This window comes from Autumnicola lenta (assembly GCF_031846515.1).
Classification (GTDB): Bacteria; Bacteroidota; Bacteroidia; order Flavobacteriales; family Flavobacteriaceae; genus Autumnicola; species Autumnicola lenta.
This window is the reverse complement of record NZ_JAVRHO010000002.1, coordinates 1-57,671: the sequence shown is the minus strand read 5'-3', so window position 1 is coordinate 57,671 and position 57,671 is coordinate 1. Positions and strand designations below refer to the sequence as shown.

General features: G+C 36.0%; 53 protein-coding genes and 2 pseudogenes (1 of these 55 running past the window's edge). 36 read left to right on the top strand and 19 right to left on the bottom strand.

Features of this window, described 5'->3' with window-relative positions:
* The 4 genes from rpsO to tamL form a co-directional block, all read right to left on the bottom strand.
* Positions 1-243, bottom strand: partial view of a 30S ribosomal protein S15 gene (gene rpsO / locus RM545_RS01490; protein ID WP_311493497.1) — the 5' portion only. Its footprint begins 27 nt before the window's first position; only the first 243 of its 270 coding nucleotides appear in the window; its start codon is at positions 241-243; its stop codon lies beyond the left edge, outside the window.
* 102 nt (positions 244-345) lie between these two features.
* Positions 346-1,203 (bottom strand): acetyl-CoA carboxylase, carboxyltransferase subunit beta, encoded by an 858-nt coding sequence (gene accD, locus RM545_RS01485; RefSeq protein ID WP_311493496.1) that lies wholly within the window; start codon positions 1,201-1,203, stop codon positions 346-348.
* A 108-nt stretch (positions 1,204-1,311) separates the two neighbouring features.
* Positions 1,312-2,379 carry a class II fructose-bisphosphate aldolase gene (gene fbaA, locus RM545_RS01480; protein WP_311493495.1) on the bottom strand — a complete coding sequence of 356 codons (1,068 nt, stop codon included), beginning with the start codon at positions 2,377-2,379 and terminating at the stop codon, positions 1,312-1,314.
* A gap of 44 nt (positions 2,380-2,423) precedes the next feature.
* A complete protein-coding gene (tamL, locus tag RM545_RS01475; RefSeq protein ID WP_311493494.1) occupies positions 2,424-4,994 on the bottom strand; it encodes a translocation and assembly module lipoprotein TamL in 2,571 nt (856 codons plus the stop codon).
* Between the two features lie 37 nt (positions 4,995-5,031).
* Here tamL and RM545_RS01470 point away from each other — a divergent pair, with 37 nt between their 5' ends.
* Positions 5,032-5,760 (top strand): TrmH family RNA methyltransferase, encoded by a 729-nt coding sequence (locus RM545_RS01470; protein ID WP_311493493.1) that lies wholly within the window; start codon positions 5,032-5,034, stop codon positions 5,758-5,760.
* Positions 5,761-5,764: 4 nt separating this feature from the next.
* Here the strand turns inward: RM545_RS01470 and porT are convergent, their stop codons facing one another.
* Both porT and ubiE read right to left on the bottom strand, forming a co-directional pair.
* Complete coding sequence (gene porT, locus RM545_RS01465; RefSeq protein ID WP_311493492.1) at positions 5,765-6,469, bottom strand: type IX secretion/gliding motility protein PorT/SprT; 705 nt, start codon at positions 6,467-6,469, stop codon at positions 5,765-5,767.
* A gap of 4 nt (positions 6,470-6,473) precedes the next feature.
* Positions 6,474-7,199: a bifunctional demethylmenaquinone methyltransferase/2-methoxy-6-polyprenyl-1,4-benzoquinol methylase UbiE gene (gene ubiE, locus RM545_RS01460; protein ID WP_311493491.1), complete on the bottom strand. Its 726-nt coding sequence runs from the start codon at positions 7,197-7,199 to the stop codon at positions 6,474-6,476.
* Between the two features lie 137 nt (positions 7,200-7,336).
* On the opposite strand from ubiE, the gene trkA reads away from it, so the two are divergent.
* The 5 genes and pseudogenes from trkA to RM545_RS01435 form a co-directional block, all read left to right on the top strand.
* Positions 7,337-8,686, top strand: coding sequence for a Trk system potassium transporter TrkA (gene trkA, locus RM545_RS01455; RefSeq protein WP_311493490.1), 1,350 nt, complete (start codon positions 7,337-7,339; stop codon positions 8,684-8,686).
* Positions 8,686-10,182 (top strand): TrkH family potassium uptake protein, encoded by a 1,497-nt coding sequence (locus RM545_RS01450; protein ID WP_311493489.1) that lies wholly within the window; start codon positions 8,686-8,688, stop codon positions 10,180-10,182. The genes trkA and RM545_RS01450 overlap by 1 nt, the downstream gene beginning before the upstream one ends.
* Before the next feature lie 253 nt (positions 10,183-10,435).
* Entirely contained in the window at positions 10,436-11,224 is a 789-nt protein-coding gene (locus RM545_RS01445) for a polysaccharide biosynthesis/export family protein (protein ID WP_311493488.1), read from the top strand.
* Between the two features lies 1 nt (position 11,225).
* Positions 11,226-13,694, top strand: coding sequence for a polysaccharide biosynthesis tyrosine autokinase (locus RM545_RS01440; protein ID WP_311493487.1), 2,469 nt, complete (start codon positions 11,226-11,228; stop codon positions 13,692-13,694).
* Positions 13,695-13,898: 204 nt separating this feature from the next.
* Positions 13,899-14,009: pseudogene (locus tag RM545_RS01435) on the top strand (four helix bundle protein); the annotation flags it as partial.
* A gap of 33 nt (positions 14,010-14,042) precedes the next feature.
* Here RM545_RS01435 and RM545_RS01430 read toward each other — a convergent pair.
* Entirely contained in the window at positions 14,043-15,557 is a 1,515-nt protein-coding gene (locus RM545_RS01430; RefSeq protein ID WP_311493486.1) for an InlB B-repeat-containing protein, read from the bottom strand.
* A 357-nt stretch (positions 15,558-15,914) separates the two neighbouring features.
* Between RM545_RS01430 and RM545_RS01425 the strand changes: the two genes are divergently transcribed.
* Positions 15,915-16,136: a DUF433 domain-containing protein gene (locus RM545_RS01425; protein ID WP_311493485.1), complete on the top strand. Its 222-nt coding sequence runs from the start codon at positions 15,915-15,917 to the stop codon at positions 16,134-16,136.
* A 149-nt stretch (positions 16,137-16,285) separates the two neighbouring features.
* A complete protein-coding gene (locus RM545_RS17615; protein WP_432264568.1) occupies positions 16,286-16,435 on the top strand; it encodes a DUF5615 family PIN-like protein in 150 nt (49 codons plus the stop codon).
* A 323-nt stretch (positions 16,436-16,758) separates the two neighbouring features.
* Here RM545_RS17615 and asnB read toward each other — a convergent pair whose 3' ends face one another.
* The 7 genes and pseudogenes from asnB to RM545_RS01395 form a co-directional block, all read right to left on the bottom strand.
* Entirely contained in the window at positions 16,759-18,465 is a 1,707-nt protein-coding gene (asnB, locus tag RM545_RS01420; protein WP_311493484.1) for an asparagine synthase (glutamine-hydrolyzing), read from the bottom strand.
* A 138-nt stretch (positions 18,466-18,603) separates the two neighbouring features.
* On the bottom strand, positions 18,604-19,317 hold the full coding sequence (locus RM545_RS01415) for an acylneuraminate cytidylyltransferase family protein (RefSeq protein WP_311493483.1): 714 nt from the start codon (positions 19,315-19,317) through the stop codon (positions 18,604-18,606).
* A 434-nt stretch (positions 19,318-19,751) separates the two neighbouring features.
* Positions 19,752-19,976: an addiction module protein gene (locus RM545_RS01410; RefSeq protein ID WP_311493482.1), complete on the bottom strand. Its 225-nt coding sequence runs from the start codon at positions 19,974-19,976 to the stop codon at positions 19,752-19,754.
* Between the two features lie 310 nt (positions 19,977-20,286).
* Positions 20,287-20,538: pseudogene (locus RM545_RS17610) on the bottom strand (endonuclease domain-containing protein); the annotation flags it as partial.
* A 245-nt stretch (positions 20,539-20,783) separates the two neighbouring features.
* Positions 20,784-21,941, bottom strand: coding sequence for a UDP-N-acetylglucosamine 2-epimerase (neuC, locus tag RM545_RS01405; RefSeq protein WP_311493481.1), 1,158 nt, complete (start codon positions 21,939-21,941; stop codon positions 20,784-20,786).
* A 221-nt stretch (positions 21,942-22,162) separates the two neighbouring features.
* Positions 22,163-22,630 carry an RES family NAD+ phosphorylase gene (locus tag RM545_RS01400; RefSeq protein WP_311493480.1) on the bottom strand — a complete coding sequence of 156 codons (468 nt, stop codon included), beginning with the start codon at positions 22,628-22,630 and terminating at the stop codon, positions 22,163-22,165.
* On the bottom strand, positions 22,630-23,142 hold the full coding sequence (locus RM545_RS01395) for an Xre family toxin-antitoxin system antitoxin (protein WP_311493479.1): 513 nt from the start codon (positions 23,140-23,142) through the stop codon (positions 22,630-22,632). Before RM545_RS01395 ends, RM545_RS01400 begins: the two co-directional genes overlap by 1 nt.
* A gap of 66 nt (positions 23,143-23,208) precedes the next feature.
* On the opposite strand from RM545_RS01395, the gene RM545_RS01390 reads away from it, so the two are divergent.
* The 3 genes from RM545_RS01390 (at position 23,209) to RM545_RS01380 (ending at position 24,260) form a co-directional block, all read left to right on the top strand.
* Positions 23,209-23,499 carry a GIY-YIG nuclease family protein gene (locus RM545_RS01390; RefSeq protein ID WP_311493724.1) on the top strand — a complete coding sequence of 97 codons (291 nt, stop codon included), beginning with the start codon at positions 23,209-23,211 and terminating at the stop codon, positions 23,497-23,499.
* A 231-nt stretch (positions 23,500-23,730) separates the two neighbouring features.
* Entirely contained in the window at positions 23,731-23,964 is a 234-nt protein-coding gene (locus tag RM545_RS01385; protein ID WP_311493478.1) for a hypothetical protein, read from the top strand.
* Complete coding sequence (locus RM545_RS01380; RefSeq protein WP_311493477.1) at positions 23,961-24,260, top strand: type II toxin-antitoxin system RelE/ParE family toxin; 300 nt, start codon at positions 23,961-23,963, stop codon at positions 24,258-24,260. The genes RM545_RS01385 and RM545_RS01380 overlap by 4 nt, the downstream gene beginning before the upstream one ends.
* A gap of 114 nt (positions 24,261-24,374) precedes the next feature.
* Here RM545_RS01380 and RM545_RS01375 read toward each other — a convergent pair whose 3' ends face one another.
* Positions 24,375-25,370 (bottom strand): N-acetylneuraminate synthase family protein, encoded by a 996-nt coding sequence (locus RM545_RS01375; RefSeq protein WP_311493476.1) that lies wholly within the window; start codon positions 25,368-25,370, stop codon positions 24,375-24,377.
* Between the two features lie 337 nt (positions 25,371-25,707).
* Between RM545_RS01375 and RM545_RS01370 the strand changes: the two genes are divergently transcribed.
* Complete coding sequence (locus RM545_RS01370) at positions 25,708-26,568, top strand: ABC transporter permease (RefSeq protein ID WP_311493475.1); 861 nt, start codon at positions 25,708-25,710, stop codon at positions 26,566-26,568.
* Here the strand turns inward: RM545_RS01370 and RM545_RS01365 are convergent.
* The 4 genes from RM545_RS01365 to RM545_RS01350 are packed head-to-tail and all read right to left on the bottom strand — an operon-like array spanning position 26,565 to position 31,114.
* Positions 26,565-27,710 carry a glycosyltransferase family 4 protein gene (locus tag RM545_RS01365; protein WP_311493474.1) on the bottom strand — a complete coding sequence of 382 codons (1,146 nt, stop codon included), beginning with the start codon at positions 27,708-27,710 and terminating at the stop codon, positions 26,565-26,567. The genes RM545_RS01370 and RM545_RS01365 overlap by 4 nt on opposite strands.
* A 10-nt stretch (positions 27,711-27,720) precedes the next feature.
* Positions 27,721-28,596: a hypothetical protein gene (locus RM545_RS01360; RefSeq protein WP_311493473.1), complete on the bottom strand. Its 876-nt coding sequence runs from the start codon at positions 28,594-28,596 to the stop codon at positions 27,721-27,723.
* Positions 28,596-30,029, bottom strand: a complete 1,434-nt coding sequence (locus RM545_RS01355; RefSeq protein ID WP_311493472.1) for an MBOAT family O-acyltransferase — start codon at positions 30,027-30,029, stop codon at positions 28,596-28,598. The genes RM545_RS01360 and RM545_RS01355 overlap by 1 nt, the downstream gene beginning before the upstream one ends.
* Before the next feature lie 44 nt (positions 30,030-30,073).
* Positions 30,074-31,114 carry a UDP-glycosyltransferase gene (locus RM545_RS01350; protein ID WP_311493471.1) on the bottom strand — a complete coding sequence of 347 codons (1,041 nt, stop codon included), beginning with the start codon at positions 31,112-31,114 and terminating at the stop codon, positions 30,074-30,076.
* A gap of 680 nt (positions 31,115-31,794) precedes the next feature.
* On the opposite strand from RM545_RS01350, the gene RM545_RS01345 reads away from it, so the two are divergent.
* From RM545_RS01345 to RM545_RS01230, 24 genes are all read left to right on the top strand, one after another.
* Positions 31,795-32,652: a class I SAM-dependent methyltransferase gene (locus tag RM545_RS01345; RefSeq protein WP_311493470.1), complete on the top strand. Its 858-nt coding sequence runs from the start codon at positions 31,795-31,797 to the stop codon at positions 32,650-32,652.
* 12 nt (positions 32,653-32,664) lie between these two features.
* Entirely contained in the window at positions 32,665-33,420 is a 756-nt protein-coding gene (locus RM545_RS01340; protein ID WP_311493469.1) for an FkbM family methyltransferase, read from the top strand.
* Complete coding sequence (locus RM545_RS01335) at positions 33,417-34,226, top strand: glycosyltransferase (RefSeq protein WP_311493468.1); 810 nt, start codon at positions 33,417-33,419, stop codon at positions 34,224-34,226. The genes RM545_RS01340 and RM545_RS01335 overlap by 4 nt, the downstream gene beginning before the upstream one ends.
* 101 nt (positions 34,227-34,327) lie before the next feature.
* The gene (locus RM545_RS01330) at positions 34,328-35,602 is read left to right on the top strand and encodes an ABC transporter ATP-binding protein (RefSeq protein WP_311493467.1); all 1,275 of its coding nucleotides are present in this window, start codon (positions 34,328-34,330) and stop codon (positions 35,600-35,602) included.
* Complete coding sequence (locus RM545_RS01325) at positions 35,599-36,336, top strand: class I SAM-dependent methyltransferase (RefSeq protein WP_311493466.1); 738 nt, start codon at positions 35,599-35,601, stop codon at positions 36,334-36,336. The genes RM545_RS01330 and RM545_RS01325 overlap by 4 nt, the downstream gene beginning before the upstream one ends.
* 8 nt (positions 36,337-36,344) lie before the next feature.
* Positions 36,345-37,112: a glycosyltransferase domain-containing protein gene (locus RM545_RS01320; protein ID WP_311493465.1), complete on the top strand. Its 768-nt coding sequence runs from the start codon at positions 36,345-36,347 to the stop codon at positions 37,110-37,112.
* A 10-nt stretch (positions 37,113-37,122) separates the two neighbouring features.
* Positions 37,123-38,088: a glycosyltransferase family 2 protein gene (locus RM545_RS01315; protein WP_311493464.1), complete on the top strand. Its 966-nt coding sequence runs from the start codon at positions 37,123-37,125 to the stop codon at positions 38,086-38,088.
* Entirely contained in the window at positions 38,088-38,945 is an 858-nt protein-coding gene (locus RM545_RS01310; protein WP_311493463.1) for a glycosyltransferase, read from the top strand. The genes RM545_RS01315 and RM545_RS01310 overlap by 1 nt, the downstream gene beginning before the upstream one ends.
* 1 nt (position 38,946) lies before the next feature.
* A complete protein-coding gene (locus tag RM545_RS01305; RefSeq protein WP_311493462.1) occupies positions 38,947-39,891 on the top strand; it encodes a glycosyltransferase family 2 protein in 945 nt (314 codons plus the stop codon).
* Positions 39,892-39,986: 95 nt separating this feature from the next.
* The gene (locus RM545_RS01300) at positions 39,987-40,898 is read left to right on the top strand and encodes a glycosyltransferase family 2 protein (protein WP_311493461.1); all 912 of its coding nucleotides are present in this window, start codon (positions 39,987-39,989) and stop codon (positions 40,896-40,898) included.
* The gene (locus tag RM545_RS01295; RefSeq protein WP_311493460.1) at positions 40,899-41,792 is read left to right on the top strand and encodes a glycosyltransferase family 2 protein; all 894 of its coding nucleotides are present in this window, start codon (positions 40,899-40,901) and stop codon (positions 41,790-41,792) included.
* On the top strand, positions 41,789-43,003 hold the full coding sequence (locus RM545_RS01290; RefSeq protein ID WP_311493459.1) for a glycosyltransferase family protein: 1,215 nt from the start codon (positions 41,789-41,791) through the stop codon (positions 43,001-43,003). Before RM545_RS01295 ends, RM545_RS01290 begins: the two co-directional genes overlap by 4 nt.
* Positions 43,004-43,006: 3 nt before the next feature.
* Positions 43,007-43,699 (top strand): FkbM family methyltransferase, encoded by a 693-nt coding sequence (locus RM545_RS01285; protein ID WP_311493458.1) that lies wholly within the window; start codon positions 43,007-43,009, stop codon positions 43,697-43,699.
* 1 nt (position 43,700) lies between these two features.
* Entirely contained in the window at positions 43,701-44,762 is a 1,062-nt protein-coding gene (locus RM545_RS01280; protein WP_311493457.1) for a glycosyltransferase family A protein, read from the top strand.
* Positions 44,763-44,846: 84 nt separating this feature from the next.
* The gene (locus RM545_RS01275; protein WP_311493456.1) at positions 44,847-45,314 is read left to right on the top strand and encodes a glycosyltransferase family 2 protein; all 468 of its coding nucleotides are present in this window, start codon (positions 44,847-44,849) and stop codon (positions 45,312-45,314) included.
* 546 nt (positions 45,315-45,860) lie between these two features.
* Positions 45,861-46,751 carry a glycosyltransferase family 2 protein gene (locus RM545_RS01270; protein WP_311493455.1) on the top strand — a complete coding sequence of 297 codons (891 nt, stop codon included), beginning with the start codon at positions 45,861-45,863 and terminating at the stop codon, positions 46,749-46,751.
* A 218-nt stretch (positions 46,752-46,969) separates the two neighbouring features.
* A complete protein-coding gene (locus RM545_RS01265) occupies positions 46,970-48,571 on the top strand; it encodes a glycosyltransferase family 2 protein (RefSeq protein ID WP_311493454.1) in 1,602 nt (533 codons plus the stop codon).
* A complete protein-coding gene (locus RM545_RS01260) occupies positions 48,568-49,563 on the top strand; it encodes a glycosyltransferase family 2 protein (protein WP_311493453.1) in 996 nt (331 codons plus the stop codon). The genes RM545_RS01265 and RM545_RS01260 overlap by 4 nt, the downstream gene beginning before the upstream one ends.
* The gene (locus tag RM545_RS01255; RefSeq protein WP_311493452.1) at positions 49,553-50,362 is read left to right on the top strand and encodes a class I SAM-dependent methyltransferase; all 810 of its coding nucleotides are present in this window, start codon (positions 49,553-49,555) and stop codon (positions 50,360-50,362) included. The genes RM545_RS01260 and RM545_RS01255 overlap by 11 nt, the downstream gene beginning before the upstream one ends.
* Positions 50,362-52,755 (top strand): glycosyltransferase family 4 protein, encoded by a 2,394-nt coding sequence (locus RM545_RS01250; protein ID WP_311493451.1) that lies wholly within the window; start codon positions 50,362-50,364, stop codon positions 52,753-52,755. Before RM545_RS01255 ends, RM545_RS01250 begins: the two co-directional genes overlap by 1 nt.
* Complete coding sequence (locus RM545_RS01245; RefSeq protein WP_311493450.1) at positions 52,742-54,103, top strand: O-antigen ligase family protein; 1,362 nt, start codon at positions 52,742-52,744, stop codon at positions 54,101-54,103. The genes RM545_RS01250 and RM545_RS01245 overlap by 14 nt, the downstream gene beginning before the upstream one ends.
* Complete coding sequence (locus RM545_RS01240; protein WP_311493449.1) at positions 54,060-55,073, top strand: glycosyltransferase family 4 protein; 1,014 nt, start codon at positions 54,060-54,062, stop codon at positions 55,071-55,073. Before RM545_RS01245 ends, RM545_RS01240 begins: the two co-directional genes overlap by 44 nt.
* Positions 55,074-55,081: 8 nt before the next feature.
* On the top strand, positions 55,082-56,092 hold the full coding sequence (locus RM545_RS01235) for a glycosyltransferase family 4 protein (RefSeq protein WP_311493448.1): 1,011 nt from the start codon (positions 55,082-55,084) through the stop codon (positions 56,090-56,092).
* Positions 56,093-56,130: 38 nt separating this feature from the next.
* The gene (locus tag RM545_RS01230; RefSeq protein WP_311493447.1) at positions 56,131-57,525 is read left to right on the top strand and encodes a sugar transferase; all 1,395 of its coding nucleotides are present in this window, start codon (positions 56,131-56,133) and stop codon (positions 57,523-57,525) included.
* Positions 57,526-57,671 lie beyond the last annotated feature (146 nt).

The window sequence follows — 57,671 nt, the reverse complement described above, 5'->3', positions numbered from 1 at the left end:
GATGGCTCGATATCTCATAATATCCTTCTTCATTAAGTAATCAAGTAAACTTCTTCTTTTACCAACCAGCATAACCAGTGAGCGTTCTGAATTGTAATCTTTACGATTTTTCTTCAGGTGCTCAGAAAGATGGGCAATTCTGTAAGTGAACAATGCAATCTGACCTTCTGCAGAACCCGTATCATTTTTCCCCTGACCGTGTTTAGCGAAGATTTCTTCTTTTTTTTCTTTGCTTAAATACATTCCAATATTAATTTTAATGATTTTTATGTATTGGCAGTTTTTCTACCAGGCGGCAAATATACTACTTTCTAAAGTAAAACCTACTGAGGGTGAGATTTTATTTTATGCTCTTACCGGTTGGTTCCCAATTAAATCCAGATAAAGATTTACCTGGTTTTTAAGTTCGGAACGCTTTACAATAAAATCAAGAAAACCATGTTCTTTTAAAAACTCTGCAGTCTGAAAATCTTTTGGAAGATCTTTTCCTGTAGTATCTTTTACCACTCTTGGTCCTGCAAAGCCAATTAATGCTCCGGGTTCAGAAATATTTATATCGCCTAACATGGCAAAAGATGCTGTGGTTCCACCAGTTGTAGGATCTGTTGCCAGTGAAATGTATGGAATTTTAGCGTCTGCAAGTTGTGCCAGCCTTACTGAAGTTTTGGCCATTTGCATTAATGAAAGTGCAGCTTCCATCATCCTGGCTCCTCCAGATTTTGAAATCATCATGAAAGGAATCCTGTTTTTTAAAGAATATTCTGCGGCACGGGCAATTTTTTCTCCAACCACAGATCCCATAGAGCCTCCTATAAACTGAAAGTCCATACACGCAATAACGAGGTCTTTACCTTTCGATTTTCCAACAGCAGTTCGAACAGCGTCTTTAAGTCCGGTTTTATCCTGGGCAGCTTTTAATCTCTCGGTATACTTCTTAGTGTCTGTAAATTCTAAAGGATCCTTGGAAGTAATATTCTTATCAAGTTCCTCAAATTCATTATCATCAAAAAGGATCTTAAAATATTCGTTGCTTCCAATCCTTACATGGTAACCATCCTCTGGACTTACATAAAAATTGCTTTCCAGTTGCTCTGCATCTACAATTTTACCTGTGGGTGATTTGTACCATAAACCTTTGGGTACATCTTTCTTGTCTTCTGTAGGGGTTTGAATCCCTTTTTGCGTTCTTTTAAACCAGGCCATAGCAATTAATTTTTATTTCTCCGGAACTACAAATTTCCACCGGAAAAAATTAATCAAAAAAATAGCTGAAGCAATTATATTTACTTCAGCTATTCTATGAAAATTCAGTTATAAAGTATTTACGTTGTTTAGATCTTCAAAGGCTTTCTTAAGACGGGCCTTAAAAGTAACCTCACCTTCACGAACCCACTTTCTTGGATCGTAATGTTTTTTGTTTGGTACATCAGATCCTTCAGGATTACCAATTTGAGCAGAAAGATAATCTTTTTTGCTGCTCATGTAATCGCGAATTCCTTCCAGATAAGCGTATTGAAGGTCAGTATCAATATTCATTTTAATAACACCGTACCCGATTCCTTCACGAATTTCTTCAACAGTAGAACCACTTCCCCCATGGAATACAAAATCGATATGGTTTTCTTTTAATCCGTGTTTTTTAGAAACAAATTCCTGAGAATTTTTAAGGATTATTGGGGTGAGTTTTACGTTTCCTGGTTTATACACTCCATGTACATTGCCAAAAGCGGCAGCAATGGTGAATTGCTCACTTACTTTGCTCAACTCTTCATAGGCAAATGCCACTTCTTCAGGTTGTGTATATAATTTTGAAGAGTCGATATCTGTATTGTCCACACCATCTTCTTCGCCTCCGGTTACACCAAGTTCGATTTCCAGTGTCATTCCCATCTTGCTCATTCTTTCAAGATACTCTTTACAAAGCTGAATGTTTTCTTCAATAGGCTCTTCAGAAAGATCGATCATATGGGAGCTGTAAAGTGGCTTTCCGAATTGTTCGAAATGTTTTTCACTGGCATCCAATAATCCATCAATCCATGGAAGAAGTTTTTTAGCACAGTGATCTGTATGAAGAATTACCGTTGCACCGTAAGCTTCTGCTAAAGCATGTATGTGTTGTGCACCTGCAACGCCACCGGCAATTGCAGCTTTCTCATTTTCGTTAGAGAGGCCTTTACCTGCGTTAAATTGTGCCCCGCCATTTGAGAACTGAATAATTACGGGTGAATTTAACTCTGCCGCTGTTTCCATTACGGCATTGGCGCTACTGGAACCAATCACGTTCACAGCAGGAAGAGCGAAGCCCTTTTCCTTGGCATATTTAAAGATTTCCTGTACTTCTTTTCCTGTGGCTACGCCGGGTTTAATGTTATGACTCATATTTTTAGTTAATTAGGCTTACAAAAATAAGAAAATTTGTTGGCTTAGAAAGGATAATTGATCCCCACATTGTATACAGCATGGTTAAAATTGTATTCTTTAAACCATCTATCTCCTGTGGGCTTAGCAGGGTCGTAGGTTTTGAAACCAACATCAAAACGTAAAACAAAGAAATTAAAATCGTATCTCAAGCCCATTCCGCTCCCAACGGCAATATCCTTTAAATCTGAAAACGAGGTAAAGGTTGAGGCTTCGTCTTCAACAATATCAAGGACATTCCAAATATTACCAATATCGACAAAAAAAGCGCTGTTCAGTGCACCGAAGAGATTGTAGCGATATTCCAGATTAAATGCAAGTTTCATGTTAGCCTCATTAAACTCGTTACGGCCACCACTGCTGCCCGGCCCGAGATCGTAAGCCTGCCATGCACGATTGTCGTTAGGTCCACCTGCAAAAAAACTTCTTGTGAAAGGAATGCTGTTGGCATTACCGTACGGAATAGCAATACCGGTAAACGCGCGGAAAGCAAAGATGTTATTACTTCCCAAATCCCAGTGTTTAATGAAATCAAATTCCGGTTTTACGTATTGGGAAAAAGCTACTCCCCATATTTCCTGATTTCCACTTGAGTTTTGTTCGAAATTGGCAACTTCTGAAAGTGCTGATAAGGCATTACCCGCAATTTCTATTTTAAACCTGAACCGCGTGAACTCCTCGTCGTACAAATTATCTTTGGTGTTCCACAAATAAGTGTAATTAGAAGCTAAGATCAAATTATTCTCGGTCAACCTGTTTTTACGCTCTCTGATATTAATTACATTTTGCCGCTGGTCAGGAGCAAGGCCGCTTGTGACATCGTCGTTACTATTGACAGATTCAATAAAATCTTCGGCACCTCGTGGGATTATTAAGCGACCATTATTGTTTAAAAATGCGGGATTTGTCACCACATTTGCAGATTGAACAATATTATTGAGTTCGCTATACGAGTTCTGATATACATTAAAGTAATTATCTGTATTGAGGTTTCTTACATATTGAAGATTAATTAAGTCCAATCGGTTTGTAAGAAGGCGCGAGGGAGTCCATCTGTAATTAAGAATAGAAGAGAGGTTCTGCTTGTCCAGCCCGATATTATTCTGTGTGCTCACACCCAGGCTAAGAGAAGTAAACGGAGACATATATTTCGGAATAAATTGTTCTGTTTCGAAAGGAAGAAATATTCTCGGGAAGATAAGTTGAAGGTCTGCGCCAATTTCTGAAATATCAAAAAAACGATCATCGTCTTTACTGGCTGCAGCATCTGTGGAAGATCCCACGCTACCCCGTCCCGAAATCTCAAGGTTTTCTGCACCCCCAAAAATGTTTCTAATTAAAAGAGAGCCTCCAAAACCAATTCCGAACTTCTGAATATTGCTTTGGGAGACATCAAAATCAAACCCAAGGGAGTATTTTGGCTGCGGAGTCAAAAAGATATTGGCTATTAAATCTGTGCTGGTCGTATCCTCGGGGTCCTGTGTATACTGGATGTTGGGATATTTGAAGTTCCGGAGAGAATTCAGTCGATTGTAAGTACGTGTTCGGGCAATATCGCTAAAAGTTCTTCCAGGTCTTATAAACACTGCATCTATAATAGCTTCAGGTTTATATTCCATTTCATCAAAGCTGTAAATAGTAAAGTTGCCAATTTGTGCACTATCTGTTACAGGTTCATAGCGATTGGACTGCCTGTAATCTGTAAAAACATTGACCTTACTTATTTCATGGACTTTAAAGGGAATGCGATAAGTGGAGTCTTCGTCTGGCACCTGCCGATTGAGGATTAGAATTGTGGTGTTTACTTTAAAACCGGTATTAATAGTGTCTGCATCAAAAGTTATATATTCCTGATCGAAATTATACACGCCGTTGTTTCGGAAGAGGCTTGTGAGTCTGTCTCTTTCTGCATTAAAATCCAGAGTGCGATACTGAGTTCCCGGCATAATAAGAGCGTCATTTTCATGTTTTTTATAGATAGAATCCAGTACAGGAGAATCTATATCTGTAATAATAGAATCTACTTTATAAGGTGTTTTTGTTTTAACATAGTATTCAATCCTGGCTTTTTTTTCTTTTTTCTTTGACGGTATAATTTCGTAATCTGTTTCAACGTTAAACCAGCCATTGTTCCAGTACCAGGATTTGAGGCGGTTCATAGATTTTTGGGTATCTTCCTGATTAATAATTACAGGGGCTTCCCCTGTTCTTTTGATCCACTGGTTAAAAGTTATTCTCGATTTTATATAGCTGTCAAGCTGCTTTCGGGATAATAAACTTATTAATCTCTCTCTTTTTTGATCATTCTGAAGAAATTTTTCGCTTAAAATACTGTCTATATTTGGTCTGGCGAGGTTGTAGAAGTGTAGTTGGAGAGGTACTCCCAAAAGCCTGGAATTAGGTTTTTGATAAAGTTGATTGTAGATGCGGTTTTCACTAATTCTTTCGCCATTTAAGAAGATATCATTTTCTGTAAGTAGAGATTCTTCAGGCTCGAGCCGTTTCACAGCATTACAGGAAGTAAATAAAACCAGGGTTAGAAAAAATAATGATATTTTTGCGAAGATATGTTTCAAATAGAGTCCGTTAAAGCTTCAAAAATACGTCTTTTGCATGGTTAGTAAAAACCAAATAAAGTTAATTAAAAGCCTGGGGCAAAAAAAGAACCGCAGGGATAGCGGGCTTTTTGTAGCCGAGGGTAAAAAGACAATTTCAGAATTATTAACTTCCGGAATAGAGGTTCATTTACTTTTTTCAGAAGAGAGGATTTTTGATGCCGCTGATGATAAATTTATTGAAGTAGGGGCTACAGAACTTAAAAAAATCAGTTTGCTTAAAACACCTCAGACGGCCGTAGGAATTTTCAAGATTCCGAAAATTCCACTTCCTGACTACAGCGGGTTAATTATTGCTCTTGGTGGATTAAGGGATCCCGGAAATCTGGGGACAATTGTCCGGTTGTGCGACTGGTTTGGGATAGATAAATTAGTGTGTTCAAAAGATACTGTGGACTGTTATAATCCTAAAGTAATACAGGCAACAATGGGGTCTATAGCGAGAATTGCTATTTCTTATGTAGACTTGCCCTTCTATTTACGTAATCGACCAGAAAGCTGCCCTGTAGTTGGAACTTTTATGGAGGCCGAGAATATTTATCAAACCAGCTTACCGCATAGTGGCATCATCGTAATGGGAAATGAGGCTAATGGTATTTCTCCTGAAATTGAAAAGCATGTGACGCATAAAATTGGAATACCTCAATTTGGAAAAACAGCTTCAACAGAAAGCCTTAATGTAGCTACAGCTACAGCCATTATTTTAAGTGAGTTTAAACGAGGGTAAAGTGCTACTGGAAAGTGAAATTTAAAAAAATTGCGCGGGAAGTCATTTTATCTACATTACCGGTAAAAGGATTGCCAGGGTCCTCATCCTGTACCAGCTCGTCATTAATTGCAAAAACTCCTCTTAAACTCGGGCTGAGTTTGAAGTAGTATAAATAGAGATCTATTCCAAAACCTATTTCGTAATAGTAGGTGTTGGTTTTCATTCTAAATTGTCCTTCGTTATAACCATCAGGATTGTTTTCGTTGCTGGAAAGATTTATTGAGGTAGAAAGCCCTCCTACCACAAAAGGTTTAAAATTATTCAGCCTGTCGGTGGAAAATTTCAGTAGCAAAGGTATATGTACATAGGTTGAGCTGACTTCCCGGAAAGTGCCGGCGTCGGCTTTAATGGCTTGAAAACCCCTTGTGCTAAAACTTACCCCAGGCTCCAGTCTTAAATCTAAGTTGCTGCCCAGTTTTAGATTTCCGATAAGTCCCACGTTAAATCCTGTTCTTCTTTCTACTCTAAAATCCTGACCTGTTACAGGGCTGGGATTATAATCTTTATAATCAAAATGAAAATCATAGCTGTTGAAACCAAGAAAATATCCCCACGACCAACGTTGTGCATCAAAATTTTCATTATTCAGAATTTGATCGCCAAAAAACTGAGCGTTAGAGAATTGTGAGCATAGTATAAAAAGGAAAATGGCAAGAATTCTTTTCATATAATTATTTTGTAGCCACATATATCGTGGCGACCCCAAAGGTTTGAGGTTTGTCTTCTATATTAGTAAACCCTGATTTCTTTAAAATATTGTTGAATGCCTGACCATAAGGAAAACTTGCAGCGCTTTTGCTTAAATAGGAATATGCGTTCTGATCTTTGGAAAAAAATTTTCCTACCAGGGGCAGAATCAGGCTGGAATACAATCTATAGCCTTGTTTAAAAGGAAACTTTGTCGGAACCGATGTCTCAAGGACCACGAAAATTCCATCCGGACTCAAAACCCGAAATATCTCCTTTAGTCCTTTTTCAAGATTTTCAAAATTTCTCACTCCAAAAGCTACTGTAATAGCATCAAAAGAATTGTCTTCAAAAGGGAGTGCTTCAGAATCACCCCGTATCATTTCTATTTTTTGCCCCAGGTTCTTTTTGCTGATTTTCTTTCGTCCTACAGCCAACATTCCTTCAGAAAGATCCAGGCCAACAATTTTTTCCGCTCCTGAATTGACCATTTTTATAGCCAAATCACCTGTGCCTGTTGCTATATCCAAGATTGTTTTTGGCCTGCGGGCTGTTACAAGCGCCACGACCTTACGTCTCCATTTCTCATCAGTTCCCAGGGAAATGACACGGTTAAGCCCGTCGTAATTACCAGAGATATTATCAAACATCTCTTCAACTTGTTTCTTCTTAAGTCTGGATCCTTTATATGAAGTAACTTTTTTACTCACTTCTAATTTTTTTTCAAAGATACATGTTATGGTATAAATGTCTCATCTTAGAGTAATATTTTGTTCTTAACATTCAGAATGTTGAATTTCACGATAATAACTTACCTTTGTTGTTTCGTACAATTTCAAGTTTTTATATGAAAATAGTTATCGCTGGAGCGGGTGAAGTTGGATTTCATTTGGCAAAATTATTGTCGTTTGAATCGCAGGATATTACGCTTATTGACACCAGCCGCGACCACCTACAATACGCCGACACTCATCTGGATATTAGGACCATTAAAGGTAATGCTACCTCCATAAGTATTTTAAAAGATGCCCAGGTTAAATATTCAGATATGGTAATAGCTGTTACTTCCAGCGAAGCTACTAATATTACCGTATGTGTACTTGCGAAGCAATTGGGTGCAAAAAGGACTATTGCCCGAATTTCCAATACTGAATTCCTGGAGAATAAAGAAGAAATTGGGTTTGTGAAATTTGGTATAGATGAATTAATTTCTCCAGAGGCTTTAGCAGCCAGGGAAATAGAACTTCTTTTAAACCAGTCTGCCTTTAATGATAGCTACGAATTTGAAGATGGAGCATTAACAATGATTGGTTTAAATCTTTCCAGGACTGCACTTTTCGTGGGAAAAACCGTAAAAGAAGCAGCTGAAATTTTTCCTCAACTTAACTTTGTCCCTATAGCTATACAAAGATATGGTACTCAATATACACTCATTCCCAGGGGTGACACGCAATTTAAGGAAGGTGATCAGGTTTATTTTGTCACCGTAGAGAATGGCGTGGAGGAACTTTACAAACTCACAGGAAAAGTTAAACAGGAAATAAAAAATGTAATGATCCTGGGAGGGAGTAAGATTGGACGTAAAACTGCCAGGGATCTATGTCGCAATAATTTTCATGTAAAATTAGTAGAGAGTAATAAAGAAAAAGCTTACGATCTCGCAGATGAGCTTCCAAATACTCTAATTATTAATGGTGATGGTAGAAACGTAGAACTTTTAGAAGAGGAGAATATTCATGATATGGATGCTTTTATAGCTGTTACCGGAAATTCTGAAACAAATATCATGTCCTGCTTGGTTGCCAAATCGAAGAGTGTCAAAAAGACAATTTCCCTGGTAGAGAATATGGATTATTTTCAGTTAAGTCACTCTATTGGAATAGATACCCTTATCAACAAAAAGCTCCTGGCTGCAAATAATATCTTCAGGTATATTAGAAAAGGAGAGGTTGTGGCTATGACAAAGCTGAACAACATGAATGCAGAGTTGCTGGAATTTATTGTAAAACCAAACTCTCAGGTTTGTGACAAGAAAATTAAAGATATAGAATTTCCCCGTTCAGCTATTATTGGAGGCATCATTAGGAATGGAGTAGGAGTTATTGCATTAGGGGAATTTCATATAAAATCCGGCGACAGGATTGTAGTCTGTTGTCTTCCCCGTTCTATAGGTAAAGTCGAAAAATTATTTTTGTAATGCCAAGGCTTAACTATCAGATTATTATGCATGTCATGGGCCTGTTGCTAATTTGCAATGGAGGCTTTATGTTAACCGCTGTTCTCGTAAGTTGGTACTACGAAGATGGTGTGACCATGGAAATATCCACATCAGCATTAATCACGCTTTTTGTTGGAACCTTGTTAATGTTTTCTACCCGGGGACACAACAAGGACATGAAGCAGAGAGAAGGTTATATAATTGTGACTTTTGGATGGATTTTTATGGCCTTGAGTGGTACGCTTCCATATGTGATAAGTGAATCTATTCCAAGGTTTACCAACGCTTTTTTTGAAACCATGTCAGGATATACCACCACCGGTGCCTCCATTTTAAATGATATTGAAGTGGTGCCCAAGGGAATCCTCTTTTGGCGCAGTCTTACGCACTGGATAGGAGGAATGGGAATTATCGTCTTGGCCATAGCTATTCTGCCATTACTGGGTATTGGAGGAATGCAGCTTTTTGCAGCGGAAGCTCCCGGCCCAAGTGCTGATAAATTGAAACCTCGGATAACAGATACTGCTAAACGACTGTGGCTTATTTATGTTAGCTATACAATAGCTGAAACTATTTTGCTGAAAGTGGCAGGAATGAATCTCTTTGATGCGGCAAATCATGCTCTTAGTACCCTTTCGACTGGAGGTTTTTCGACAAAAAATGCCAGCGTAGCTTATTGGAATGATCAGCCCATCATTCAGTATATTATCATATTATTTATGTTCCTCGCAGGAAGTAACTTCGTTATGAGTTACTTTAGTTTTAAAGGAAAAGTTCAGCGGGTTTTGCATGATGATGAATTTAGATGGTACTTTTATTTCATTGCTTCATTTACAATTATTGCTGCTCTTATCATTTATTTCCAGGCAGATGTAGGCTTGTCTTCCATAGATCATCCCATGGTTTGGGGAGAGGCAGAAAGTGCCTTCAGACATTCACTATTTCAGGTTCTGGCGGTAATAACAACCACAGGATTTGTTTCAGCTGATTATACTATGTGGACGCCGTTCCTGACGATCTTCTTCTTCGGGATGTTTTTCCTGGGCGGTTCTGCAGGTTCTACAGCGGGTGGTGTCAAAGTGATGCGGCATATTATTATGATCAAAAACGGAATGATTGAATTTAAAAGGACGCTTCACCCAAACGCCATTCTTCCGGTACGTTTCAATAAAAAATCGATTAGTAAAGAAATCGTATTTAACATTCTTGGTTTCTTTATTCTTTATATGCTGTCCTTTATAATAGGGGCGGTGGTACTTGCTTCTTTGGATCTTGATTTTGAAACTGCTATTGGTGGTGCTGCTTCTTCCCTGGGTAATATTGGTCCTGCTTTTGGCGGCCTTAGCCCTGTGAATAACTTTGATATGCTACCCGATTTCGGAAAGTGGTGGTGCGCTTTTTTAATGCTTATCGGGAGGCTTGAGCTCTTTACAGTACTCATAATCCTCACTCCTTTCTTCTGGAGAAACAGGTAAATGTTGAGGAAAAAAGTGAAGAGTGAAGAGTGAAGAGTGAAGAGTTCATAGGTAAAGAGCTGAGCCAGGACTCAGGAAGCAAGAAACAAGACTCCGAACTCCAAACTCCGAACCCCAAACTTTTTTTTAACTTTCTACTAATCATTTAATAATCAATTCACCGTATTTAGATATTAATTTTTAAGTTAAAGAAATTATACTTTTGATATTAACCCACAAAAACTATATTTGTTAATAGTTTGTGAATGATAATATGAAGTTTAGAGCCTTGCTTTTCCTTTTAGCGATGATACTTTCCTTTTCGTCGTGTATCTCTACTAAAAAACTGAGTTACCTTCAGGATAATTCTGATACAGTAGACAGTATCATAAAAGTGCAAAGATTAAAGAAGCCTTACAGAATTCAGATTGGAGATCTTTTAAGTATCCGCGTAAAGGCCCTGGACCAGGAATTAGTAGGGATGTTTAATCCTATAGGAGAAGCAAATCCCAATGCCACGACAGAAGAAAACGTTTATTTTGATGGTTTTACGGTAGATGATCACGGAAATATACGTGTACCTACGCTTGGTGAGCTGAATGTGTTGGGCTACACGGTAGAGGAGGTGAGGGAGAAGATAGAAAAGGAGCTGTTACAGCAATATTTCCGAGAAGAGGCGAATTTATTTGTAACCGTTAAACTTGCAGGAATCAGGTATACCACCTTGGGGGAAATTGGCTCCGGGAGTCAGGTGATTTACAAAGAGCAGGTAACAATTATAGAAGCAATTGCAAATGCAGGCGGAATTACCGATGTGGGGGATCGCCAAAATGTGAAGATCGTAAGGCAATATCCACAGGGAGAGGAAATCCATACCATAGATGTTACGAGTATAGAAGCCACTTCCAGCCCCTATTATTATATTCAGCCTAACGACGTGATTATAGTAAATCCTTTACCTCAAAAGGCGCTTGGTTTTGGAACTACGGGATTGGAATCCTTCAGGACGATTGCTACTATTTTTACTTTAATAACCTCAGTTGTACTGATTTTTAGCAGATAGAATGGCACATGAAGATGATCACATATCAGACGTAGGCTCAACCTTCGATTTTAAAGGTTTTGTTCTAAAAGTTATAAGTTACTGGAAGTTAATATTACTTTCTATAGCAATAAGTTTTGCCGTTGCCTATTATAACAATGTGAGGAAGCTTCCTGTCTACAGGATGGACAATAGCATTAGCATTAAGGATGATCAAAATCCATTTTTCACGACAAATACCAGTCTTACTTTTAACTGGGGAGGAACATCAGACAAGGTAAATACTGCAGTCACGATTCTCAGGTCCAGGTCCCATAATGAGGAAGTGGTGGAGCGGCTTCAGTTTTATGTGCAGTACCTGGAGGATGGCGAATATCAGCGTGTTGATGCCTACGGAAAAGCTCCCTTTGAAATTTTAGTCGATACCAGCGCCTATCAGGCTCTAAATACAACTTTTGCGGTAACTTTTCAGGATTCAGTGAATTTTTTAATTAAAGCTGATTTACCAGAAAGTATATCTGTTCAGAATTTCAGAAGCAAAGAGAAAAAATCTGTTCCTGTAAATAACCGGGAATTCTCTCAGAGTTTCAGGGTGGGCGAGCCTGTAAACCTTCCTTTTTTTAGTGGTATAGTTACACGTACAGATCATGCTCTGCAGGCGGGGAAACCGTTTTATGTGAGCTTCCTGAATTTCGATTCCGCAGTGGGGAGGTATAGATCTGTTAACGTGGCAACCGACAATAACGGTTCCTCTGTTTTACGATTAAGCCAAACCGGAAATAATAAAACCCGACTTGTGGACTATCTGAACGGGTCTGTTGCCGTGTTAAGCGAAAATATGCTGGCGCGGAAGAATCTTTTTGCCACAAAAACCATCAGGTTTATCGATAGTAGTTTGGCGATTAAATCACGGGAACTGCAGGTGGTGGAGAACGAGCTGAATGATTTTCGAAATGAAAATGCTATTCTGGATATTTCTGCGGAAAGCAGTGAAATTTCAAATAAGCTGTCTACTCTGGATGTGCGAAAGGAGGATATAAGAAGACAGCTGGCTTATTATGAAACCCTGAAGACTTACCTGGAAACCAGAAGTGATTATTCCAGCGTTCCCGCACCTTCTGTTGCCGGAATAAGTGAGGGAAGTATTGTAAGTGGTGTAAATAAGATAGTGCAACTGGCTGAACAGCGCAGTAATTATCAGTACTCTTTAAAAGAAGGGGCTCCTGCTTTCTCTGATATCGACCGGCAGATAAATTCGGTAAAATCTATTCTTGTTGAAAATATAAGTTCTTCCCGCGGACTTTTAGGGGAAGAGCTCTCTGATATTAACAGGAAAATTGCCGGGTTTGAAGCTGAAATAAAGAAGTTGCCGCAGGAAGAGCAGGACCTTCTGAAGATTCAGCGTAAATACAGTATCAGCGAGAAAACTTATAATCTCTTTCTTGAAAAGCGCAGTGAAGCCGGGTTAGTAAAAGCCGCAAACGTAAGTGACGTAATGGTGATAGACAAAGCCAAAGATACCGGTGGCGGGCAGATTGGTCCCAATACTCAGTTAAATTACGTAATGGCGGTAATGGTTGGCGGGGTTATTCCTTTAACTTTCGTATTCCTGCTGGTCTTTCTGAATACCAATATTCTTAATGCGCAGGAAGTTACCCGCCTGTCCCCGGTGCCTATCCTGGGACTAATTGGAAAAAGTAAACTTGACTCTAATCTCGCTGTTTATTCAAGTCCGAAATCTTCTGTTGCAGAAAGTTTTAGGGGAATTCGTTCCAGTCTTCAGTTTATGTACAAAAAACAGGGAGTAACCGGCTCAAAGACGTTGCTGGTAACTTCTTCGGTTTCGGGAGAAGGAAAAACCTTTTGCGCGATGAACCTGGCTACGGTTTTTGCAATGAGTGATAAGAAGACTGTACTGGTAGGGGTGGATTTAAGGAAACCGAAAATTTTCGATGATTTTAAATTAGACAATGAATTGGGAATTGTAAATTACCTGATTTCAGAAGCTACTTCCCAGGAAATAATTCAGAAAAGCGAAATAAAAAATCTTGATGTTATTACAGCGGGGCCTGTACCTCCAAACCCTTCAGAATTGCTGCTTACCGAGCAAATGGACAGGCTGATGGAGGAATTACGACAGAAATATGATTATATCATCCTGGATTCCCCGCCTATCGGAATGGTTGCCGATGCTTTAAACCTGGTTAAATATGCCGATGCTACACTGTACCTTATCAGGCAGGATTATACTAAACGTGGAATGCTGGAAACGATAAACGGAAAATACCAGAAAGGGGAATTAAAAAATATCAGCTTTGTGCTAAATCATTTTGTACATAGAGCGAAGTATGGTTATGGTTACGGCTATGGTTACGGTTATGGTTATGGCTACGGTTATAACAGATATGCAAAAGGCTACTACGGAGAAGCCCCTTCCAAAATGGCTCAAATGAAGAAAAGCTGGAATAAGTTTATGAGGAATTTTGAGTAGTTTGCAGTTGTGGGTTTTTCGCTAGGCTCAAATATGGAAACAACAAAGAGTTACAAAAACTTGAATATTTATAATCTTGCCTTTACTTATAGCATAGAGATTCATAAGGTTTCCATCTAACTCCCGAAGTTTAGATTTTATGAATAGGGAAGTGAGGTGAGAAGATCTTCAAAGAGCATAAGATAACATTGGGAAGGTTATGGACGTAGAATTATTTATAAACAGGACTTCCTGAAGTTCCTTGCTTATGCTCATGCCTCTCTTTTGGAATGTATATCACAACTGGGAATGATTGATGAACTATATAAAAATTAAGGTTTGCATGTAAAAAATAGCACAGGAAAAAATTCAATTACACTCCACGGAATAACCTATTTCTCTAGCGCTCAAGTATAATATTTCTGAATCGATTTTAACTTCCTGCTCCTCGCTTACTTGTATGCACGAGAGATTAGGGGCACGTTTGATAAAAACCATTTCCAGTAAGGGATTATCAGATAGATCAATTCTGGTCCCTCCAAATTCTTCAAGACTAAAGATCCTTAGTTGAGAGTTGGAATTAAGATCTAGTGTATTGCTATAACAGAGATAAAGTGTTTCCAGGTTAGGAAAGTCAGCGAAATTTATTTTCCTTACATAAGGGGAAGAACCGGTTACTGAAAAATGGATGAGTTCGTTATAGGAGCCATTCATCTTCAGATCATCCACACTTTCCAGGATCGCAACGCGCTTCAAATCATGGTTCTTTGTAATATCCACCTCTCCCAATCGGGTGTTTTCAATATCAATTTCCTCCAGTGCAGGGTTCATTGTAAAGTCCAAATCGAGGGGAAATTCAGGATGATCACCATTATTGTAGAGGACAAGTGTCTTTAAAAGTCCGTTGTTCTTTAGATCAAATTCTTTAACATCGGTAGTATATAGCTTCAAATCTTCTAACAGCGGGTTCTGGGAAAGATCAATATCATTAATTCTATAACCTCCAATTTCAATTAATTGCAAGTTTTTATTTTGCGAAACATCCAGAGAATATTCTTTGTTCATATCTGGTGTCGTGAAAAGACTTAAATAATGTAAATTCACAAAATCTTCTATTCCCGTCATGTCAGACAGAGTATTGTTTACTATTGATAAACCCGTTATGTTTAGAATATTTTCTGTCAGGACAAAATCATCCAGGACATCATCCTTTTCAATTTGAATAAGGTAACTTTCAAAAGCATCATCGGGTACATAAGTTAGAGGTAATCCTATGTTTTCTGAGGAACATCCTGCTGTTAAAGCCATATTGAACCGCAGTGAACCATCTGCAATATTTACCCCCTGAAGTAATCCTATTCCCAGATCAATGGAATCCTCGCCCGTCACGTTATATAAACCTGTAAATTGACCTTGTTCAGTTATTAACCTAAAACGGCCATCGTTCGTAAATTGAAGGGAGTAGAGGGTACAGGCATCATGGGGTTGCTGTTTGGTGCCTCGGTTCTGAGGGACAAGTAACTCTCCAGATGAATTCCGGATATACCATTTTCCTATGATTTCTGAACTTATAGTATAATTTTTCTTTTCAAAAACAGCGGTGATATTCCTATCGCCGCTCATATTTATTTTTGCCGGATTGTCCGTTCCACTCAAATCGCCTTCCCAGTTTTTAAACCTAAAACCTTCTGAAGGATCAACCGCAATTATTACTTCCTCTCCGTCTGTGTAGGTGCCTGAATTAATTGAAAGAGAGCCCCCTTCCTCAGGAACAACATTGGTGGACAAGTTAAAACTTTCCGGTGAATCATCCTTCGAGCAGGAGGTTGTTACAAGGAGGATAAGAAGAAAAAGCGGAATGTTTTTTCTGAAAATAGAAGCCATAAAACCAATGTTTTTAGATGTCGCAATATACCGAATTAATTAAAAGATAAATTCAGTATATAATCTATGGTGCAAAACTGAAAAGCTCAAAAGGAAAATCATAAGAGGAAAACTTAAAACTAAAGATTTACGATATTATGATTGGGAGTTCAGCAATGACGACTCATGACCCACAACCGAGAAATCACAAACAACAGATATCTTTCCCAAAAATCACGGTTAATCCCTTCTATTGGCACTTTTAAACTCTGAATGATAAAACATTGAATGTAAGCGAAGTGGATATGCTTCTCACTCCTTTCTATCATGAGCGAAGCCAATATTTTGTTCGTAACTTTATCATTAAAACTGTAAAAGATGATAGATTACAAACAGTACATTTTCATTAATCCCAATATCCGGTTTGGAAGAACTTATTTATCAGGAACAAGATTTTCGGTTTATGATGCCCTTAATTGGTTTGCAAATGGAATGAGCCAGGCGGAAATAAAAATCGATTTTCCCGAACTAACAAATGAACATATCCAAGCCTGTCTGGCATCTGCAGCAGATAGGGAGCACAAAATTCGGGTGGTCTAATGAAACTGTTGTTTTATCAGAATATCTCATTCTGACTTTTGAAGAAAATCAAACCTTTTTATCCTGAAACAAAACAAGTAAGGGAATTGGGATTAGAGAACGCAACTGATGTTGGGATATGGAAGCTTGCATGAGAAAATGACTTTACCATTGTTACTTTTGATGCAGACTTTTTTGACCTCTCAAATCTAAAAGGTCATCCTCTCCAAATAATCTGGCTGAGAATGGAAATACTACTACTAATAACCTTGGAAAGATTCTTCTGGATAAGAAAGAGCTATTTAAGGAGTTTCTTATAAATCCTGATTATAAAAATGTCGCCTGCCTTGGAGTAGAGTAAGTTGGAATTGTCTTTATTAAGTTAAGGTTTTAAAAAGAGGGAAATCCTAACAACCCTAAGAAAAACTCGTACTCCCAATTGTCGTACTCACCACTTTCTACCTCGAACCGAATATTAAAAGACCTCCCGCAGAAGCAACTGTCTTTTCTCTTTTTTCTTAAATTTTATGCTCGTTCACTTTTTGACTTTTTGCTTTTTTTCAGACCACGAGTTCACGAACACAATCTCTGTTTATCCACAACTGGCAACAGAAGAGAACCCACATAGATTCTTAACCTTCAATCACAATAAAGCCGCGGCATTCACCCACTGCCAAACATGGAAACCACTCTGATTATCTCCAGCCAAGTACTTTTTCCATTCCTTCTGGATTTCCTTATGATCAAACCATGCCGAATATTGACTTTTTTCAAGTTTTTTTAAGTAATCTTCTACCAAACTTTTCAATTCATCTGCCAACCACTCTCGCTGCGGAGTTTGTAGCGGGCGCTTTGGTGCATAGGAAATACCTTTTGATACCATGGGCTTCAAGAGCTCACGGAGCATGTATTTCCCTACGCCGTTTTTAATCTTGAAATCTGGTGGTTGGGCAAAGGCGAACTCTACGAGTCGATGGTCAAGGAATGGCTCTCGAAGTTCTGTCCCATAAGCCATTGAAATACGGTCGTTAAAACGTAAGGTTCGGGGGATTTTTGTATAGAAAAGATCCCGGTACTGCATATTCTGAAGTTCATTATCAAAAGGCTCAAGATACTCTGGTTTTGCTGCAAATTCGGCGAAGATTTTGCTCAATGCCTTCGGTCGAAACGGGCTCTTCCCGCCTGTCCCCTGAATTGTGCTTTTGATGTTCTGATTAAAATAATAGTCATATCCAGCCCATTGCTCATCCATACCCTGACCGTCCAGCAATACTTTTATTCCATCTTTATGTGCGTGTTTAAAAATAGCGGCATAGGCGAGGGTAGGGATACCTCCAAAAGGCTCATCTTGATAGATATTTATGTGTCGGAATGAATCTGCTACGTCTGTGGCGGAAAATTTTATTTTTTTCAGCGGATTATTTGTAGAGTTGATCATCTGTTGTACCCATGGCAGTTCATCGTAGTTTTTGTTTCCAGTATAAAATGTATAGGCATTGATTTGTCTTTTGTCCTCAAACTGGTTTACCAATGCAAGCAGGAGAGAGCTGTCCACTCCGCCACTAATATTAAAAGCTAAGGGTACATCTGCTCTAAATCTTAAAGAAATACTATCCTTTAGAAGCTCCAGATAGCCTTCCTTTGCCTCCTCAAATTTTAACCTATTTGGTGACGACTTTACGGCAGCCACAAAGTCGTACCACTTTCTCATAGTTAATTTTCCATTGGAGAATTCCAGGAAATAACCACCAGGTAGTTGCTGAATTTTTTTATAAAAGGTTTCGTCGGGCATGCCATAGGAGCCATAACAGAAATAATTCGCCCAAACTTTTTCATTGGGCGCGGAATTATCTGTGGCCTCACAAAGACTTTTAATTTCACTGGAGAAATAAAATGATCCGGAATCTTCGGTGTAATAGAATGGCTTTACCCCAAAACGGTCCCGTGCTGCAAAAAGCTTCTTCTTCACAGTATCCCAAATAGCAAAAGCAAACATACCGCTAAACCGGTGCAGACATTTCTTACCCCATTGGAGATATGCAGCTAAAAGTACTTCAGTGTCTGATGAGGTTGTAAAGTTGTAATGGTTTTTCAGCTCGTCTCTAAGCTCTTTGTAGTTGTAGATCTCTCCATTAAATGTGAGATAGTATCTGCCGGAGGAATCCCGGAAAGGTTCGTTGGCTGCAGGAGAAAGATCAATAATGGAAAGGCGGTTATGTCCTATAGCCGCAAATCCATTATCAAAGTAAAACCCAGTGTGATCAGGTCCCCGGTGAGATTGTTTTTTAAGCATGAAATGAAGCTTTGTTTCATTTGCACTTTCACCTATAATTCCTGCTATTCCGCACATTTCTTAAAGTATGAATGTATAATGTTTAATGTCCCTTGTTAAAAAAATTTTGCGCTAAACTGAAATTTTCACATTTAACTCAGTGAATCTTTTAAATTTTTTCATTGTTGTATCAACTGAAACCGACTTCGAATTTTTTCACTCTCCACTCTCCACTCTCCACTTTCCACTTTTTACTAACCTCTCCGCCTCCTTCCAATCCTCCACGGTATCTATATTCACATAAGGATCTCCTGTAGTGTCGATATATCCAATGCTGTTTCCGTAGAGGGAATTCTGCTTCAGGACTATTTCAGTTTTCGTTAAGTAAATTGCTCCGTCCCGATGATAAGCTTTAGGAAGTTCCTGTCGCCGCGGAATTATTTTATCTTCTCCCGTAGCAATTTTTAATCGATTATCCTGCTCTTCAAAAATCCAGTGCGGATTGTATTCTGATGGCACCTGCCGTACCGAGAGCAGTGAATCGTAATCACCTTCGAGAAATCTATCTGTTGCTGCGTCTATGAGTCCTGCTCTTCTAAATGGTGTTGTGGGCTGCAACAAACAAACTGCATCAAATGATACTTCTTTTGCTTTAAAATAATTCAGAGCATGTTTAATAACTTCAATACTTGGAGTACCATCTCGTGAAAACTCTGCAGGTCGTGTAAAAGGTGCTTCAAGTCCAATTTCTTCTGCCACTTTGAGAATCAATGTATCGTCAGAACTCAGGATTACCCGCGAGAGTAACTTTGATTCTTTTGCAGCTTCAAAAGTATACTGCAATAAAGGTTTTCCAAAGAGTGGTTTAATATTCTTTCCGGGAATTCCTTTACTGCCGCCACGGGCAGGTATGAGTCCGAGGATATTCATTTGTCAGATTTGTCACCTCGAGCGGAGTCGGGAGGTAGGTTCGAAGCTCAAATATAGTATTTTTGACGCAGTGCAAATAAGAGAAGAATTCTTTTGATGTGTCATTGTCAAGGTGCAGAGTTTCCCGTGGCAATTCGTTAAACTATTTTTAAATTCTTTTGGTTCCTGTATCTGGATTTCTCTTTGTGTGTAGAACGGCATGAATAAAGACTATATTCATTTCAATTGTATAATAGATTCCAAAGGAAAAGTTTTCAGTAAAGGGAATTCCTATATCATTGTATCTTTTTTGGAATTGATCAGGATTTTTCTGTACTGACTTGAATGTCTTTTCAACTTCCTCAATGAATTGAACGGTGAGATGAGTAGCATTTTTTGAAAACTATACTACAGCTTCAGTTATATCTTTTTCTGCCAAGGTTTTGATAACTAGCTTATACTCCATATTTCTTTTGCAAAACACTCTTTACTTCCTCCCAGGTCTTTCCCTCTTCAGGATTTTCCTGGTGGTGTTTCCAACGCTCGTCTAAAATTTCTTTAGGGAGTTGTGGAACTTCCTTTTCCTCAGTTTCAATAATGGCATTAATAATTCTTAAAATGCGCTCATTTCCATGCTCAATATTATCTCGGATGCGATTTTTAATTTTACTGGTTTCCATAAGGATATTTATTTACTTTTAAGAATACAAAATCCCCTGGCTTAAAGTATGATGCATGAATATTATATCAAGCTTTTTTATATTCCTTCCGGGAATTCCTTTACTGCTGCCACGGACAGGTATAACTCCGAAAATGTTTATAGACGATTACAAGAATTTTTCAATATAGTAAAAGCCGCTCTGATTATCCCCAACCCCTGAAGGTGGATAAAAAGTTCAGGGGATGTGACGAACTGGCGTGTTAAGATTTTAATTTAGTTATTAAATTTTCTAATGAAGAAATAACATCTTCGGGATTTTGAAAGACATTCTAATTAATAAACCTAATAACATGAATATCATAACCTTTTAAAGCCGCTGTTCTCATTTTATCGTATTCAATTTTATCTTTTTGTAAATGGATTTCCCCATCAACCTCAATGACCAATTTTAGCTCATGACAATAAAAATCGGCAATAAACAGGCTAATGAGATGTTGAGGCCTGAATTTAACTCCCAGTTTCTTATTAGAAAGTAAACTCCAAAGAATTCTTTCCGCATCAGTTTCCCTTTTTCGAAGATTTCTGGCCTGTTTGTTAAATCACTGAGGCACCATAAAACATATCATGTAAGTTTTCTCTCATTGCTACATTATTTTAATGAAGTTACTTGAAAAATAAAAGATATTTCACCTTTTGGTAGGGTTTACCTCCCATCCTCTGAAGTGGACTATAGGGTTTTTGTGGGTTTCTTTTTAAAAGGAAATAATGAAAAACTTTCAGTTTCTTTCAAATCCAAGATTAAAGGTGTCCTTCGGGGATTTAGGGGCTAATACGTAATCGTTTTACTAAAAGTCAACTCCACCTTAGCAAGGATTTCAGCAATTTTTTCCCCTGCACTTCCATTTCCATAGAGATCTGAAGATGGATAATGCGCTCTCGCAATAGCATCTTTACTTGCCTGCAGGATTTGGTTGTGGTTATAATCCACATCAGTTACGTTCTCTGCACGACTCCTGCGATGTTGCCTGTTCCCTATGTTAATAACGGGCACACCCAAATAAGAACACTCGCGAAGTCCTGCGCTGGAGTTGCCTATTAAAGCTTTTGAATTCTTTAAAAGTTTAAGGAAATCTATTGGGTTCATGTTTTTAAAGAAGTGAATGTTCTGAGGTTTCTCCAGTTCGCGGAAAGATCTTATTCCGTTCGAAGTTCCGTCAGAACCTGCATCTACATTAGGCCAGAACCAAAAGGTGGGATAGTTCAATTTCTTTATAGCACGGAGTGTTTCCTGGACGTGGGCTTTGGACAATTTGTATTCAGTAGTCACCGGATGTTGCATCACTACGATGTAGCCATCCTGCCAGTTCAGTTCCACACCAACTCCACCATACTTTTTAATTGGATCGAAATCCAACTCCGGATTTTCTCTCACGGTCCTGGCAAGGTCAATAGAGGGGCAGCCGGTATTGATAACTTTTTCGGGATCTTCGCCTAACTTAAGTACCCGCTCCCGGGCATCACTGGTACAGACCAGGTGCAGATCGGCCAGCTTTGTATTGGCATGTCTCACTTTCTCATCAATACTACCCGTTACTTCCCCTCCCTGAACATGTACCAGCGGAATATTCTGATATGAAGCAGCAATAGAAGTAGCAATGGTTTCAAAACGGTCTGCTATTGTAATTACAGCATCAGGCTGGAGGTTAAAAAACACATTTGTAAGTTCCATTACTCCCAGCCCCGTAGTTTTGGCCATAGTAGTAGGGTTTTCCCCCTCCAGTACCATAAACACCTTCGCAGCAATCTTAAAACCATCTTTTTCAATGAAATCCACCGCGTTACCATATCGATCCAATAAAGCCGATCCTGCAATTACCAGTTGTAACTCCAGATCAGGATGAATTTGTATTGCTGTAAGGGCAGTTTTAATCCGACTGTAGGAAGGACGGGCGGTAACTACTACACATATTTTTCTTTTGGGCATTTTTTAATTGTCAGTTCTGAGTTCTCGGTTAGGCTAAAGTAATAAAAATGTTGTTGGGAACTGTCATTGCGAGCGCAGCGCAGCAATCCTTCGTAGGGAGTTGCGAACATGTTGGGTGTAAGCCACAGCGGATTTCCACATCCACCTGTGGCGGATTCGCAATGACAGTCATCATTGAATTGCACGCCGGCCTTCAACCGTCTTACAATGACAAAGAACCGTCAACGTAACAACCTTCGGTCAAAACGTAGTGGCTCTTTGGAGATAACAGAAATTCTTTTTGCATCGGGATGAGTAGGATTGATTAAGTAGTTGAATTCTGGGGGAACTATACAACTTGGTACTTTCAGGACAGCGGCAGTATTATCTTTAACAAAACCATCCCCAATAAATTGGGTTTCAAGAATAGGAGGCTTTGCATCCCAGTTTTTTGGTAAATCTTCCGGTCTTAGCTCAAGAATTTCAACTTCATCAGGAATATCTATTTCCACATAATATCTGTCAGTAGGTAAATCTTCACTGAAATCTAAATGAACCGACATTTCTAAAGTTGCAAGTGCCCGGGATGCTGTGGTATAAACCAAGTAGGTGTTGATACTATTCCAGCGATGACCTTCAGTTACCGCTGCTCCAATTCCTTGTAATGTAGTGTCCAGATACTTTTCCCTTTCAATTCTAAACACCCTCATTAGGCCAGATTTCCGTATTCCAGTCTATTGAGACTGTTTCTTACTTCCTGAATGCCCGTTAACGAATCAAATAAACTTTCCGGCCTGGCACCTCCTAATGAAATATTAGGTTTTTTTAACCAACGCTGAAATTTTTCCGCTTCATCATTAAAAACATCTAATCCGAAATCCAGTAACTCTGTCAGGACCAGGATCACTTCACTATCTCTACTACTAAGTAGCTCTTTGTCTTTCTTTTTTTTGTTATAAGTAGTTTGAGGAACTCCAAATAAATTAAGAACTTGTTTTACAGGTAAATTGGCTCTTTTACTTATAACTTCAATAGCCTCATAAGGAAGCCCTTTTCTAATAAGACTTATCCTATCCATCCTCGTAGCCCAAACATATTCCCCTTCGGTAACTTTAAAACGCCATTTATGGCTTCCTCTTCTTACGGACTTTGCGCACTGTATGCTTTTCTTTGGGTTATACCTTTTGGTATCCGCTAAAGTTTCCTCATTCTTAACTGCCATAACAACATATTTGTTTTAAAGGTACAGTAATTTTGTTTTGTCTGCAAATTTGTGTTTACGGTTTTCATGCGCACCTCCCACGTTTATATTCTCACCAATAAAAATCATACGGTTCTTTATGTCGGAGTGACTTCGAACCTAATTAAAAGAATTGGACAGCATAAAAGTAAATTTTATAAAGGTTTTACTTCTCGTTATAACTGTGACCATTTGATGTATTACCGGCCGTTCGATGACATACGGGAAGCTATTATATATGAAAAGAAGCTAAAAGCAGGGAATAGGGCAAATAAAGAAAAACTGATTAATCAGATAAATCCTGAATGGAAGGACCTGGCTGAGGGGTGGATATTTTAATTGTAAGGAACTGTCATTGCGAGCGCAGCGCTGCAATCCTTCGTAGGGAGTTGCGAACATGTTGGGTGTAAGCCACAACGGATTGCCACGCCCGCCTGTGGCGGTCTCACAATGACGGTTCGCGTGGGACTGTTACCTTTGCTTTCGGCAGTCTCGCAATGGGCGTTTGCGTGTCAACACAATATTTAGAAATTTTGTAAATTGTCCTAACTGGATTTAAGAGTTTAGATTATGGAAATACCTTTAAAAATATCAGTAGAACAACTTGCTGGAGTACTTAACAATTTATCAGCATCCGAAAGAAAAGCGTTAAAATCTTTACTTAATAATGAGTGGTATGAATCCGAAGAGGTAAATCATATAGTAAGTGGATTGTTAAGTAAAAGCAGTGAACAGCATCTCCAGGGAACAGTACGTGCTTCAGAGGATGTGATTCGTGAATCTAAAGAGAAGTACGGTTTGTGAAAGTAATCTGGTCCCAATTAGCAGAGAAAAGCTATAATTCGAATTTGCTTTACCTTAGTGAAAACTGGCCATTAGCTGTTGTACAGGATTTTATCCTGAACGTAGAAAAGACAATGAATTTACTTTCTAAAAATCCTAATATTTTCAGATGGTGGGATTCTAAAAAGAAATACAAGATTGGGTATGTCACACCACATATCTCATTTTTCTACAGTTTTGACCGGGAAAAAGTTATGGTTCATTTATTCTGGGACAAACGACAGGATCCCGAAAAGTTAAAGAAAGTTTTAATGTAATTACCTTTTTCTCCTTTTAAGAAAGCTGAAAACCGAAAAAGAAAGCCGAAAACACCCGAACTTTCCACTCTCCACTTTCCTCTTTCCACTATTTTAACCGATAACCGACAACTGCTAAAACAAATCCTCTTCCGTCAAAAAATCCCACTGCCTCAGCTCTCTCTTCACTTTCTTTCCAATCACTTCCTTAAATTTAGAGGCTTCTATCCCATAGCCTTTCGGTTTTTTGGATTCGAGATCTTCAAAGGTGAGGATATGTCCTGCGAAAAGATCTTTATTCACTGCAAGTGATTTTTCAAAGATGCTTTTCAGAGCGCCGAAGGCGACATTGTTAGATTTGTCTACCGGATGCTGTTGAGCCAGGGAGATGTTTTTTACTGCGGAAACCAGCTGCTTTATTTCTGCTATTTCCAGAGAAGAAGTAGCATCAGGACCAAACATTTTCCTGTTGAATACCGCATGAAATTCCAGAATTTCTGCACCCAGGGCGGTGGCGGCAATACAGGTTTCTATTTTGGCGGAATGATCTGAATACCCCACTTTAACTCTGTACCGTTCTTTCAATTCCTGAATGACACTCAGGCCGTAATTCTCAGGGTGGGTAGGATAGGAGGTAGTACACTGGAGAATGGAAATATCTGCATTGAAGTCTTGAAGGAAAGCCACGGTATTATCGAGTTCAGCCAAAGAACTCATTCCGGAAGATAGAATCATTGGTTTTCCGGTTTTGGCTATTTTTTGGAGAAGCAGGAAATTATTGACTTCACCAGATCCTATTTTATATCGTTGCACCCCAACCTGCTCCAAAAGATCCACTGCTGCATTGCTAAAAGGCGAAGCCATAAATTCAATGCCGACTTCATCACAATGTGCTTTTAACTCCTGCCATTGTTCAGGGGAAAACTCCATGCGTTTCCAATAGTTAAAACGGGTTTTATCCTGGGAGGAAAATTTTATTCGAAAAGGTTCATGCAAACTGCTTTCTGCTTCAGCTATATGAACCTGGAACTTTATAGCATCTACACCTGTTTTAGAAAGGGCATCTATATAGGAATGTGCAATTCCTAAACTTCCTTCGTGCGCCTGTCCAATTTCTGCTATTAAAAACATATTTTTAGTTCTCTGTTTGGGCTAAAGTAGGAAATTTTGTCTGCATTGCACGTTGCCGAGTCGTCATTGCGAGCGAAGTGCGGCAGTTTGCTCTTTCCAAAGGCGCCTTTCAAGATGTCTTCCCAAACTCATTGCGAGGCCGCTAAACGCACTATGCAATCTGCCGCAACTCAATTATGATGCGTTTGAAGCAAGCCTCAAGGCGAATCCACCTCCGACAGCCCACTCCCCTTCATTTTTCCCCTTCTGAATTTCTATTCCCAACTCTCCTTTCCTGTGTAACAAAAACTTTTGTACTTTCACCGACTAAGGAAACTCAAATCTTATAAGACAATCTGTGAGCGAAGCAAACGAGGACTGGCTTTACGAAATCACCCCAAAGCGTAAAATTTTAGATCTAAATTTTAAGGAGGTATGGCGGTATCGGGATTTGTTGATCCTTTTTGTTAAGCGGGATATTGTTACCGTATATAAGCAAACAATCTTAGGCCCACTTTGGTATTTTATCCAACCCCTCTTTACTTCTGTGATTTTTACCCTGGTGTTTAATAATATTGCCAGTATTCCCACCGGGGATGTACCTGCCTTTCTTTTTAATCTTACCGGTATTACCGCCTGGAACTATTTTAATCAATGTCTTACAGGAACTTCAAACACTTTTACTTCAAATGCAGGAATTTTTGGGAAAGTATATTTTCCCAGGGTGATTATGCCTTTAAAAACTGTTATTTCTAATTTGTTTAAATTTGGAATTCAGCTAATAATCTTGATTGTTTTCTATTGCTATTTTTTATTTAATGGTGCTGAGTTAAATCCTAATTCTAACATCGTCTTATTCCCAGTTTATGTTTTAATGATGGCCTTACTAGGTTTGGGAGCGGGAATGACTATCTCTGCTTTTACAACGAAGTACAGAGATTTGACCGTACTAGTAGGTTTTGCAACGAGTTTATTAATGTATATTTCAGCTGTGCCATATCCACTAAGCGAAGTTTCAGAAAAAATGCCCAATTTTGCCTGGGTCGTGAAATATAATCCTCTCACTCAAATTATTGAAGGTTTTAGATTTATGGTTTTAGATACCGGTACTTTTTCCTGGGAAGGATTTTTATATACTTTAGGAGTATCTGTCATATTATTTTTGGTAGGGTTAATTATTTTTAACAGAACCGAAAAGAATTTTATTGATACCGTTTAGCTAGTTGATCTGGTTATTGATTTATAAAAGCGAATATTTTCCTCAACCACAACTTTTGTGGAGAATTTATTCATTATACGTTCTCTGGCAGCCTTTCCCATGCTTTTTGCAAGAGCTGGCTTCGTTAAAAGTTGAAAGATCCTGGATGCATATAATTGGTGATTTTTGGGATCTACAGTATAACCTGTTTCACCGTCCACCATAACTTCTTTGGCCCATCCGATATCTGAAGTAACCAAAGCTTTTTCCATAGACATGGCCTCTATCCAGGTCATGGGAAGGGCTTCAGCAAAGGAGGGAAGTACTATAACATGGGCATTTAAAATTTCCTCCAGGATTTCCTCATATGGAAGGTTTCCTAGCCAAACAATTTTTTGTGCGGCACCCGGGGAGAAATTTTCAAGCATTAAATTTTTAGTTGATCTTCCGGTTGCTTTATCAGTTACGTCACGTCCTGCTAGTTTTAATTGCACGGGCAAATTTTCCCTTTCTAAATGGTTGAATATTTCAGGTAACTCTAGTACTCCTTTCTTCCGAATCAAGCTTCCAAAATAAAGAACAGTTCCAGGCTTAATCCCTTGTTGTTGCGGACTGAAACGATTAATATCCACAGAATTAGGGATAATCTTAATCTTTCTTTCTAGATGAAAAATAGATGCTGTTTTTTCTGCGGTAAACTGGCTGACAGAAAGTAGGTGATCTGCTCCCTTCAATGCCAGCTTTTCAAACCAATAGTTTTTCTTCTTCTGTGGCCGGTTTTCCAGGTTGCAAAAATAGGCATCGCTACCATTCATTCTAATCACCAGGGGACATTTAAGCTTAATGAATGCCGTTATACCGGTCCAGTCCGGTGCTTCAATGGCATCTATGTTTTCTTCTACAATAGCCCGGTTTAAATAATTTTGAAGAAACTTTCTATAAAAATACCAGCCCAGAAATTTATAATGTTGCTGTTTTATAAAATGAAAATGAATTCCTTCCTCTGTAAATATTTTATCTTGTTGCTGTCCATAAATAAAAACTGTAACAGTAACTCCTTTTTCAACAAGAGCAATAACCATATTTTTTATACTGGTGCCCAACCCCCCTGTAGATGTGGATAAAGTATGGGGATATTCTGGTGTAAGAAAAGCCAGGTGCATAGTAAAATAATTATTTAAAAAGATCTTCTATTAATCTCTTTGTAAAGACATTCGCACCAGCTTCATTCAGATGTCCACAGTTAAAAAAAAATTCCTCCTTATCGTCAAATATGGCAATATAATTACGTAAACGGGGCAATTTTAGTTGCAATTTCTCTATAAATTCTCGGTTTTTAACATCTTTACAATAAGGTGCTGTAAAAAATTCAATGTTAGTATTGGTATTAAGATAATGTTCTTGCATTAAGTCTATTTCCGTGCTTCTGGATTTAATAGATTTTGGAAATATACCATCCACAGCTTTACCTATTCCTTGTTTTGGAAAAAAACCAACATTAATGTTTGTGTTTTGGTTTAATCTTAAAGTAGAAGCAGTAGCTTCTCTTATTCCAACTACCTTATCAAAAATCATAAATTTGTAAAATGGAATCGAACTATAAAAAAATTCATTTTCATATTTTTTCATTTGTTCTTTAACGATAGGTTCTCCGATAAATGGGATTAAATTGGCCTTAAAATAACTAGACATACCAAAGTGGTTATAATTGTAATCCACTTGCATAAAAACCTGGTTAAAAGTAACATTTCTATTTTCGGCAAGCTTCATTAGGATCAACATATCCCCGGCGGTACCTCCCGAAATACCAAAGTTAATACATGATTTTCCGGTGTATTCGGTGATCAATTCACAATTGATATGGTTCTCTGTTCGCGAGGAGCCAAAAAATGCTACATCATAATGTTTATTCTCTAACTGGAGCATGTTTTGAATTTTCGAGCGGGGTTGTCCACTTCTAAAAGCATAAGAATAGCTCTTATCCAATAGAATCATGAGGAATAAAGTGACACCAAAAATCATTGAACAAACCTTTAAAAAATTCTGCATTAGAATTGAAAATATATAAATTCCTGATTATCCGAATAAACACCTAAAGTAAGCAGCATTAATATAATTACGATTATTTTTAACCATTTAAGACTTCCAGAAAAGGGATGGTCCAAATTTCGGTGAAACCATTCGATGAGCACGAATATGCCAATAATAAATAGCATTTCTATATTATATCTTTCAATCGATAAATATTGTAGTTCAAAGGTAAAATTTGTAAATATTTTTGTAATAAAATTTACCGCAACAATTATACTATCTGCCCTAAAAAATATCCAGGCAAAACAAATGAGACTAAAGGTAAATAGCATTTGAAACATTTCCTGGAAAGAGGGCAGAAGTTGGTTTTCTGCCACCTGGTTTAAATATTTTCTATTTTGTTTTCTTAATAATAAAGGCAAAAAGAATAAAGCATGCAATCCTCCCCAAATTAAAAATGTCCAGTTTGCGCCATGCCAAAATCCGCTTACCAAGAAAATTATGAAGACATTTCTTACCTTTTTAGCTTTTGATCCCCGGGATCCTCCCAAAGGTATATACAAATAATCCCTAAACCATGTTGAAAGGGAAATATGCCACCTGCGCCAAAATTCGCCAATATTTCTGGAGAAATAGGGGTAGTTAAAATTGCGCATCAAATCAAAACCAAACAGGCGACCAGTACCTATAGCAATATCACTGTAACCTGAGAAATCTCCATAAATTTGAAACGCAAAATAAATCGCACCTAATAGAAGGGTGGCCGAGTTCATATTCTCGTAATCGTCAAAAATTGCATTTACATAAATGGCACAACTATCCGCAATCACTATTTTTTTAAATAGCCCCCATAGAATTAAATGAATTCCGGAAATAGCCCATTCCTCCTTAAAAATCCTTTTTTTTGAAAACTGTGGGAGAAGATGTTTGGCCCTTTCAATAGGGCCAGCTACTAATTGAGGGAAAAAGGCAACAAATACAGAAAAGTTTATAATATTTACAGTTGGCTCTATTTGTTTCCGGTAGACATCAATAGTATAACTTAAGGTTTGAAAAGTATAAAAGGAAATTCCTACTGGAAGGATGATATTTAGGCTTGAAAGATTCATATTTACTCCCAAACTTGCCCAGGAATCTATCCAGCTTTCAATAAAAAAATTATAATATTTAAAAAAACCCAGTAGCCCTAAATTGGAAATAAGACTAAGGCCTAGTAAAATTTTTCTGGTAACTCTATCTCTTTCTTTTGATAATAACCTACCGATGCCATAATCAATTAAAGTGCTCGCTGCAATTAAAGCCAGAAAGCGATAATCCCACCAACCATAGAAAAGGTAACTGGCTAATAGAAGAAAAAGATTCTGGAGTTTCAAAGATTTGTAGAAAACTCCCCAGTAAAATAGAAAGACTATAGGTAGAAAAATTAAAAATGCGATGGAGTTAAAAAGCATAAATTAATTTTGAACGCATATGTAAAATTTCATTTTTCACTATTTTAAACTGAGCTTTTTATTTTTCCGATGTTATTAATTTGCATCCAAATTCTTTCAGAAGCTTTTGCCCCAGGGGGGAAATTTATTTTTTCAAACCAATTTTTTGCCGCAGCCACAGTTTTTTCAGGATTTTGTAACACAGTTTCAATTTGAGAACCGATATCTTCTTTAGATTTCAACCATACCACCTCATTTCCAGTAGGAATATTTCTTAAATGAACAAAATCATATACTTTTTCTACTGACCAATTTTCTACCCGCTTTTGATCAACATTATAGGCAATGAACAAACAGGGTTTACCAAAAATGGCAAAATCGAACACCATAGAAGATCCTAGATTAACTACTGCTTTGGAATGCAGAATGGTATTAATTTGTAATCCTAAATCTTCCGGATTCGGAAGGACTGTATTCCAATTATTCCCAATTTTGTTCCATTTTGGAGCTACCGGAACAATAATTCCTTTATATTTTTCCAGCACCTTATCATACCTGTCCGAAAAATCTACCGGACAACGGCGAAAAAGAATCCCAAGCTTGATATCCCTCTTTTTATTTAAATTTTTGATTGATTCCGCTACATCTTGTAAATATTGAGCATCATCAGGGCTTGTTGTAATATCATCACCACTAAAACAGATATAGTCCTTATAGAGATCAATATTATTTTCTTCAAAAAATGTAATTCTGGGTTTTATTAAATTCTTGTCATAATGATGCTCAAATTGAGGACTACCTGTTATGAGGATTTGTTCTGAAGTAATATGGGGATAATATTTTAATAATTCCTGCTTCATATGATCGCTCCACACAAAATAGAAATCACTTTCTACAACCATAGTGGCTTTGGGCAGATTGTCCCATGAAAAGATAAAGGTGCTGGTTGGAATTCCAAGATCTTTTGCAGCAGTTAATGGCGATATTGCATGAACCGGCCTCTGATTGGTGCAAAAAATAAAATCCGGTTTTTCCCTATCCAAAACTTCTCTACAATTTTGATAAAATACAGATTTTCTTTCCGAAATCTCTAATTTCTTTCTCAATTTTTGGAGCCCTTTCTCTCCCCGGAAGGTTTTATTTAAATGACCGACTATAAGGTTTTTGATCCTTGATTTTAGACCTTTAGCATTGAAAGGAAATTTATAGGTTTGATATACATTATCATTAAATTTTTCCTCAAAAAAATCCAGTTCAGTACTTATTTTCGCCCGTTTTAAAAGATCGGTTATAGCCCTCGGTTTTCCCACGAGCTTAATTTCTTTATAACCCATCTCAGAGAGATTAAAACTGGTTTGATTCCAAAAAATAACATCCCATCCCATTTCTTCCCCAATTTTTACGAAAGAAGTAAATGCAAAATTGCGCAAACCAACGCCATCGGGGAGTAAGATCAATATTTTTTTGGTTTTCAAATTAGGTTAGGTTTTTTAAATTGTTCAAATATATGGAAATAGTATTATGTCAATGGTTAACTCGTTTGGGTAAACTTAAAAATACATCATAAACAGAAAGGTAAAAAAGTAAAATCCAGGACTGAAAACAAAATCATTACTTTTGACATTAATAAAAGAAAAACCAAGAATAATATTATTTTCAAAATTCGCTTTTATTGGAGTTATATAATCTTCTTTAAATTCAATGAAGAATTGCTTTAAAATATCTCGTTGAGAAGTTTTTTCTATTTGCTGTTCAATAATTAATAAATTGGGACCACAGAGACTTTATGAACCACACTAGTAAAAATCAGGATAAAAATAAAGCGCATTATGAGAAGTTGTATGCAGGTTATAATATAAATAATATACTTCATTGGCTCAATAATCGGGATGTATTTCTGGAACTGGCTACCAAAACAGAGACTAGCTGGTTTGCTTTATATCAGGGAGATTTTAAATATAAGCTGAAGGGGAAGAAGATTCTTGAAATGGGCTGCGGCGATTGTGTGAATGCAGCTATTATGGCAGGACTGGGAGCAGAGGTTTATGCCAATGATATAGCAGATGCCAGTGGGGAAATTGTGAAAAAAATAAATGAGAATTTTGAATTTGATCATCCCATTAAATTTGTAAAAGGAGATTTTTTAAAAAATGATTTGCCGGGTGCCCAATTCGATTATGTGATTGGGAAAGCCTTTTTACATCATTTAGAAATTCCGTTAGAAACCTTATTCTTAACGGAAACTGCCCGCTTGTTAAAACCTGATGGAGAAGCACGGTTTTTTGAACCTGCAGTAAATTCTAAGCTACTGGATGAGATACGTTGGCATATCCCAATTGGGAACCGACCTTCGAAATTTAATACAACAGCCTTTTTAAAATGGAAAGAGAACGATCCTCATCCTGATCGCAGTTTTAGTTCCAAACACTGGAAAAAAGCAGGATCAAAATTATTTAGGGAGGTGGAAATAATTCCGGTGGGAACCCTGGAAAGATTTAGCCGTTTGTTTGGGTGGGGGGAGCGTAGAAATAGATTTAAACGTTGGGCCTTAAAAAATGAAAAACTCTTGCCGAAATTTATAAATCTGATTTTGACCAGGAGCCAATTAATTATTTACCGGGGAGTGGTGGTAAATGAAAAATAGTAGGAAAGGCTAATGAAGCATAATCAATTGATAAATAGTTTTTATTTAAAAAACAAAATAATAATTTTTGTACTTAAATTTTTGAATAAATGGGGACGAGGTTTTGTTTTAAAAAATAAAATTTTTTCAAGTAAAGGAGTTTTAGAAAGAAATTTTCCCTTAAAAAGTGAATTTTATTTCATCCAGGTCGGAGCAAATGATGGAGTAAGTTTTGATTTTTTATACGAATTCGTGATAAACCGTAAATCTTCAGGGATAGTGATTGAACCTGTTAAAGAATATTTTTATGAGTTAGTAAATAATTATAAAGATTATCCGCAGATTAAAAAAATCAATAAAGCAGTACATTCTTTAGATAAATCAAAAATTATTTATAAAATCAAAGAATCCAGTAAACATAAATATCCAGACTGGGTTAAGGGAATTGCCTCCTTTGACGAACGTCACCATAAAAAGACAAATATTTCAAAGGAAGATATAGAAATAGAAAATGTTTTATCAGATACCTTAATGAATATTATTTCGGAAACTAATTCAATAAAAAGAATAGATTATCTGCAGATTGATACAGAAGGATATGATCTGGAAATACTCAAAATGTTAGACTTCTATAATATTAAACCATTGCTTATTAAGTATGAACATGTTAATTTAGAAAAAGCAGACTTTATATCTGCCAGGAAGCTTCTAACTGATCAGGGATATTCAGTATATAAAGAGGGGAATGATACATTAGGAATCGATTTACATCGTATTAATTTACTATGAGCATTCCTAAAGTAATACATTATTGTTGGTTCGGAAATAAATTAAAACCCCAATTGGTAGATGATTGTATTACCAGTTGGAAAGAAATTTTGACAGATTATAACATCATTGAATGGAATGAAAAAAATACGGATTTAAAACATCCTTTTATAAAAAAAGCATATAGACAAAAAAAGTGGGCGTTCGTTTCCGATTTTGTGAGATTAAAGGTGTTATACGAATATGGAGGAATTTACCTGGATACTGATATGTTAATTCTCAAGGCATTAGATGATTTTTTGGAAGACAAATGTTTTTTTGGTGCAGAAGATGAGGAATACATAAGTGCAGGCATTATTGGATCAATAAAATACCATCAATTCATTTATGATTGTCTACAAGAGTATGAAAAAATAAAAATTAATAATGAAACAAGTTGGTTGGGAATTTCTGTCCCAAAAATAATAACTCAGGTCTTTAAAAATAATTTCAATTTTGACGGTTTTTTTAAGGAGAAAAAAGAATTATACGGAATTGTAGTTTACCCATCTTCCTATTTTTATTCCCTAAATTTGAAAAACCGCGGAGACATAAAAAACTATAGAAATTATTTAACGGATGACAGTTACGCAGTTCATTTATGGAATTCCTCCTGGATTGAACCTAATGAATATCAATATATAAGAAATAAACAATATTATAAAGGATTGAAAAAGGTTATGAGTAATATTATTTCCAATCGAAGTATCAGTTTTTTTTATTTAAGGAAAATATTAAGTTCACTTAAAGAGTCATTATTAACTAAACAAAAAAAGAAGCTGCCTTAGATATTAGATTTTCCTTTAAATATTATTGGATCTAGCTATAAAAAATCCAATACGGGAAAAAGAAAGTAAAACTTCAATCCAAGCAAATTCTTTACATTATAATGGGTATTATCCTCAAAGCAGAAAATATCTCAAAACAATATCGCCTGGGAGAGGTTGGTACCGGCACACTTAGCCATGACCTCAACCGTTGGTGGCACACAGTGCGTGGAAAAGAAGATCCATATTTAAAAGTAGGTGCAGTAAATGACCGCGGTGCTAAAGCGACTGACGATTATGTTTGGGCGTTGCGGGACATTAATTTTGAGGTAAAGCAGGGCGAGGTTTTGGGTATTATTGGAAAAAACGGCGCAGGGAAATCTACTCTACTTAAAATTTTATCAAGGGTTACTGCACCCACCACCGGCAGCATTAAAACCAAGGGTAGGATCGCTTCCTTGCTGGAAGTAGGTACAGGTTTTCACGGCGAATTAAGTGGGCGGGAGAACATTTTTATGAACGGTGCAGTGCTGGGAATGAGTAAAAGTGAGATCAAAAGCAAGCTCGATGAGATTATCGCTTTTTCAGGTTGTGAAATGTATATAGATACTCCTGTAAAACGCTATAGCAGCGGTATGACAGTACGACTTGGTTTCGCCGTCGCAGCTCACTTGGAACCCGAGATCCTGGTGGTGGATGAGGTGCTTGCCGTAGGCGATGCCGATTTTCAAAAAAAAGCCATTGGCAAAATGCAGGACCTTTCAACTGGAGAAGGGAGAACAGTATTGTTTGTTAGTCATAATATGGTTTCTATACAAAACCTTTGTAGAAATATTATTGTTTTAAAGAATGGTGCAAAATGTTTTGAGGGTGGCGTAGATGCTGGAATAAGTAATTATCTTAAACTTACCGAAAATAATCATAAAAACCAGTCCATTCAAAAGATGTATAGAAAAGGGAAGGGTGATTTTAAATTTATAGATATAAAAAAATTAAATTGGAGGGGAGAAGATGCTGAAATATTTTTGAATGGAAGTAAAATTAAGTTTGATATATTTATTGAGAATATCTCTCAAAAACCAGTAAAAAATTTTAGACTGGATTTTGGTGTTGATGATTCCAAAGGTAATCGTATAACTTGGTTTAGTACCAGTTTGCACAAACAAAAATTTGTTTTTCCATTGGAATCTATTATTAATATTGGATTAGAAATACCTAATTTACCTTTGACAAGTGGTAGTTATACAATAACAGGGAATTTGATTATAAATGATACGCCAGAGGACTGGGTTCCACAAATTATTTCATTTGAAGTACAAAATGGGGATTTCTTTAAAAGTGGCAAAATCATTGAAAAGGGGCAAGGAAATCTTTTAATTGATCATTCATTTGTATGAAAAAAGCTGTGGTTAAAATCTTAAAAAATTTAAATCTTATACCAAGTATAAAAGAAGATCTAAAATTTAATGATTTAAAAGGAGATGATGTTTATTCGCTAAACATTTTACAGCCTTTATTGAGCGGTAAACCTTATTTACCTTTTAATGGGGGTGCCTTACGGCCTACTGGTATAGTTTATATCTTAAACGAAATTTTGATTAATAAAAGATCATCTGTTCTAGAATTTGGTTCTGGGATAACAACAATTTTAATTGCTCGAATGATTAAAAAAAATAAGCTTAATATAGTTTATAAAAGTGTAGAGCACAATTTAGAGTGGAAAAATTATTTACACAATAAGTTGCAAGAAGAAGGTCTTTTAGATCAAGTTGAACTTATATATGCGGATCTCAAAAAAGTAGCAAAAGATAATGAGACCATTTGGTATGATTGTGATCATTTAAATAATGTATTAGAGAATATATTTTTCGATTTGATCATTGTAGATGGCCCTCCTGCAAATTATCCAGAAATCAGATATGCGAGATTGCCAGTTGTTGATTTTATTAAGTATAAATTAAAATCTAATTATTGCATATTTATAGATGATGCTCATCGGGATGGTGAAAAAGAAATGATCTCCTTTTTTAAAAAGAGTTATGAAATAACTGAATCTCATACAGTAAGTAAAACTTTTTATGTAATATATAGCAAGTCTTTATTTAATCCTATCCCTATATATTATCAGTAGAATAAAACATGAAAATTGCAATATATACTGCTATATTTGGAAATAAAGACGCATTAAGGGAGCCTTCAGACATTTCTAACGGAGAAAATATTGATTTTTATGTGATTACTGATAATAATGAATTAAAAAGTAATTTTTACACAGTCCTTTATAAACCTTGCACTTATTCCAACGTGGCAAAAAACTCTCGTTTGTATAAAATTTTAGGAGTAAAGGAATTTGAATCTTATGATTATGTAATTTGGCATGATGCTAATTTACAGATTATTGTAGATGAAGTACCTCGATTAGTTCAAAGTCTTCGCAACAATTTTTTAGCAACTTTTAAACATCCTCTTCGACGCTGTTTCATGGAGGAAAGCATAGCTTGTATTAAGGATAAAAAGGACAATGCATACATTATTTTATTACAGTGCATTCTCAATTTATTTAGGGGCCTTTCTCCAGATTCAGGTCTTTATGAAACATCTATTTTAGTTAAACGAAATAAAAATTTTAACAAAAGGTTTTTTGAACAGTGGTGGAAGGAAGTAAAATTTTTTAGTAGAAGAGATCAAATTTCTTTGCCGTATGTAAAGAAAAAAATGAATGAAAAAGTAGATGTTTTAGAAGGTGATAGGATTAATAACCCCTATTCAATTTTCTACGCTCATAAATACGATAATTATATTTCAAAAGGGAAGTTAGAAAAGTTAGAAGTAGGGCTTTTAGAAGTTTGGATTATAAAAGTAATTGAGAGGCTTAAAATGATCCTGAAAAAACAACCATTTTATTAAGCTATTTTTAATGGAAAAATATTGTATTAGTATCATTATTCCAAATTATAATCATGCATCATTTTTAGAAAGGCGGTTAGAAACGGTGTTTGAACAGACTCTTCAAAATTTCGAAGTAATTTTACTGGATGATTGTAGTACGGATCAAAGTAGAGAAATACTTTCCAAATATAAAAAACACCCTAAAACTTCTCATTGCATTTTTAACAAAAAAAATATTGGTAGTCCCTTTAAGCAGTGGGAAAAAGGCATAAAGCTTGCAAAAGGGGATTTTATTTGGATTGCAGAAGCTGATGATTTTTGTGAATCGAATTTTTTAGAAGAAACTATAAAACCTTTAATGAATGATGATAAAATAACTGTATCATATTGCCAATCATCTCGCGCAAATTTTAGGGGGGTAATTACCGGCAATTGGATTACCCATACCAACCAGTTCTCCTCTAAAATCTTTAATCAGGATTTTACAATGCATGGGAATGTCTTTATTGAAAAATTTTTAATTCATAAAAATGTGATTCCAAATGTAAGCGCAGTAATATTCAGAAAATCTCATTTAGAAAAAATTTTACCACTTTCTTATGAGCCCTATCAAAAATACAACGCGGATTGGTATTATTATGTACAGCTTTTATGTAATTCCAAGGTTGCTTTTATTTCCAAATCCTTAAATCATTTTAGATATCACGAAAATAGCGTTATTTCTCGGGCTGGCGGAGAGAGCGGATGGATAAAAATTTTTAAAATGGAATTGAAGGTCCGAAAAAAAATGGTTGAATATCTTGAAAAATGTAAGCCTTCAAATCTTGAAGAAATTAAATTTCAATCTGAAATCGGAAATAAGAAATTGTATTATTTAATAGCAAAAGGTTTTGTGAAGGAAAATAAACATTTTAAAGGAATTAGCACCATGCTTAATAAACCAGACATTTTAAAAAAGATTCTAAAATACAGTATTAAACACATTTTGAAGTAATGTTAAATCTATCTGTGATTATTTGCTCAAGAAATCAAGGTCTATCTGATAGATTGTTTAAAAATATAGAGAATACTATAGGATGCAAATATGAATTAATTATTATTAATAATTCACAGAAAAACTATTCCATATTTGAAGCATATAACCAGGGAATTGAAAAAAGCAGAGGAAAATATTTATGTTTTATTCACGATGACGTCCTTTTTCATACTAATGGTTGGGGGTATATATTACATCGTATTTTTGATGAAGATTCTCAAATTGGTTTGATAGGAATTGCTGGAACAAAACTTAAAACAAAGATGCCTTCTGGTTGGTGGGATTGCACAGAGGACCAAAAAGTTATTAATATAATTCAACATTTTCCCCATAAAAAAAAAGAAAAATTGTTACAAGGATTTGATGATTCTTCGAGTAAAGAAGTTGTTGTCATAGACGGTGTTTTTATGGCAGCTCGGAAAGACAATGATATACATTTTAGCGAAAATTTGAATGGATTTCATAATTACGATTTAAATATTTCTTTTGAATATAAGAAGGTTGGGTATAAAATAATTGTTACTAATGAACTTTTAGTTGAGCATTTTTCTTTTGGAACATTAAATGAAGCTTGGATTAAGTCTACTCACAAAATTCATACTTTATATCAAACACTTTTGCCTTTGAAAGATCCCAAAAGCGAAATAAGTAAAGAAACGGAAATTAAAAATGGGAAACGGTTCATTTGTGAATCTTTGAAATACCAGAATAGAAGTATAGCTTTCGCGGTCTGGATAAAACTTCTTTATCTGAATCCTGTATCCGGATATCACATTGGATTTTGGAAAACCTTAATAAAGAATTTTAAAATATAAAATGAATAAAGTATATGTTATTGTTGTAACCTATAATGGGATGAAATGGATAGAAGAATGTTTAAATAGCATTTTAAATAGTTCCGTTCCGGTTATTCCATTAGTTATTGATAATTTTAGCACGGATGACACAGTAACTTTTGTCAAAACCAAATTTCCGAATTTGATTTTGTGGGAACAAAATGAAAACTTAGGCTTTGGGAAGGCTAATAATTTAGGGATGTCTTATGCTTTAAAACAAAATGCTGACTTTGTTTTTTTGTTAAATCAAGATGCTTTTTTAGAGAAGAATACCCTTAAAAAATTAATTCAAGTCGCGTCTAAAAATTTGGATTATGGGATTTTAAGTCCAATCCAATTGGATTATTCTGGAAAGCGTCTAGAAAAATATTTTTTAAAATTTATAGCAGATGATATTTCTACCACATTTTATTCTGATTTCGTATTAAAAAAAGAAATTAATGAAGTTTATAAAATTAATTTTATTCAAGCAGCAGCTTGGCTTTTACCTTTAAAAACTTTAAAAATAATAGGGGGTTTCGATCCTATATTTTATCATTACGGAGAAGATAATAATTATTGTCAGAGATTACATTATCATAATTTGAAAATTGGGATTGTGCCCGACACTTTTGTCAGACATGATAGTAGTAACCCCTTAAATTCAGATTTGAAATTGTTTACTGAAAGATATTTTAAAAATTACAAGAAAAATTTTTGCAATAAATATGCTAATATCAATATTTCCTTTGTGGATAGAGAAATGTTGAAAGCAAAAAAAATAATTTTCAATAAATCATTGAAAAGCTTTTTCAAATTGAATATCATTAATGCTAGAGGATATTTAAAACAATTAAAAATTTTAAATGTAACAACACGAGAAATCGAAAGAAGTAGAAAATTAAATATTCAAAGGGGGCCAAATTATTTGGATTTTAATATTTAATTCTTATTTAATTAATATGAGGAATGTATAAAAATGATTAAACCGGTTTAAAATTTTTATGGTTAATTATAATCTGATAAGTTTAACTTTAGGAAATGCTTGTATCTATAATTATTCCGTGCTATAATCAAGGCCGCTTTTTAAATGAAACCCTGAAATCGGTTCTTAATCAAACTTACTCAAACTGGGAATGCCTAATTATTGATGATGGAAGCACAGATGATACTGCATTTCTTAGTAATGAATGGGTGAAAAAAGATCCCAGGTTTTTATATTTTAAACAACAAAATACAGGTGTAAGTGCTGCACGGAATTTCGGTTTATCTCAATCTAAGGGTGAATGGATTCAATTCTTAGATGCCGATGATTATTTGACACCTTCAAAACTTAAAAAATGTATTGAGGCGTATGAAAACGACAATTCAATCAATTTTATAGGTTGCAATTTTAAGCATTTCACTAATAATATTAGCTTAACTACACCCCCATTTTGTAATTTATACAAAGAGTACTTAAATTTTGAAAATATACTTTTTGAATGGAACGCTAAATTTTCTTTTCCTCCACATACTGTGTTTTTGAAAAAAAAATTGATTGGAGATACCCTTTTTCCACTTGAGCTGACAGCACAGGAAGACTGGTATTTTTGGGTATCAATTTTTAAAAAAAAGTGTTTTACTTTTTTTATTGATGAACCACTGGTACTTTATAGATCACATGCTACAAGCCGCACGAAAATCAAAAGTATTACGGAAGATCAATTGAAGGTTTACCTATTATTCAAACAACTTCTTACATTTGATGAACATAATAAACTTTCAGAAGTTTTAATTGAACGTTATCTAAATAAGAATGCCTTGTTAAATGATAGGATTCGGGATATTAAAAGCTCAAACTCTTTTCAAACCGGAATGATGGTAAAAAAAATACTACGCAGTTTTGGAATGGTACAGGCAGGACAAAGATTCTTTCCTTACATAAAAGGTTTTAAAAAATCCAAAGACTGATTGTTAGCTATTGTTATTCCATATTACAAAAAAACCTTTTTCAGGCAAACCCTGGAATCATTAGCTAATCAAACCAATAAACGCTTTCACGTTTATATAGGTAATGATGGAAGTCCAGAAAATCCTATTGAACTGGTTAATGAATTTCGGGAGAAGATTAATCTGACTTATAAAAAATTTGATGAAAATCTGGGCAGCAAATCATTAATTAAGCAATGGGAGAGATGCATTGATTTAACTAAAAATGAAGAATGGATTACAATAATGGGAGATGACGATGTTTACGAAAACAATGTGGTAGAAAAGTTCTATAAAAATTTGGAGTTTTTGATAAAAGAAAAAATATCTGTTGTGCGCTTTGCAACCTATATAATTAATGAGCATAATGAAGTTATCAGTAAATTATTTAAGCATCCTGTTAAAGAGAAAGCTACCGATTTTTTAATAAGAAAATTTAAAGGAGGAACCAGAAGTACACTAAGTGAGTACTTTTTTGAAACAGCTATTGTAAGAAAAATAAAATTCAAGGATTTTCCTTTGGCCTGGTCAAGTGATACACTGGCAGTGGTTGAATTTTCAAATAATAAAAATATATATACTATTAATGATACGGCAGTACACTTTAGAATAAGTGCATTGAATATTACAGGTGGGGAAGATTCAGTTAAAAAGAATGAAGCCTGGTTTAAATTCTATGAATATATGCTTACAATATATGGTAGTAAGTATCCTATAGAATTAAATAATATGTTGCTTGATAGGCTGGAAAAAGTTCAACTAAATAATAAGAAAACACCTTTGCGTTGGATCAAACTATTTCATTTATATTGGGTTTTTTCTCAATATTCTAGATTTTTATTAATTGTCCCCAAAATAAAAAATAGCATTAGATGAAATTTTTAATTATTACACAAGATTTAAGGGTTTCCGGGACTAGTGCTGGGATTGGAAGGAGGTCCTTTTTAGGCAAATTAAAAAAAGTATATCCTCATTCAGAAATAGATGTTTTATATATATCACATTTTGATTCTTCCAACGACGATTTAGAAATCTTGCCTGTAGATACCATTATTAGAAAAGTGATAAATCCTACTATTCCATTCCATGTAAAATGGATAAACCGTTTTACTTCAAGAATGTTTAATTTTTTATATGCGGATCATTATATTCATCAACTTTACGCAAAACACATAAGGCAAATTGATTATAAAAAATATGACCATATTTTTATTTGGAGTTCAGGAATTAAACACGAAACCATTTTGGCAACTGATAGATTGCCTATCCTTAAAAATGCCATTGTTGTTTTTCATGACCCTTATCCCCACGCCTGGTATACAGGAAAATCCTCCAAAATTCATAAAAATGAATTTTTAAGATTACAAAAAATGATTGCAGTTGTTCAACAGGCAAAAACATGTTGTGCAACGGCTTATTATATGGCCAATGATCTCAAATATCTATATGCTTCAGTTAAAAAATTTTATACCCTACCACACCACTTTGAAGCTAAGGCATTTGATTTTAGTAAAAAAAATATAATACAACGAAAGGAAAGAAAACTTCAGATTTCCTACCATGGAGCTCTAATGCTTGGTAGAAATTTAAGCAATGTTTTAGAAGCGTATTCTAATTTAATTCAAGAGAATCCAGAATTCAGAAAAAATACAGAATTTATTTTAAGAATAAGAGGAGAAAAAATTAATGAATTAAAACAAAAATTTGATAACGATAATAATATAAAGTTTCTAGATACTCTTGATTTTTCCAGTTCTTCTAATGAACAGATGCACGAAAGCGATATTAATATAATTTTAGAAAACGGTCCTTACTATTGTAATATTTTGCCGGGAAAGGTTCCTTTTTTGGCTTCCATAGGTAAACCGGTTTTGGTTATTTCCCCCGGAAGAAGTGAGTTAAGAAGAATTTTGAAGAATGACTCGAGATACATTGCAGATATGAACTTAGTGGAAGATATTCAATTTAAATTAAAAAATTTAATTCTAATCAACTTGCAGAACAGTGAACCTGTATATCCATTTGGGAATTATTTTAGTGATGCTAATTTTTTAAAACAAGTAGATGCAATTTTACGAGAAAATTAAAAGATGACTATAGATATTAAACATAAAATCCGTGAGTTAATTTATAAAAGATATCCTATAAGCTTTGCGAAATCCGGAGACGATATACAATTATTTAAATTAATAAAACAAAATACTCCTGGGGTTTATGTAGATATCGGTTGTTGGCATCCTATTAAAGCCTCGAATACCTATTTCTTTTATTTAAGGGGGTGGAAAGGAATATGTGTTGACCCAAATCCCGAAATAAAAACAATTTTCAAAAAGTATAGAAAACACGATGTATTTGTAAATGCTGCAATTAGTGATATAGAAAAAAAATTAAATTACTATTCTTTGAAAAAACCTTATAATTCAATGAATACTGTGAATGAAGATTTTATAAAATATCACAATCTGGAGAGTGAAATTAAAAGTGTTGAAGAAATCCACTCTTTCAGCTTAAAAAGTGTTTTGGAGCAGAATTTGTCAAAAACCGATAGGCTTGATTTTTTTGATATCGATGTGGAAGGATTTGATATAGAAGTTTTAAAATCCAACGATTGGAAAAAATATAGGCCTAAAATAATCATGATTGAATCACGATTAAATTTGAAAGAAGATATTAATTCTGGTATAGTTACATATTTGAACGGTCAAGGATATCGATTTATTGGAAAAACAATAATTGAAGGAGATTTGGGTAATTTATTTTTAATCGATGAAAACATGATCTAAAATGCGAATAGGCCATAACCCAAGTAAAGAACAACCGGTTGCAGAGAAGGATCACTTTCATCAGGTAATTCTACCAATATATATTCCCTCGCTGGATGGTTATTATAAAGACAGTTTTGAAGTGATGGAACTGTGCCTTAATTCACTTCTTAAAACCTGTCATTCACTTACTTTTTTCACTGTGGTCAATAATGGAAGTTGTAAGGAAGTACAAGATTACCTGGAAAATTTATTTCAAACGAATCAAATTCAAGAACTTATTCATACAACTAATATTGGTAAGGTAAATGCAATCTTAAAAGGCTTGTGCGGCCATAAGTTCTCTTTTGTGACAATTGCAGATGCGGATACATTATTTTTAACAGCATGGCAATCTGCTAGCTATAAAATTTTTGAGAATTTTCCTAAAGCTGGAGTGGTAGGTCTTACACCTCAGTTTAAAATGTATCATGGAAGTGCCAATGTGCTCTTTGACACTTTTTTTTCTAAAAAATTGCGATTTGATCCTATTAAAGATCCTGAAGCTATCCAACATTTTTATAAAAGTATTGGTTGGGGTGACAATTATAATAAAAATCATATAGAACAGTCATTGACCGTACACGAGGGGGAAGAAAGTGCATTGGTAGGCACGGGCCATTATGTAGCAACCTATAAAGGTGCAATATTTAATGAAATCCCCGTTTTTTTAAATGGCAAGTTAGGAAGGAATACAGAGCAATATTTAGATAATTTACCTTTAGAATATGGTTTGTGGAGGCTTACAACAACTAATAATTATGCATATCATATAGGAAACGTTGCAGAGGAATGGATGAAGACTTATATTAAAAAGTTTGATAAAGAAAAAATTACTGATTATAATTTACCCAACCTTAGAACTCTTAAAAAGATAAGTCGCTTGAAATATTTTATTAAGCATAGCGTGTTTAATAGAATTCTTAAAATTAAGGTGGTTAACCAAATATTTTTGAAGAATAAAGGATTACCTGGGGAGATGGTTAAAAGTTTTCATAGGTTATGGGATTTGGAAGAAGAAAAAAACCAGAAGCCACGAAAATAACCTTCCAATACGTCTGGTAATAAATACTAATTAATATTACTTGATTTAAGCCTGAAATTAGATAAGATAAATTTTAATAGTAGTATGACTAGATTAGCAGTCTTGATGCCAACTTATAATGCCGGGTCTTATATAAGGGACAGCATTGACTCAATTTTAAATCAAACTTTCGAAGATTTTCATTTATATATTTACGATGATTGTTCAACTGATGATACAGAAGATATTGTTGCCGGATATGATGACCAGAGGCTATTTTATAAAAAAAACCAAGAGAATTTAGGAATCGCGAAAACTCTTAATAAAGGTTTAGATTATCTTCTGCCTCATTATAAATATGTTGCGAGGATGGACGCCGATGATTGGAGTTATCCCCAAAGATTTGAGTTACAATTAAAAATGTTTGAGCAAGATGCGGATCTTATTATGTGCGGAACACAAGGTTATTGGTTAACTGATCTTAATAAAATTCCTTTAAATAAATGGAAATATCCGAATGATTATAAAACTTTAAGAATAAGCCTCCTTTTTTCAGGTTCTTTTGGCCATTAATCAATAATTTTTAACTCAAAATTTTTAATTGAGAATAACATTAGATATAATGCTTCTATTGAAACCTGTGAAGATTGGGATTTATGGACATGGATTTTGGACAAAGGGAAGGCAACCAATTTACCTGAATTTTTGATGAAATATAGAATGTTGCCCTTAAGTAACCACCGAAATCCAAAAAAAAGAGCGCTTCATCTTAAGGAGAGGAGTGCTATCATTGTAAGGCAATGGATGAATTTTGGGTTTGATGTAAATAGAAGTGACCTATTCTGTTTTTATTATAATAATCAAACAATAAAGAGGTCTGAATTTAAAAGAATTCTGAAATTGTTCATTTACTTATTTAATGATATTAATTCTTTAGAAGTATATAAATTGAATAAAGAAGATCAGGAATATTTCAGATATAGATTTGCGAGAAATATTTTAAATTATTGGAAAAGTTCTGGAATCTCCCGTTTCTCACCAGAAATTTGGTTCATAATTCTTTCTAAAGTAAGATTTCTTAATAAACTGAAATTAACAAGGAATATTTTAAGGTAACTAATGGAGGCATCTATACTGATAGTTTCAAGAAACAGGAAAGAGGAACTGAGCAAAACTCTTGATATTTTGAGAAACTATGTCGACCTGAATCGCAATGAAATTTCCGTTTTTCTAGATGGCTGTACAGACGATTCCTGGATGTTAAAAAAAATATTTCCTTGGGTAAATTGGCAAAGTTCGGAAACAAAGTTAGGTGCTTCTAAAGCAAGAAACATTCTTTATAAAACCGCTAAAGGTGAAGTCTTTTTTGGGTTTGATGATGATGCTCATCCTATTCAACCAAATTTCATAGAACTCTCTCAAGCTTTGTTTGCCCAAAAACCTACTTTAGGAATTATCGCTTTTAAAGAAGTAAAAGGTGTTTTTGATACGGATGAATCCATACCCAAAGAATTATTAATAGAGAGAAATGATTTATATGTAAAAGAATTTTTAGGTTGTGGTTTTGCCATAAAAAAAGAAATTTACGATAAAACAAGAGGTTTTCCGGTTTGGATAGATATTTATGGGGAGGAAATTTGTGTGGCCCTGGAAACTCTTGAAATGGGATATGATATATTATTTAGCCATAAGGTAATGGTTAACCACAGGATTAATACAGAACTTCGAAAAAGTGAAGGTTCACAATACTTTAGATTTGGAAAACAACTTAAAAACACTTCATTTTTTTATTTGGTTTATTATCCATTTCCGTTAGTTTTTAAAAAAATTGGTAGGTTGTACTTCCTTAATTTTAAAAAATATGGGTTAAAAGATAAATACTTATTCAGGGAGTATTTTTTCGCCATGTGTCAATTGATTATTAATATGAGAAAAGTACTGAAGCATCGCCGTCCAGTTTCAAGAAAGACTATAGAAGTTTTTAACAGTCTTCCCAATCCATCTTATTAAAAAGGATTTTGAGAATTTCCTATAGTGACAGAGTCTGGATTAGGCATAAAAAAACAGATAATAAAATATAAATCCAAAGCATAGCACTATTTGAAAAAAAGTGATAAGCCTGATGGATTTAATTTCATCAATCGATATATACTTTTTTAGAAGTACCCCCAGTAGGCCTTTGTTGATGGAAATGAATAAATTATATTTGTTTCAATCAAATATATTTAATGATAGTCCTTATCCATTCAAAATGTCAGAAAGTAGTTAGGGTGTTGAAAGGGGAAGCTGAAATAAATATCTCGGCAACTCAATGCACAAAGGCTTTATGGGAACTTGCAGAAATATTTCCGGATGAGATTGTCGTGTGGTGTGAAAAGGAATTTGAGAATGAATTAAATTTTGTTTACTATCCCGAGATTTTTCACCACGATCTCATAATGGCATCGTATGCTATAAAAACCGAGTATTTGCCGGATGCCATAGGATATATCGATCAACTGCCATTTGTGAACGTAAACCAAAAACTGCAATACCCAACCTGGAGAATGAGTGCAGATGTAGGTGGGATCAAAGGGAAAACTTTGCTTAAGTTTAAAAATTTATTAAGTAACATAGAGGACTTAAACCTAGTTTTAAACTCTATTGCTAAGCTGGGCCAGCAGCACGGTTTGTTTTGTTATAGCTCACCACTATTAATAAAAGAAGGTATTTCTTCTTCAAATTTCAAAATAAAAACAACTGCTTCCAAAAAAGAACTATTTTCCTTTGTTTATTTACATTATAAGGGCATTCGAACTTGGCTGCTCTTGTGGTGCTTTATAAAATATGAGAATTCATTCCCCCTCGAGGCTTTTCTTCTTGCAATTCTAAAGCGAAAATATTTTAAGGAAGAAATGGATTTCTCAGATATTAAAGTGGAATCAATTAGGCCATCTAAAAATTTAAGGACTTTTGATGTACTTATTCCTACACTTGGACGGAAAAAATATCTTTTACAAGTTCTTGAGGATTTAAAATTCCAAAGCCTTTTACCTAATAAAGTTATTATAGTAGAACAAAACCCTGATCCTGATTCACAAACTGAGCTTCAGGAATTGAAAGAAAAGAACTGGCCTTATAAAATAATTCACCATTTCACACATCGAACAGGTGCCTGTAATGCAAGAAATATTGGCCTAGCGGAAGTTGAAGCAGATTGGATCTTTTTTGCTGATGATGATATACGAATAGCCCCGGACGTATTAGCAAAAAGTATTGCAGAAATAGGCAGGCTGGGAGTTTATTGTTTAAATATTAATTGTAGACAGGAGGGGGAAGCGACTGTCTTCCATAAGATAAAACAATGGGGTAGTTTTGGTTCAGGTACAAGTATTGTAAAAACTGAGTTCTGCAAAAATCTGGCTTTTGATGAGGTTTTTGAATATGGCTTTGGGGAGGATATCGATTATGGAATGCAGCTACGAAATGCAGGTTGCGATATTATTTATCATCCTGAACTGGAAATTCTTCATTTAAAAGCTCCCCGGGGCGGTTTTCGTGAGATACGATCTGCCCCCTGGGAAGAAGACCAACCTAAACCTTCCCCAACTTTAATGGTCTATGCAAGCAAATACTATACTCACGAGCAATTAAGGGGTTTTAAAAACGAACTTTTCCTACGTTATTATTTTAAACAGGAAATTAACAATCCGTTTAATTACTTGAAAATGATGAGAAAACGCTGGGGAAAAAGTGAGGAATGGGCTGATAAATTAATGCAAAGTAATGAGGTGAAAGATGAAAGAGAGGGCAAAGAATCAAGAATAACGAACCAGGAATCAAGATCATGACCTGCAGTCTTATAATATGTACTTATCAACGTCCTAAGGCCGTACTGGAACTATTAAATTCAGTGGAACAACAAAGGTTGTATCCGGATCAGATATTAATAATAGATGGTTCTATCGATGCTGCTACAAAGGAATGTGTAAAACAGAGGAAATTTAAAAATCTTGAATATTTTAAGGTAACGGAGCAGGAAAGAGGACTCACCCGCCAACGGAATTACGGGATTGGTAAAACTGCTAAAGGTGTTGAAATTTTATGCTTTCTAGACGATGATATTATTTTGGAAAATGATTATTTTGAAAAACTTGTTACTACTTATTCCGTTTATCCCAAGGCCATTGGAGTTGGGGGTTATATTACCAACGAAGTAAGCTGGGAAAAAAATAAAAATGCGCCCAATTTTGAAGAATTTAAAATGGATGGACATATCAGGAAATTAGGCAGCCGGAATCTTCTGCGTAAGAAACTTAGTCTCCTAAGCAACCAGCCTCCGGGAGTGATGCCGGAATTCTCCAATGGTTTATCAATCGGATTTTTGCCCCCTTCAGGAAAAGTATACCCGGTAGAGTTTTTTATGGGAGGAGTGGCTTCTTATCGAAAAAGCTTATTTAAAAAAATGAGTTTTTCTGAGTATTTTGACGGTTATGGACTTTATGAGGATATGGATTTTTGTTTAAGGGCTTCAAAAGTAGGTCAGCTGTATGTCAACACTGCGGCACGAGTGGCGCATTTCCACGAGCAGGCAGGACGCCCCGACAAGTTTAAATATGGTAAAATGGTGATTAGGAACGGGTGGTATGTATGGCGTATTAAATATCCCCGTCCCGATTTAAATGCCAGGTTGAAGTGGCATGGCACAGCATTTTTATTAACTTTAGTGCGACTGGGAAATGTAATCACAACCCAAAATAGAAAAGAGGCGTTCACTGAAAGTCTTGGCAGGATTGCCGGATGGTGGAGCTTGCTGCTAAATAGACCCACACATGAAGTCTGAAGAACGCAAACTTCTAAATGCAAGGCAGAAGGAATTTTATGATACCAAGCATAAAAATGCTGCTACCCGGTTGTGGTCTTATTTTAGAAATGGTGCCTTGAACCGGATCAAAAAAGACATTGGGGTAGAGCGGGATATTTACGAACTTCATAAAAATTGGTTTGGGGATCTTTCCCGAAAGAAAGTTTTGGACCTTGGATGCCATGCCGGAAACTCCCTGAGTTTTTACCTGGCTCAAAATTCCAGGGAATATCTTGGAATAGATTTAAGCCCAAAGGGTATTAACAGCCTGAACCGGCGATTGGAGAAGCTTTCCCGAGCCAGTGCAGAGGTTATGGATTTTCTTTCAGAAGAATTCAGGGAAAAAGATTTTGACCTGATCTATGCCTACGGGGTACTGCATCACTTTAGGGATGTGGATGAACTTATCGCTAAACTTCAGGAAAAGCTAAGCAATGAAGGAACAATAGTGAGTCATGATCCCCTGCAGACCAGTTTACCTATAAGGTTTATTAGAAGCATTTACCGGCCCTTCCAAAGTGATAAAGATTGGGAGTGGCCTTTTTCCAGAACAACTTATTATAAGTTTGAAAAAGCTTTTGAGATAAAAGAGCGTAGGGCAGTTTTAGGTAAAGCAAAATGGAGCACTTTTATTAATTTCCTGCCGATTTCTAAAGAAAAGAGAGTGCATAAAGCTAAAGCATGGCACCAGGAAGACTGGGAAAACTCGCTAAAATCTGATAATGAAATGTTCGATTGCATGCATTTAAGCCTCTTAATGAAAAAAAGATCCCTCTAATGCGGCTCGCAGTATTTACCCATGTAATCCACTACCAGCAAGCAGGTAGGTTTTATGCCTACAGTCCTTATGTGCGGGAAATGAACCTATGGTTTAAGGAGGTGGATGAGGTGGAAGTTATATCCCCCCGAGCCCCCGGAGGGGGGGATTTAAATTTCGGTAAAGCTTATGAACATAAGGAAATAATTTTCACTTCTATTCCTGTTTTTAATCTCCTGTCAATTCTTTCGGTTTTAAAGTCTATATTTAAAATTCCCATTATCTTCATTAAGATTCTTCATGCAATGCAAAGGGCAGATCATTTACATTTAAGGTGTCCTGGAAATATTGGTTTACTCGCTGCGATTGCCCAGATGTTCTTTCCGAAGAAACCTAAAACCGTAAAATACGCCGGAAACTGGGATCCAAAATCCAAACAACCCTGGACCTACAAACTCCAGAAGAAAATTTTAAACAAAACTTTTATAACTAAGAATATAAAAGTTTTGGTTTACGGCGTCTGGCCGGATCAGTCGGATAATATACTGCCGTTTTTTACCGCAAGCTTTTCAGCAAAAGATAAAGAGCCGATTCACAAAGATTTCAGTCCTCCTTATAAATTGATTTTTACCGGAAACCTGGTGGAAGGAAAAGGTGTATTTGAAGCTATTGAACTCATTGAAACTCTTAATAAACAAGGAGTGAAGTCAGAACTAGAGATCTACGGGGATGGAATTCTAAAAGATTCTCTGAATAATTATATTCAAAAGAAAGATTTACAAAAATTGGTGAAACTAAAAGGCCGGAAAAGCCTGGAGGAATTAAAAGGTGCTTATAAGAAGGCCCATTTCGTGATTCTGCTTTCAAACAGCGAAGGCTGGCCAAAAACAGTAGCGGAAGGAATGTGGTATGGTTGTATTCCCATTGCTACTCCGGTAAGCTGTGTGCCGTGGATGCTTGATTACGGGAGTCGTGGCATTTTGATTCAGGATTTGGAGAAGGGAAAAAAAAGCAGAGAGAATAAAACTGATGTAGTGGAGAGTGGAGAGTGGAGAGTAAATAGCCGGTCTGTGTTAGAAGAAACGGTAAAGAGGATAATTGAGCTAATAAAAGATAGGGAGGAGTCGGGGAGGATGTCTTTGGCGGCACAAGAGTGGAGTCAGCACTATACTTTAGAGAAGTTTAAAAAGGCGATCCAGGAAATCCTGAGAAATGGAATCCGACATCCCAAACCTCAAACATTAAATTTTGATAGTTATAAGGGCGATAATCCACAACCTATAACCGACAATTCACAACAGACAACTCACAACCCCAAACACCTACGTGTATTACAACTGATTGATAGTCTAAATCCTGGCGGCGCTGAAAGAATGGCGGTAAATATTGCCAATGTTTTAGCTGAAGAATTAGAAGCCTCATATTTATGTACTACCCGGGAAGAAGGAATGTTGAAGAAAGAACTGGGAGATGGAGTAGGATTTCTTTTTCTGAATAAAAAGCACAGTCTCGACTTGTGCGCCCTTAAGAGACTCCGGACTTTTATAAAAGAAGAGAAAATTGAAATTATTCACGCCCATGGTACTTCCTGGTTTTTGGGGGTATTGCTCAAAATAATTGGAACTAAAGTTATATTGGTTTGGCACGATCATTATGGAAACAGGCTAAAGAATAAAAGAATGAATTTAGCGCTGATATATTCTTCTGTGTATTTTGACGGGGTTTTGGTACTAAGTGAGGAACTAAAGAAATGGACCCTAAAGAATCTAAAGAGCCAGCATGTAATTAAACTTCCAAATTTTATCCTTAATAAGAATAGGCTACATTTGCAAAATAAAAGAAAGCATGACAAACGCTTCATTATAGTAAATGTCGCGAATTTAAGGCAGCCGAAAAATCATCTGAATTTACTTAAAGCCTTTAGAAACTTTTCAAAAAAAGAATCCAATATTTTTCTTAGGTTAATAGGAAATGATTATAGGGACAATTATTCTTCAAAACTTAAAATGTTTATTGAAAGAAATTCCCTCACCGAGAAAGTAGAAATAATCTCCGGGACAACAGAAGTTATGCCCTACTTAAATAATGCTGACTTAGCTGTTTTGTCTTCCGATTGGGAAGCATTACCGCTGAGTATATTGGAATATGGTTTGTCAGGCCTTCCTGTAATCTCTACAAATGTAGGGGAATGTCCTGAAATTCTCAAAAACAGGGGGATATTGGTCACTCCAGGAAAAGTTGGAGCATTAGAAAAGGCAATTATTGAATATTATGATAATCCACTAAAAAGGAAAGAAGATGCCCAGGCTTTACATTTGCACATTAAAAATAATTACACCCGCGCCGCAGTTTTGCCAAAATTGATAGGGTTCTATGATAGGCTAAGAGGAGGAAAAGGAAATGGTCAAAAATAAAAGATATAAATATAATTATGTAGAACTACTCCTTCTTCATTTTGGAATAGCTATGGCTATTTACCTCTACCGTCCGGCATCCCAGTTTATTTTGTTTGGTGTCCTGTTATATTTTACTTTATTAATAATTATTAGGGAAAACCGAAATAGTGAAGCCTTAATGGCAGCGGCATATATAGCCGGGGCCGAAGTTTTTTTTAGACAAACCGACGGAATGGTTTTCTACGAGACCGGGAAATATATGGTGATCATTTTTCTGTTGATTGGTATGTTTTTTAAAGGAACGTCGTCCCGAACAACACCTTTTTGGACTTATTTGTTAATTCTTATCCCTGGAATTGTCGTAGCCAGTATAACAATGAGTTACGAAGCAGAATTTAGAAACCAAATTGCTTTTAATTTGAGTGGTCCTGTGGCTTTAGGTATTTCTGCACTATACTGCTATTATAAGAAAATAGCGAAGGAAGATTTCCAGAGGGTTATTTTGATGCTGCTCCTACCATTATTGGCTCAAATGTTTTTTTTATACCTCTATACCCCAAGTATGAATGATGTTAAGATTAATTTACAGGCCAACTATGCAGCTACAGGAGGATATGGGCCAAACCAAATTGCAACAGTTATGGGAATGGGGGCTTTCTTGGTAGCTACAAGGTTGTTTACTATTCAACATAAATTAATCAACATCATCGACCTGGTTTTGTTGGGGATGATAGGTTACAGAGCTTTAATAACATTTTCCCGGGGAGGGGTTTTTACCGCAATAGTTTGCGTAATAGCTTTTATAATAATTTATTATTATAAACAGGATCGAAAAGTACAGGCAAAATTAAATTCCAAAATTATTATCTTGGGAATTGCCACAGTGGGAATATGGTTCTTTTCCCTTATTCAAACCGGGGGCTTATTAGGTAACAGATATAATAATCAGGATGCGGCGGGAAGACTAAAATCTGATATTACTACCGGAAGGGTAGAGCTTGTCACTACAGAATTAGAGGCTTTTATTCATCACCCGGTTATTGGAATTGGTGTTGGTAAAGGCATGGAATACAGGGAGGAGACAATGGGTGTGGAAATTGCCAGCCATAACGAAATCAGCCGGATGTTATCAGAACATGGCTTGCTTGGATTAGCAGCTCTATTAATTCTTATATTTGTTCCTATAATCTTTTGGACAAAATTTAGAAACAATTATTATTTTTTGGCGTTCTTAGCATTTTGGTTTTTAACAATAAACCATTCCGCCATGCGAATTGCCCTTCCGGCTTTCGTATATGGCCTGGCATTATTATATATTGTAGATGACAAAAAGGATCCTTTACATAGGAAACGACTTGCAGCTTAACAGCTTTACGGCAACTTATATTTCTTTTTTTAGCAAAATGCTGAAAAGAGAGGGGTATGCGGTAAGAACAGCTTCGACAAGAAGTAATAAAGGCCTGCGGTTAGTAGAAATGCTCGCGATGGTTGTAAGGCATCATAAAGAGACAGATGTAGTCCTTATTGATACCTACGGAGCGTTAAATTTTTACTATGCTTATCTGGTGGGCAAAACATGTAAGCATTATAAACTTGATTATATTCCCATTCTTCATGGAGGGAATCTGCCGGAAAGACTTGAAGATTCGGAAAGCTACAGCAGAAAACTTTTTGGGCATGCAAAAGTAAATATAGCACCGTCCGCTTTTTTGTATAATATTTTTAAATCTAAAGGTTTTGATAATACGAGGATAGTTCCCAATTCTGTTGAACTGGGAAATTATCCTTTTAAACAACGGGAAAACTTTCGGCCACGACTGTTGTGGGTACGGCGGTTTCAAAAAAGGTATAATCCACTGCTGGCAATAAAAGTACTTGTTCAGTTAATGAGAAAATATCCCGATACCGAATTATGTATGGTTGGTCCGGATAAGGATGGTAGTATGGCTGCGTGTAAGTCTTATGTGCGTAAACATAAACTACCGGTACGCTTTACCGGAAAGCTGGAGAAGAGGGAATGGGCAGCTCTTTCAGTCGACTACGATTTCTTTATTAATACCACCACTATAGATAATACCCCAATTAGCGTTATTGAAGCAATGGGTCTCGGTCTGCCCGTGGTGTCTACCAATGTTGGCGGAATGCCGATGCTTATAGAGGATAAGAAGGATGGAGTGCTGGTGCCGGAGGATAACCGGGAAGCCATGGCTGCAGCTATTTCAGAATTAATTGAAGACCCGAAAAAGACCATGGAAATCTGTAAGGAAGCCCGGAAGAAGGTGGAAAAATTTGATTGGGAGGTTGTAAAGGAAGACTGGAATCAGGTGCTGAAATAACTCTTCTCATGAAGCGTCTTATTTACATTGGAAATAAGCTCGAAACACAAGGGGCTTCTCCCACAGCCATAGATATCCTTTCTGCGTTACTAAAAAACGAAGGTTTTAATATTCACACTGCATCTTCAGAGAAAAACCAGTTGTTGAGGTTGGTTGATATGCTGCGCACCATTGCAGTTAATGCTGGGAAATGCGATCTTGTGCTAATTGATACTTATAGCACTAAAAACTTTTGGTATGCTGTACTTTCAGCACATTTATGCCGAATAAATAATCTTGCTTACATTCCGATTTTACATGGCGGAAATCTCGAACAGAGGCTGAATAACAACCGAAAAATTTCTCAGGAGCTCTTCGGAAAAGCCTATTGCAATGTAGCTCCTTCGCAATACCTGATGAACATTTTCAGCAAACACGGGTTTGAGAATCTCAAATATATACCGAATTCAATTCCGCTGAAAAACTATAAATTCAAGCTGCGAAGGAAAATCGAGCCAAAGATAATCTGGGTACGTTCCTTTGCAGAAGTGTATAATCCCATGCTGGCATTAAAGATTTTGAAGATTTTGCTGAAAGATTTTCCAGCCGCGGAATTATGTATGGTCGGTCCCGGAAAGGATGGTAGTCTCGATATTTGTAAGAAATTTGCTAAAACTCATCATCTTCCGGTAATATTTTCCGGAAAACTACCGAAGGAAGAATGGCTTACGCTCGCTTCAGAATACGGCATTTTTTTAAATACGTCTAATACAGACAATACACCGATAAGTGTAATTGAAGCCATGGCGCTTGGTTTACCTGTAGTCTCTACCAATGTTGGTGGTATTCCTTATTTAATCAGGGATCGGGAGCACGGGCTTCTTGTTAAGAAAAATAATGAAATTGAAGCTGTTGAAGCCATTCAGTTTTTAATTAATGATCCCGGAGAAGCCCAAAGATTCAGCGCTAATGCGCGTCAAAAAGCAGAGGGGTTCGATTGGAAACGAGTTAAAGACGATTGGGTGGAATTGCTAAGCTAAAAATTATATCTTTACCTCCTTACCGAATCAATCTGTGCATGTCTGAAAAGCCAATATTTCATTTTGAAATTTCCGAGCGAAAGATATTTTTGCGTCTTTTTGATACCTTTTTTGTACTTCTGGCGCTGAGCATTGTAGGCATAATCTTTCATTTTAGTTACTTTAGAATAGACAGTCAATATTGGGTGTGGACAGTGGTTCTTGTTGTCTTTTTCAATTTTTTTGCTACTGTGTTTGAACTTTATGACCTTCAGAAGTCGAGTAAGTTCGACAGTGTTTTTCAAAATGTAATTCTCACCACTTCCCTTACTGTTCTATTTTATATTCTCACTCCTTACATTACGCCCAGCCTTCCGGAAAATCGTTTGCAAATTCTTTTCTTTTTTCTATCTATTGCCGGCATTTTGTTACTGTGGAGGTATGCTTATATTGACTTAATTACCAGTCCGAGATTTTATAAACGGGTGTTGGTCGTGGGCGATTCATTTGATATTAAACTAATTGCGGATACACTACGAAATTCAGATCCCAATTATTCTGTTATTGGTTATATAAACACGGAAAACGAATTTGAAGCCGGTTTGGAAGATGAGGGGCTAATTCGCTTTAAGGTGGAAGAGTTATCTTCTGTGGTTGGGGAGTACCATATAAATGAAGTTATCGTGGCTCATGCACATAAACGGAATTTGATGATAACCCTATATAATCAGCTTAATGAGCTTCTTATGAGAGGTTTTCCTATAAGGGATTATTTTCATGTTTACGAGGAAACGACGAGGAGGATTCCTGTAGACAAAGTCGATAAGGATTTTTACCGCTACTTTCCCTTTAGCAGGAATAATGCCAATCAGTTTTACAGGCTTTCCTCGCGTATTTTTGATGTATTAGCTGGTATCGTAGGAATATGTTTTGGTCTATTAATTTTACCGTTTATCCTGCTGGGGAACCTGTTTGCCAATCGGGGAAAGTTGTTTTATTCACAGGAAAGAATTGGCAAATACGGAAAGACCTTTAAAATATTAAAATTCCGGACGATGCTTCGCGATGCTGAAATGTCAGGGCCGCAATATGCTCAAAAAGATGACCTCCGGATTACTCCCTTCGGAAAATTTCTCAGGCGATCCAGAATAGATGAAATTCCGCAATTTATAAACGTACTTAAGGGGGAAATGAGCATGATAGGTCCACGTCCTGAAAGGCCCGTTTTCGTAAAAGAGTTATCGCAGGCAATTCCGTTTTATGAAACGCGGCATGTGATTAAACCCGGGCTTACCGGCTGGGCACAGGTAATGGCAAATTACGGCACCTCCCATACCGATAGTCTTGAAAAACTTCAGTACGATCTGTACTATATTAAACACAGGGGCTTATTTCTGGATATTGATATACTTCTGAAAACTTTCAGTACGATAATATTCTATAGGGGACAGTAATGTTAGTTCGGAGTTTAGAGTTCGGAGTTCGTAGCAAAAAAGAGCTAAGGAGCTAAGGAGGGAAAAATTTGTTTACTCGTAAATCTCGGGGGGACAAAGAGTTTGCCAGTCCGGCTGAGCTTGTCGAAGTCCTGTATTTTTATTCT

Excerpts from the sequence above, each read along its gene's own strand:
- accD (WP_311493496.1), bottom strand. The coding sequence starts at position 1,203 with ATGGCCTGGTTTAAAAGAACGCAAAAAGGGATTCAAACCCCTACAGAA.
- fbaA (WP_311493495.1), bottom strand. The coding sequence starts at position 2,379 with ATGAGTCATAACATTAAACCCGGCGTAGCCACAGGAAAAGAAGTACAG.
- RM545_RS01470 (WP_311493493.1), top strand. The coding sequence starts at position 5,032 with ATGGTTAGTAAAAACCAAATAAAGTTAATTAAAAGCCTGGGGCAAAAA.
- porT (WP_311493492.1), bottom strand. The coding sequence starts at position 6,469 with ATGAAAAGAATTCTTGCCATTTTCCTTTTTATACTATGCTCACAATTC.
- trkA (WP_311493490.1), top strand. The coding sequence starts at position 7,337 with ATGAAAATAGTTATCGCTGGAGCGGGTGAAGTTGGATTTCATTTGGCA.
- RM545_RS01450 (WP_311493489.1), top strand. The coding sequence starts at position 8,686 with ATGCCAAGGCTTAACTATCAGATTATTATGCATGTCATGGGCCTGTTG.
- RM545_RS01445 (WP_311493488.1), top strand. The coding sequence starts at position 10,436 with ATGAAGTTTAGAGCCTTGCTTTTCCTTTTAGCGATGATACTTTCCTTT.
- RM545_RS01440 (WP_311493487.1), top strand. The coding sequence starts at position 11,226 with ATGGCACATGAAGATGATCACATATCAGACGTAGGCTCAACCTTCGAT.
- RM545_RS01430 (WP_311493486.1), bottom strand. The coding sequence starts at position 15,557 with ATGGCTTCTATTTTCAGAAAAAACATTCCGCTTTTTCTTCTTATCCTC.
- RM545_RS01425 (WP_311493485.1), top strand. The coding sequence starts at position 15,915 with ATGATAGATTACAAACAGTACATTTTCATTAATCCCAATATCCGGTTT.
- asnB (WP_311493484.1), bottom strand. The coding sequence starts at position 18,465 with ATGTGCGGAATAGCAGGAATTATAGGTGAAAGTGCAAATGAAACAAAG.
- RM545_RS01415 (WP_311493483.1), bottom strand. The coding sequence starts at position 19,317 with ATGAATATCCTCGGACTCATACCTGCCCGTGGCGGCAGTAAAGGAATT.
- RM545_RS01410 (WP_311493482.1), bottom strand. The coding sequence starts at position 19,976 with ATGGAAACCAGTAAAATTAAAAATCGCATCCGAGATAATATTGAGCAT.
- neuC (WP_311493481.1), bottom strand. The coding sequence starts at position 21,941 with ATGCCCAAAAGAAAAATATGTGTAGTAGTTACCGCCCGTCCTTCCTAC.
- RM545_RS01400 (WP_311493480.1), bottom strand. The coding sequence starts at position 22,630 with ATGAGGGTGTTTAGAATTGAAAGGGAAAAGTATCTGGACACTACATTA.
- RM545_RS01395 (WP_311493479.1), bottom strand. The coding sequence starts at position 23,142 with ATGGCAGTTAAGAATGAGGAAACTTTAGCGGATACCAAAAGGTATAAC.
- RM545_RS01390 (WP_311493724.1), top strand. The coding sequence starts at position 23,209 with ATGCGCACCTCCCACGTTTATATTCTCACCAATAAAAATCATACGGTT.
- RM545_RS01385 (WP_311493478.1), top strand. The coding sequence starts at position 23,731 with ATGGAAATACCTTTAAAAATATCAGTAGAACAACTTGCTGGAGTACTT.
- RM545_RS01375 (WP_311493476.1), bottom strand. The coding sequence starts at position 25,370 with ATGTTTTTAATAGCAGAAATTGGACAGGCGCACGAAGGAAGTTTAGGA.
- RM545_RS01365 (WP_311493474.1), bottom strand. The coding sequence starts at position 27,710 with ATGCACCTGGCTTTTCTTACACCAGAATATCCCCATACTTTATCCACA.
- RM545_RS01360 (WP_311493473.1), bottom strand. The coding sequence starts at position 28,596 with ATGCAGAATTTTTTAAAGGTTTGTTCAATGATTTTTGGTGTCACTTTA.
- RM545_RS01355 (WP_311493472.1), bottom strand. The coding sequence starts at position 30,029 with ATGCTTTTTAACTCCATCGCATTTTTAATTTTTCTACCTATAGTCTTT.
- RM545_RS01345 (WP_311493470.1), top strand. The coding sequence starts at position 31,795 with ATGAACCACACTAGTAAAAATCAGGATAAAAATAAAGCGCATTATGAG.
- RM545_RS01340 (WP_311493469.1), top strand. The coding sequence starts at position 32,665 with ATGAAGCATAATCAATTGATAAATAGTTTTTATTTAAAAAACAAAATA.
- RM545_RS01335 (WP_311493468.1), top strand. The coding sequence starts at position 33,417 with ATGAGCATTCCTAAAGTAATACATTATTGTTGGTTCGGAAATAAATTA.
- RM545_RS01330 (WP_311493467.1), top strand. The coding sequence starts at position 34,328 with ATGGGTATTATCCTCAAAGCAGAAAATATCTCAAAACAATATCGCCTG.
- RM545_RS01325 (WP_311493466.1), top strand. The coding sequence starts at position 35,599 with ATGAAAAAAGCTGTGGTTAAAATCTTAAAAAATTTAAATCTTATACCA.
- RM545_RS01320 (WP_311493465.1), top strand. The coding sequence starts at position 36,345 with ATGAAAATTGCAATATATACTGCTATATTTGGAAATAAAGACGCATTA.
- RM545_RS01315 (WP_311493464.1), top strand. The coding sequence starts at position 37,123 with ATGGAAAAATATTGTATTAGTATCATTATTCCAAATTATAATCATGCA.
- RM545_RS01310 (WP_311493463.1), top strand. The coding sequence starts at position 38,088 with ATGTTAAATCTATCTGTGATTATTTGCTCAAGAAATCAAGGTCTATCT.
- RM545_RS01305 (WP_311493462.1), top strand. The coding sequence starts at position 38,947 with ATGAATAAAGTATATGTTATTGTTGTAACCTATAATGGGATGAAATGG.
- RM545_RS01300 (WP_311493461.1), top strand. The coding sequence starts at position 39,987 with ATGCTTGTATCTATAATTATTCCGTGCTATAATCAAGGCCGCTTTTTA.
- RM545_RS01290 (WP_311493459.1), top strand. The coding sequence starts at position 41,789 with ATGAAATTTTTAATTATTACACAAGATTTAAGGGTTTCCGGGACTAGT.
- RM545_RS01285 (WP_311493458.1), top strand. The coding sequence starts at position 43,007 with ATGACTATAGATATTAAACATAAAATCCGTGAGTTAATTTATAAAAGA.
- RM545_RS01280 (WP_311493457.1), top strand. The coding sequence starts at position 43,701 with ATGCGAATAGGCCATAACCCAAGTAAAGAACAACCGGTTGCAGAGAAG.
- RM545_RS01275 (WP_311493456.1), top strand. The coding sequence starts at position 44,847 with ATGACTAGATTAGCAGTCTTGATGCCAACTTATAATGCCGGGTCTTAT.
- RM545_RS01270 (WP_311493455.1), top strand. The coding sequence starts at position 45,861 with ATGGAGGCATCTATACTGATAGTTTCAAGAAACAGGAAAGAGGAACTG.
- RM545_RS01265 (WP_311493454.1), top strand. The coding sequence starts at position 46,970 with ATGATAGTCCTTATCCATTCAAAATGTCAGAAAGTAGTTAGGGTGTTG.
- RM545_RS01260 (WP_311493453.1), top strand. The coding sequence starts at position 48,568 with ATGACCTGCAGTCTTATAATATGTACTTATCAACGTCCTAAGGCCGTA.
- RM545_RS01255 (WP_311493452.1), top strand. The coding sequence starts at position 49,553 with ATGAAGTCTGAAGAACGCAAACTTCTAAATGCAAGGCAGAAGGAATTT.
- RM545_RS01250 (WP_311493451.1), top strand. The coding sequence starts at position 50,362 with ATGCGGCTCGCAGTATTTACCCATGTAATCCACTACCAGCAAGCAGGT.
- RM545_RS01245 (WP_311493450.1), top strand. The coding sequence starts at position 52,742 with ATGGTCAAAAATAAAAGATATAAATATAATTATGTAGAACTACTCCTT.
- RM545_RS01240 (WP_311493449.1), top strand. The coding sequence starts at position 54,060 with ATGACAAAAAGGATCCTTTACATAGGAAACGACTTGCAGCTTAACAGC.
- RM545_RS01235 (WP_311493448.1), top strand. The coding sequence starts at position 55,082 with ATGAAGCGTCTTATTTACATTGGAAATAAGCTCGAAACACAAGGGGCT.
- RM545_RS01230 (WP_311493447.1), top strand. The coding sequence starts at position 56,131 with ATGTCTGAAAAGCCAATATTTCATTTTGAAATTTCCGAGCGAAAGATA.